Annotated in this window: 60 protein-coding genes and 1 pseudogene (2 of these 61 only partly in view); 34 read left to right on the forward strand and 27 right to left on the reverse strand. The window is 66.7% G+C overall.

The window, feature by feature from the left end:
* The 4 genes and pseudogenes from HBE63_RS12930 to HBE63_RS12940 form a co-directional block, all read left to right on the forward strand.
* Positions 1-71: the final stretch of an MDR family MFS transporter gene (locus tag HBE63_RS12930; RefSeq protein ID WP_166905104.1), read on the forward strand. It extends 1,987 nt beyond the left edge of the window; 71 of the gene's 2,058 nt are visible here — the last part of the coding sequence; its start codon lies off the left edge, out of view; its stop codon occupies positions 69-71.
* A gap of 42 nt (positions 72-113) precedes the next feature.
* Positions 114-596, forward strand: a complete 483-nt coding sequence (locus HBE63_RS12935; RefSeq protein WP_166905105.1) for a carboxymuconolactone decarboxylase family protein — start codon at positions 114-116, stop codon at positions 594-596.
* A 54-nt stretch (positions 597-650) separates the two neighbouring features.
* Positions 651-734: pseudogene (locus HBE63_RS31920) on the forward strand (VOC family protein); the annotation flags it as partial.
* A 16-nt stretch (positions 735-750) separates the two neighbouring features.
* Positions 751-1,017 carry a VOC family protein gene (locus HBE63_RS12940; RefSeq protein WP_371815024.1) on the forward strand — a complete coding sequence of 89 codons (267 nt, stop codon included), beginning with the start codon at positions 751-753 and terminating at the stop codon, positions 1,015-1,017.
* A gap of 12 nt (positions 1,018-1,029) precedes the next feature.
* Here HBE63_RS12940 and HBE63_RS12945 read toward each other — a convergent pair whose 3' ends face one another.
* The 3 genes from HBE63_RS12945 to HBE63_RS12955 form a co-directional block, all read right to left on the reverse strand.
* Positions 1,030-1,446 (reverse strand): nuclear transport factor 2 family protein, encoded by a 417-nt coding sequence (locus HBE63_RS12945; protein ID WP_166909726.1) that lies wholly within the window; start codon positions 1,444-1,446, stop codon positions 1,030-1,032.
* Positions 1,447-1,477: 31 nt separating this feature from the next.
* Entirely contained in the window at positions 1,478-3,268 is a 1,791-nt protein-coding gene (locus tag HBE63_RS12950) for an amidohydrolase family protein (protein WP_166905106.1), read from the reverse strand.
* 100 nt (positions 3,269-3,368) lie between these two features.
* On the reverse strand, positions 3,369-4,295 hold the full coding sequence (locus tag HBE63_RS12955; protein WP_166905107.1) for an SDR family oxidoreductase: 927 nt from the start codon (positions 4,293-4,295) through the stop codon (positions 3,369-3,371).
* Positions 4,296-4,362: 67 nt separating this feature from the next.
* Here HBE63_RS12955 and HBE63_RS12960 point away from each other — a divergent pair, with 67 nt between their 5' ends.
* The 4 genes from HBE63_RS12960 (at position 4,363) to HBE63_RS12975 (ending at position 8,456) form a co-directional block, all read left to right on the forward strand.
* Positions 4,363-5,277 carry a dienelactone hydrolase family protein gene (locus HBE63_RS12960; protein WP_166905108.1) on the forward strand — a complete coding sequence of 305 codons (915 nt, stop codon included), beginning with the start codon at positions 4,363-4,365 and terminating at the stop codon, positions 5,275-5,277.
* Between the two features lie 88 nt (positions 5,278-5,365).
* Complete coding sequence (locus tag HBE63_RS12965; protein ID WP_166905109.1) at positions 5,366-6,472, forward strand: glycosyltransferase; 1,107 nt, start codon at positions 5,366-5,368, stop codon at positions 6,470-6,472.
* 108 nt (positions 6,473-6,580) lie between these two features.
* Positions 6,581-7,999, forward strand: coding sequence for an APC family permease (locus tag HBE63_RS12970; RefSeq protein ID WP_166905110.1), 1,419 nt, complete (start codon positions 6,581-6,583; stop codon positions 7,997-7,999).
* A gap of 70 nt (positions 8,000-8,069) precedes the next feature.
* On the forward strand, positions 8,070-8,456 hold the full coding sequence (locus tag HBE63_RS12975) for a cupredoxin domain-containing protein (protein ID WP_243858626.1): 387 nt from the start codon (positions 8,070-8,072) through the stop codon (positions 8,454-8,456).
* A 12-nt stretch (positions 8,457-8,468) separates the two neighbouring features.
* Here HBE63_RS12975 and HBE63_RS12980 read toward each other — a convergent pair whose 3' ends face one another.
* Positions 8,469-9,740, reverse strand: coding sequence for a cytochrome P450 (locus tag HBE63_RS12980; protein ID WP_166905111.1), 1,272 nt, complete (start codon positions 9,738-9,740; stop codon positions 8,469-8,471).
* Between the two features lie 175 nt (positions 9,741-9,915).
* On the opposite strand from HBE63_RS12980, the gene HBE63_RS12985 reads away from it, so the two are divergent.
* On the forward strand, positions 9,916-10,389 hold the full coding sequence (locus tag HBE63_RS12985) for a hypothetical protein (RefSeq protein WP_166905112.1): 474 nt from the start codon (positions 9,916-9,918) through the stop codon (positions 10,387-10,389).
* A 17-nt stretch (positions 10,390-10,406) separates the two neighbouring features.
* Here HBE63_RS12985 and HBE63_RS12990 read toward each other — a convergent pair whose 3' ends face one another.
* On the reverse strand, positions 10,407-10,847 hold the full coding sequence (locus tag HBE63_RS12990) for a DUF6188 family protein (RefSeq protein ID WP_166905113.1): 441 nt from the start codon (positions 10,845-10,847) through the stop codon (positions 10,407-10,409).
* Positions 10,848-10,933: 86 nt separating this feature from the next.
* Between HBE63_RS12990 and HBE63_RS12995 the strand changes: the two genes are divergently transcribed.
* From HBE63_RS12995 to HBE63_RS13005, 3 genes are all read left to right on the forward strand, one after another.
* Complete coding sequence (locus HBE63_RS12995) at positions 10,934-11,815, forward strand: TIGR03854 family LLM class F420-dependent oxidoreductase (protein ID WP_166905114.1); 882 nt, start codon at positions 10,934-10,936, stop codon at positions 11,813-11,815.
* Positions 11,816-11,988: 173 nt separating this feature from the next.
* On the forward strand, positions 11,989-12,435 hold the full coding sequence (locus tag HBE63_RS13000; RefSeq protein WP_371815025.1) for a protein disulfide oxidoreductase: 447 nt from the start codon (positions 11,989-11,991) through the stop codon (positions 12,433-12,435).
* Positions 12,436-12,444: 9 nt separating this feature from the next.
* Positions 12,445-13,335 carry a cytochrome c biogenesis CcdA family protein gene (locus HBE63_RS13005; protein WP_166905116.1) on the forward strand — a complete coding sequence of 297 codons (891 nt, stop codon included), beginning with the start codon at positions 12,445-12,447 and terminating at the stop codon, positions 13,333-13,335.
* Here HBE63_RS13005 and HBE63_RS13010 read toward each other — a convergent pair.
* From HBE63_RS13010 to HBE63_RS13020, 3 genes are all read right to left on the reverse strand, one after another.
* Positions 13,277-13,609 (reverse strand): hypothetical protein, encoded by a 333-nt coding sequence (locus HBE63_RS13010; RefSeq protein WP_166905117.1) that lies wholly within the window; start codon positions 13,607-13,609, stop codon positions 13,277-13,279. The genes HBE63_RS13005 and HBE63_RS13010 overlap by 59 nt on opposite strands.
* Before the next feature lie 17 nt (positions 13,610-13,626).
* A complete protein-coding gene (locus tag HBE63_RS13015; RefSeq protein ID WP_166905118.1) occupies positions 13,627-13,854 on the reverse strand; it encodes a hypothetical protein in 228 nt (75 codons plus the stop codon).
* An 86-nt stretch (positions 13,855-13,940) separates the two neighbouring features.
* Positions 13,941-14,363 carry a thioesterase family protein gene (locus HBE63_RS13020; RefSeq protein WP_166905119.1) on the reverse strand — a complete coding sequence of 141 codons (423 nt, stop codon included), beginning with the start codon at positions 14,361-14,363 and terminating at the stop codon, positions 13,941-13,943.
* Between the two features lie 69 nt (positions 14,364-14,432).
* Here HBE63_RS13020 and HBE63_RS13025 point away from each other — a divergent pair, with 69 nt between their 5' ends.
* Positions 14,433-15,386, forward strand: coding sequence for a threonine/serine dehydratase (locus HBE63_RS13025; protein WP_166905120.1), 954 nt, complete (start codon positions 14,433-14,435; stop codon positions 15,384-15,386).
* Here HBE63_RS13025 and HBE63_RS13030 read toward each other — a convergent pair.
* On the reverse strand, positions 15,380-16,837 hold the full coding sequence (locus tag HBE63_RS13030) for a peptide MFS transporter (RefSeq protein ID WP_166905121.1): 1,458 nt from the start codon (positions 16,835-16,837) through the stop codon (positions 15,380-15,382). The genes HBE63_RS13025 and HBE63_RS13030 overlap by 7 nt on opposite strands.
* A gap of 211 nt (positions 16,838-17,048) precedes the next feature.
* Here HBE63_RS13030 and HBE63_RS13035 point away from each other — a divergent pair, with 211 nt between their 5' ends.
* On the forward strand, positions 17,049-18,482 hold the full coding sequence (locus HBE63_RS13035; RefSeq protein ID WP_243858628.1) for a hypothetical protein: 1,434 nt from the start codon (positions 17,049-17,051) through the stop codon (positions 18,480-18,482).
* A gap of 178 nt (positions 18,483-18,660) precedes the next feature.
* Complete coding sequence (locus HBE63_RS13040) at positions 18,661-19,440, forward strand: L,D-transpeptidase family protein (protein ID WP_166905122.1); 780 nt, start codon at positions 18,661-18,663, stop codon at positions 19,438-19,440.
* Here the strand turns inward: HBE63_RS13040 and HBE63_RS13045 are convergent.
* Genes HBE63_RS13045 through HBE63_RS13055 form a run of 3 tightly spaced genes read right to left on the reverse strand, consistent with a single transcriptional unit; the run spans position 19,397 to position 21,584 of the window.
* Positions 19,397-20,077: a sterol desaturase family protein gene (locus tag HBE63_RS13045; RefSeq protein WP_166905123.1), complete on the reverse strand. Its 681-nt coding sequence runs from the start codon at positions 20,075-20,077 to the stop codon at positions 19,397-19,399. The two genes, HBE63_RS13040 and HBE63_RS13045, sit on opposite strands and share 44 nt — an antisense overlap.
* Entirely contained in the window at positions 20,074-20,796 is a 723-nt protein-coding gene (locus HBE63_RS13050; RefSeq protein ID WP_166905124.1) for a FadR/GntR family transcriptional regulator, read from the reverse strand. The genes HBE63_RS13045 and HBE63_RS13050 overlap by 4 nt, the downstream gene beginning before the upstream one ends.
* A gap of 53 nt (positions 20,797-20,849) precedes the next feature.
* Positions 20,850-21,584, reverse strand: a complete 735-nt coding sequence (locus HBE63_RS13055; protein ID WP_166909731.1) for a helix-turn-helix transcriptional regulator — start codon at positions 21,582-21,584, stop codon at positions 20,850-20,852.
* Between the two features lie 147 nt (positions 21,585-21,731).
* Between HBE63_RS13055 and HBE63_RS13060 the strand changes: the two genes are divergently transcribed.
* Positions 21,732-22,055 (forward strand): hypothetical protein, encoded by a 324-nt coding sequence (locus tag HBE63_RS13060; RefSeq protein WP_166905125.1) that lies wholly within the window; start codon positions 21,732-21,734, stop codon positions 22,053-22,055.
* Here HBE63_RS13060 and HBE63_RS13065 read toward each other — a convergent pair.
* Complete coding sequence (locus HBE63_RS13065) at positions 22,009-23,256, reverse strand: cytochrome P450 (RefSeq protein WP_166905126.1); 1,248 nt, start codon at positions 23,254-23,256, stop codon at positions 22,009-22,011. The genes HBE63_RS13060 and HBE63_RS13065 overlap by 47 nt on opposite strands.
* Positions 23,257-23,463: 207 nt before the next feature.
* Between HBE63_RS13065 and HBE63_RS13070 the strand changes: the two genes are divergently transcribed.
* Positions 23,464-24,048, forward strand: a complete 585-nt coding sequence (locus HBE63_RS13070) for a hypothetical protein (protein ID WP_166905127.1) — start codon at positions 23,464-23,466, stop codon at positions 24,046-24,048.
* A gap of 16 nt (positions 24,049-24,064) precedes the next feature.
* Here HBE63_RS13070 and HBE63_RS13075 read toward each other — a convergent pair whose 3' ends face one another.
* From HBE63_RS13075 to HBE63_RS13090, 4 genes are all read right to left on the reverse strand, one after another.
* Complete coding sequence (locus HBE63_RS13075; RefSeq protein WP_166905128.1) at positions 24,065-26,314, reverse strand: molybdopterin-dependent oxidoreductase; 2,250 nt, start codon at positions 26,312-26,314, stop codon at positions 24,065-24,067.
* Complete coding sequence (locus HBE63_RS13080; protein WP_166905129.1) at positions 26,311-26,886, reverse strand: TetR/AcrR family transcriptional regulator; 576 nt, start codon at positions 26,884-26,886, stop codon at positions 26,311-26,313. The genes HBE63_RS13075 and HBE63_RS13080 overlap by 4 nt, the downstream gene beginning before the upstream one ends.
* A gap of 207 nt (positions 26,887-27,093) precedes the next feature.
* The gene (locus HBE63_RS13085) at positions 27,094-28,224 is read right to left on the reverse strand and encodes a nitronate monooxygenase (protein ID WP_166905130.1); all 1,131 of its coding nucleotides are present in this window, start codon (positions 28,222-28,224) and stop codon (positions 27,094-27,096) included.
* 120 nt (positions 28,225-28,344) lie between these two features.
* Complete coding sequence (locus HBE63_RS13090; protein ID WP_208301358.1) at positions 28,345-28,569, reverse strand: hypothetical protein; 225 nt, start codon at positions 28,567-28,569, stop codon at positions 28,345-28,347.
* A gap of 94 nt (positions 28,570-28,663) precedes the next feature.
* Here HBE63_RS13090 and HBE63_RS13095 point away from each other — a divergent pair, with 94 nt between their 5' ends.
* A complete protein-coding gene (locus HBE63_RS13095) occupies positions 28,664-29,428 on the forward strand; it encodes an HAD family phosphatase (RefSeq protein WP_166905131.1) in 765 nt (254 codons plus the stop codon).
* Here HBE63_RS13095 and HBE63_RS13100 read toward each other — a convergent pair.
* Complete coding sequence (locus HBE63_RS13100; protein WP_166905132.1) at positions 29,425-30,501, reverse strand: diacylglycerol kinase; 1,077 nt, start codon at positions 30,499-30,501, stop codon at positions 29,425-29,427. The genes HBE63_RS13095 and HBE63_RS13100 overlap by 4 nt on opposite strands.
* Positions 30,502-30,618: 117 nt before the next feature.
* On the opposite strand from HBE63_RS13100, the gene HBE63_RS13105 reads away from it, so the two are divergent.
* The 5 genes from HBE63_RS13105 (at position 30,619) to HBE63_RS13125 (ending at position 37,105) form a co-directional block, all read left to right on the forward strand.
* Entirely contained in the window at positions 30,619-31,356 is a 738-nt protein-coding gene (locus HBE63_RS13105) for a glucose 1-dehydrogenase (RefSeq protein ID WP_166905133.1), read from the forward strand.
* A gap of 183 nt (positions 31,357-31,539) precedes the next feature.
* Positions 31,540-34,266, forward strand: coding sequence for a glycoside hydrolase (locus tag HBE63_RS13110; RefSeq protein ID WP_166909733.1), 2,727 nt, complete (start codon positions 31,540-31,542; stop codon positions 34,264-34,266).
* A 9-nt stretch (positions 34,267-34,275) separates the two neighbouring features.
* Positions 34,276-34,500 (forward strand): hypothetical protein, encoded by a 225-nt coding sequence (locus tag HBE63_RS13115; protein WP_166905134.1) that lies wholly within the window; start codon positions 34,276-34,278, stop codon positions 34,498-34,500.
* A gap of 147 nt (positions 34,501-34,647) precedes the next feature.
* Complete coding sequence (locus HBE63_RS13120; protein WP_243858720.1) at positions 34,648-35,802, forward strand: enhanced intracellular survival protein Eis; 1,155 nt, start codon at positions 34,648-34,650, stop codon at positions 35,800-35,802.
* A gap of 34 nt (positions 35,803-35,836) precedes the next feature.
* Positions 35,837-37,105 (forward strand): competence/damage-inducible protein A, encoded by a 1,269-nt coding sequence (locus HBE63_RS13125; RefSeq protein ID WP_166905136.1) that lies wholly within the window; start codon positions 35,837-35,839, stop codon positions 37,103-37,105.
* 10 nt (positions 37,106-37,115) lie between these two features.
* Here HBE63_RS13125 and HBE63_RS31710 read toward each other — a convergent pair whose 3' ends face one another.
* From HBE63_RS31710 to HBE63_RS13145, 5 genes are all read right to left on the reverse strand, one after another.
* On the reverse strand, positions 37,116-37,247 hold the full coding sequence (locus HBE63_RS31710) for a hypothetical protein (protein WP_256367928.1): 132 nt from the start codon (positions 37,245-37,247) through the stop codon (positions 37,116-37,118).
* Positions 37,247-38,170, reverse strand: a complete 924-nt coding sequence (locus tag HBE63_RS13130) for an alpha/beta fold hydrolase (RefSeq protein ID WP_166905137.1) — start codon at positions 38,168-38,170, stop codon at positions 37,247-37,249. Before HBE63_RS13130 ends, HBE63_RS31710 begins: the two co-directional genes overlap by 1 nt.
* Positions 38,171-38,185: 15 nt before the next feature.
* A complete protein-coding gene (locus HBE63_RS13135; RefSeq protein WP_166905138.1) occupies positions 38,186-39,079 on the reverse strand; it encodes a fructose bisphosphate aldolase in 894 nt (297 codons plus the stop codon).
* A 118-nt stretch (positions 39,080-39,197) separates the two neighbouring features.
* Positions 39,198-40,673: an amidase gene (locus HBE63_RS13140; protein WP_166905139.1), complete on the reverse strand. Its 1,476-nt coding sequence runs from the start codon at positions 40,671-40,673 to the stop codon at positions 39,198-39,200.
* Positions 40,674-40,780: 107 nt separating this feature from the next.
* Positions 40,781-41,410, reverse strand: coding sequence for a hypothetical protein (locus HBE63_RS13145; protein ID WP_243858630.1), 630 nt, complete (start codon positions 41,408-41,410; stop codon positions 40,781-40,783).
* A gap of 388 nt (positions 41,411-41,798) precedes the next feature.
* Here HBE63_RS13145 and HBE63_RS13150 point away from each other — a divergent pair, with 388 nt between their 5' ends.
* The 5 genes from HBE63_RS13150 to HBE63_RS13170 are packed head-to-tail and all read left to right on the forward strand — an operon-like array spanning position 41,799 to position 46,349.
* Positions 41,799-42,728, forward strand: a complete 930-nt coding sequence (locus HBE63_RS13150; RefSeq protein ID WP_166905140.1) for a TauD/TfdA family dioxygenase — start codon at positions 41,799-41,801, stop codon at positions 42,726-42,728.
* Between the two features lies 1 nt (position 42,729).
* Complete coding sequence (locus HBE63_RS13155) at positions 42,730-43,593, forward strand: ABC transporter permease (RefSeq protein WP_166905141.1); 864 nt, start codon at positions 42,730-42,732, stop codon at positions 43,591-43,593.
* Positions 43,580-44,338 carry an ABC transporter ATP-binding protein gene (locus HBE63_RS13160; protein ID WP_166905142.1) on the forward strand — a complete coding sequence of 253 codons (759 nt, stop codon included), beginning with the start codon at positions 43,580-43,582 and terminating at the stop codon, positions 44,336-44,338. Before HBE63_RS13155 ends, HBE63_RS13160 begins: the two co-directional genes overlap by 14 nt.
* A complete protein-coding gene (locus tag HBE63_RS13165; protein WP_166905143.1) occupies positions 44,328-45,398 on the forward strand; it encodes a PhnD/SsuA/transferrin family substrate-binding protein in 1,071 nt (356 codons plus the stop codon). The genes HBE63_RS13160 and HBE63_RS13165 overlap by 11 nt, the downstream gene beginning before the upstream one ends.
* A gap of 33 nt (positions 45,399-45,431) precedes the next feature.
* On the forward strand, positions 45,432-46,349 hold the full coding sequence (locus HBE63_RS13170; protein WP_166905144.1) for a TauD/TfdA family dioxygenase: 918 nt from the start codon (positions 45,432-45,434) through the stop codon (positions 46,347-46,349).
* 96 nt (positions 46,350-46,445) lie between these two features.
* Here HBE63_RS13170 and yaaA read toward each other — a convergent pair whose 3' ends face one another.
* The gene (gene yaaA, locus HBE63_RS13175) at positions 46,446-47,195 is read right to left on the reverse strand and encodes a peroxide stress protein YaaA (RefSeq protein WP_166905145.1); all 750 of its coding nucleotides are present in this window, start codon (positions 47,193-47,195) and stop codon (positions 46,446-46,448) included.
* Positions 47,196-47,511: 316 nt separating this feature from the next.
* On the opposite strand from yaaA, the gene HBE63_RS13180 reads away from it, so the two are divergent.
* The 6 genes from HBE63_RS13180 to HBE63_RS13205 all read left to right on the forward strand — a co-directional run bounded on the left by HBE63_RS13180 (position 47,512) and on the right by HBE63_RS13205 (position 52,320).
* A complete protein-coding gene (locus tag HBE63_RS13180; RefSeq protein WP_243858632.1) occupies positions 47,512-48,369 on the forward strand; it encodes an alpha/beta hydrolase in 858 nt (285 codons plus the stop codon).
* Positions 48,370-48,581: 212 nt separating this feature from the next.
* Positions 48,582-49,871: a lipase family protein gene (locus tag HBE63_RS13185; protein WP_166909739.1), complete on the forward strand. Its 1,290-nt coding sequence runs from the start codon at positions 48,582-48,584 to the stop codon at positions 49,869-49,871.
* Positions 49,868-50,743 carry an LLM class F420-dependent oxidoreductase gene (locus tag HBE63_RS13190; RefSeq protein WP_166905146.1) on the forward strand — a complete coding sequence of 292 codons (876 nt, stop codon included), beginning with the start codon at positions 49,868-49,870 and terminating at the stop codon, positions 50,741-50,743. The genes HBE63_RS13185 and HBE63_RS13190 overlap by 4 nt, the downstream gene beginning before the upstream one ends.
* A 103-nt stretch (positions 50,744-50,846) precedes the next feature.
* Positions 50,847-51,164: a helix-turn-helix transcriptional regulator gene (locus HBE63_RS13195; protein WP_166905147.1), complete on the forward strand. Its 318-nt coding sequence runs from the start codon at positions 50,847-50,849 to the stop codon at positions 51,162-51,164.
* Positions 51,161-51,676 carry an SRPBCC family protein gene (locus HBE63_RS13200; RefSeq protein WP_166905148.1) on the forward strand — a complete coding sequence of 172 codons (516 nt, stop codon included), beginning with the start codon at positions 51,161-51,163 and terminating at the stop codon, positions 51,674-51,676. The genes HBE63_RS13195 and HBE63_RS13200 overlap by 4 nt, the downstream gene beginning before the upstream one ends.
* Before the next feature lie 11 nt (positions 51,677-51,687).
* Positions 51,688-52,320, forward strand: coding sequence for a flavodoxin family protein (locus HBE63_RS13205; protein ID WP_208301361.1), 633 nt, complete (start codon positions 51,688-51,690; stop codon positions 52,318-52,320).
* Here HBE63_RS13205 and HBE63_RS13210 read toward each other — a convergent pair.
* From HBE63_RS13210 to hisG, 3 genes are all read right to left on the reverse strand, one after another.
* On the reverse strand, positions 52,286-53,662 hold the full coding sequence (locus HBE63_RS13210; RefSeq protein WP_166905149.1) for an FAD-containing oxidoreductase: 1,377 nt from the start codon (positions 53,660-53,662) through the stop codon (positions 52,286-52,288). The genes HBE63_RS13205 and HBE63_RS13210 overlap by 35 nt on opposite strands.
* Positions 53,663-53,665: 3 nt before the next feature.
* Entirely contained in the window at positions 53,666-54,148 is a 483-nt protein-coding gene (locus tag HBE63_RS13215) for a DUF4126 family protein (protein WP_166909743.1), read from the reverse strand.
* 66 nt (positions 54,149-54,214) lie between these two features.
* A protein-coding gene (hisG, locus tag HBE63_RS13220; protein ID WP_166909745.1) for an ATP phosphoribosyltransferase crosses the window boundary here: on the reverse strand, positions 54,215-54,409 show its end. Its footprint extends 660 nt past the window's final position; 195 of the gene's 855 nt are visible here — the last part of the coding sequence; the start codon falls outside the window, past its right edge; it ends in the stop codon at positions 54,215-54,217.

Raw genomic sequence — 54,409 nt, forward strand, 5'->3', positions numbered from 1 at the left:
GGATCGTGGTGCAGCGGGACTGGGGAGACGATCGGACCGCGGCGCTGGCCGGCCCGGGCGCCAAAAACTAGAACTTGTTCCAGAACCGCCGGATTGTGCGTACGATTCGGCCTATGAGCCGTATCGGAGAATTTCCCGACGACGACGTAGCCGGCTGGATCTTGAAGTCTCCCGAGATCGGCACCGCGATGGCCAACTTCACCAACGCGGTGTACACCAAGGGGCGGCTGCCCCTGCGGGTGCGCGAGCTCGCCCGGATGGTGATCGCGCTCGACAACGAGTGCGTGGTGTGCCAGAACACCCGCGACTCCGACGGCGTCGCGGCGGGGGTGGACGAGGATCTCTACGATCACGCCGCCGAGTGGCGGACCTGGCCGGGCTACAGCGAGCAGGAGCGGGTCGCCGCCGAGTTCGCCGAGCGCTTCGCGAGCGATCACACCGGACTGCGCGACGACGAGGAGTTCTGGGAGCGCGCGAATAAGCAGTTCGATGCCGAACTGCTCACCGACCTGGCCCTGTCGTGTGCGATGTGGCTCGGAATGGGCCGGATGCTGCGGACTCTCGACATCGGTCAGACCTGCAAGATCACGCTGTAGCGAGGGCGCTCGCGGCGCGGTTTACCCCGGCATCGTGACGGCAATACCGCTGCCATGATCGGAAGCCTTCGTTCTGTAGTGCTGGACTGCCGGGATCCTCGTGCGCTGGCCGCCTTCTACGCCGAGGTGCTCGGCGGCGACGTGGCCGCCGAGGATGACACGTGGGTGGTCGTCACAGACCCGGCGGGCAGGCGGCTCGCCTGCCAGTACTCGCCGCAGCACGAGCCGCCGGTATTTCCCGATCCGCGGGGGGTCACAGCAGATTCATCTGGACATCCAGGTCGACGAGCCGGATGCCGCCCAGCGTCAGGTGCTGGCGCTGGGTGCAACGCGCGTCGAGGATGCCGTCGGTGAGACCTTGTTCCGGGTGTTCCGTGATCCGGCCGGCCACCCGTTCTGCCTGGTGTGGGGTATCGACTGAGCGGCTACGCCGTCAGACCAGCCCGGTGGCGTCGTATACCCACGACATGTCGGCGGTGGCGAAGTTCTCCAGCCAGTCCGGCGGGGCGTGGTTGGCCAGGGCGCCCATGTCCCAGTAGTCCTTCCACAGCGTCACCTTGCCGTTCTGCACCCGGTGCACGGTGACGAACCTGAGCACCGCGGATTCACCTGTGGCCCAATGCCATTCCTCGTGATGTTCGTACATGGCATCACGACCGTTGTCGACCAACAGGCCCGGGAAGTTCTCGTAGGAGGCCAGCGGTTCGAGACCGATCTTGAGCCGCTTGACGATGTCCTCGGGACCCTTGGCGGCCGCGGCCGGGCCCACCGGCATGTCAAGGTAGATGCAGTCGTCCGACAGGTACGACTTGAGAAGTTCCCAGTCGCGTCCCGACAGCGCCTTCCACATGCCGTGGACGGTTTCCTCGATCGAGACGTCTTCAACGGACAATGGTCAACTTCCCATCCTTGGCGGAGATCGACGGGACGCGGTGCGCGGCCCGAAGGAACTGGCCGGTGCGCTGATGTCCCACCAGCTCGGTCAGCGCACCGTGGGCGAACACGGTGCGTCCGCCGACAAGCACCGCGGTGACGGTGTCGTCGTTGCGGTTCACCATGCGGGACAGTCCGCCGTACTGGTCGACGGTCTCCTCGGCGTAGGCGTCGAGGGAGTCGTCGAGCCGCTGCGGGTCGACAACCACGACGTCGGCACGGTCCCCGATGCGCAGGTGGCCGGCGTCGATCCGGTACCAGTCGGCGAGCTCACCGGTGAGCCGGTGCACGGCCTGCTCGATCGACATGAACGGCGTACCGGCCCGTTCGGCGTCGCGGACATGCCGCAGCAGGCGCAGTCCCATGTTGTAGAAGGCCATGTTCCGCAGGTGCGCACCGGCGTCGGAGAACCCGAGCTGAATGCCGGGATCGCGGGCCAGCTTCTTGAGCACCTCGGGCCGGTGGTTGGAGATGGTGGTGCGCCAGCGGAGCGCGGTGCCGTGCTCGAGCACCAGGTCCAGGAAGGTGTCGACGGGGTGGAGCTCGCCGCGCTCCTGACCGACCTGTCCGAACGTCTTGCCGACCACGGATTGGTCAGGGCAGGCGACGATTTCGGCATCGAAGAAGTCCCGGTGCCACACCCGCACTCCGTACTTGCTGTCGTAGTCCTTGCGGAACCCGCGCCGGTATTCCTCGTCGCGCAGCAGTTCGTTGCGCTCGACCTCGTCGCGCAGGTGCAGAGCTGCTGCGCCGGAACCGAACTCCTCGAACACCACCAGGTCGATTCCGTCGGCGTACACCTCGAACGGCACCGGCAGGTGCTGCCACCGGAAGTTCCCGCCGAGCGCGTTCGCCGCCTTGGCCAGTGGTCCCATCATCCAGATCGCATACGGATTGGCTTTGATGTCGGCAGCCGAGAGCAGGCTGGTCTTCAGCTGCTTGCGGAACAGACCGAGGGACTGGGCCACCTGCGAGGCCAGGTTGAGCGGATTCTGGATGTCGGGGCCGGACTGCAGCACCCGGCCCGCGCGGCGCAGCATCGACTTGAGCCGGCGCAGCTCACGGGGTTTGGCATAGGTGGACGGCAGGGTGCGGGACCGGCAGGTGTCGCCGTCGATCTTGTCGAAAAGCAGTTGCTGTGAGGACATCCCGACGAAGCCGGCGTCGAGGGCTTCTTTGAGCATCTGCTCCATGCGGGCCTGTTCGGCGGTCGTCGGCCGCTGGTCCTTGCGGGTGGCGCGGTCGAGTCCCATCACCGCGGTCCGCATGTCGGAGTGCCCGATGAAGGCGGCCAGGTTGGGGCCCAGTGGCAGCGCTTCGAGTGCCGAGACGTATTCGTCGCAGTTGGTCCACGTCTTGTTGTCATCGACGGCGGCGATCACGTGGTCGCGCGGGATCGCCTCGACACGGCCGAACAGGTCACCCGCGTCGTCACCGCCGACGTGCACGGTCGACAGCGAGCATGACCCGAGCATCGCGGTGGTCACGCCATGGCGCAGTGACTCCGACAGCGACGGGCCATTGAGGACTTCGACGTCGTAGTGCGTGTGGATGTCGAGCATGCCGGGGAGAACCCACTTGTCTCCCGCGTCGATGACCTGCGGGCAGTCCGTCTCGTCGAGAGGGTCCGGGGAGATGGCAACCACGTGCCCGTCACGAATTCCGATGTTGCGCACCGCGGACGGGGCGCCGGTGCCGTCGAACCACCGGCCGTCGCGAATGATTGTGTCGAAGCTCACCCAGTCATAGAACCGTCCCGGCAGCGGCACTGTCAATGAAAATGGTGAACAGATTTGAGAAAATGTCTACTCGAGCGGAGTGGGGCTGGCTGAACTGGGGTTATAGCGGAGCCCAGACATCCGGCGCCCGTCCATCGAGGTCGGTGAACCCGTACTCGCGGGCCAGTGCGGCCGAGCTGACGGACCGCTGGTTCCAGCGGGCCCGGTCCGGGTCGGCGGCCACCGCGGCGACTCCGCGCCCGACGAAGCGGGGGGACTCGGATTCGGCGAATCCCGGCGGTGCGGCCGGGTAGCCGTCGGTGCGGGCCAGGTCGAGTGCGCATCGCCAGTTGGCTTCGGTGACACCGTAGTTGTCGAGCATCATCTCCGAGCGCAGCCACCCCGGGGTGACCGCGACGGCAGTGGCGCCGAACGCGGCGAGTTCGTGCCCGTGGCTGAAAGCCAGTCGGTTCACCGCATTCTTGACGAGGTCGTAGAACACCGAGAGCCGGGGGTTCTCGGCATTGAAGTCAGTTGTGCCATCCGTGATTTCGACCAAAATCCCGCCGGGGCGGTCGGCGAGCAGCGGCAGCAGGCAGTGCGACGTGATCAGGTGCGTGTCCAGTCCGAGGCGCAGCATCCGTAACCCGTCGTCGAGATCGTGCTGCCACATCGGTCGTCCCCAGGTGTCCGGCGGTCCCTTGAGTACCTCGGCTCCCCAGATGTCGTTGACGAGGATGTCGATGTGCCCGTAGTCGACCTTGAGCCGCCCGGCCAGTTTCCGCACCTGCGTCACGTCGAGGTGGTCGACCTGTACGGCGACGCCGGATCCGCCCAGCTCCATTACCAATTCGGCGGTTTCCTCGATGGTTTCGGGCCGGTCGTAGTCGGAGAGGCGGCTTCCGCATCTACTGCTGCGGCCGGTGCACACGACGGTCGCACCGACCTCACCCAGCGCCGCGGCAATGCCCCGACCCGCGCCGCGGGTCGCCCCGGCAACGACGGCGATGTGTCCCCGCAGCGCCTGCGGGTCGGGTGTCCAGGCCATCCGATGAGTATCCCGCCGCGTGCAGTTCTATAGCTGCGGTTCGGCATTTCGGCGCATACTGGCTGAGGTGACTTCACTGCAGCGTTACATCGCTGAGGAAATCGCGACCGATCACGTCGACGGGCTGTTGTCGCGTCGTGAGGCACTGCGCCGGCTGGGACTGTTGGGAATAGGAGCCGCCGCGGCGGCCGCGCTGATCGCCGCCTGCGGCGAGGCAAAGGAGCCGGCGCCCACCGCGACGCCCGGTGCGCTACGGGATACGGCGCCGAAAGCGGCCCCGCCGCCGGGGAGCGAAAGCGCGCTGCCCACCAGTGCGGTCAGTTGGGCGGGCCCCGGCGGAGAGTTGCAGGGTGCCTGGGCCGCCGCGCCGGGACCCAGGGGCGCCGTGTTGGTGATCCACGAGAACAAGGGGCTCACCGACCACATCCGTTCCGTGGCGGGAAGGTTCGCCGGTATCGGGTATTCGGCGCTGGCGATCGACCTGCTCTCGACGCAGGGCGGCACCGCGGCATTCGCCGACCCGGCGGACGCCACCGCCGCGTTGAGCCGGATCGAACCGCAGGAGTTCATCGACAATCTGAAGTCCGGCATCGAGGAGCTGCAACGCCGCGTCCCGGGCCGCAAGGTCGCCGCTGTCGGTTTCTGCATGGGCGGCGGGCTGGTGTGGCGACTCCTGGCGGCCGATACTCCTGTGCTGGCCGCCGCGGTGCCGTTCTACGGCCCAGCTCCTGACGATCCGGATTTCAGTGGTTCCCGTAACGCCGCGGTGCTCGCGTTCTACGGTGCCTTGGATCAGCGGGTGAACGCGGGTGAACCGACGGTACGCGCGGCGTTGGAGCGCGCCGGGATGGTGCACGACCTGATCACCGAACCCGACGCCAACCACGCTTTCTTCAACGACACCGGCGATCGTTACGACCCGGCGGCCGCAGCCGATGCCTGGCGCCGAATGCAGGACTGGTTCGGCACGCATCTTGCCTGAGCCCGTGAGCGGGCTTGTTCAGCGGCTGTTCAGGTCTCGGTTGCGGCGTGGTTGTTGACCGCACACGCGGCCCGGTTCTCATCGGGACATGCGGGTTGTCCAGGTTGCCAACTTCTACGGCCCGCGATCGGGTGGTCTGCGTACCGCGGTCGACCGCCTCGGCGCGGAGTACTGCGCCCTGGGCCACGAGGTGTATCTCATTGTTCCGGGTGCAGACCCGCAGCGGCATGTCCTTGCCAGCGGTGTCGTGCGAATTTCCTTGCCCGCCCGGCTCATCCCGTGCACCGGGGGCTACCGCGCGGTGCTGCCGGGTCCGGTGACCGCGCTGCTGCAGCAGCTACGCCCGGACGCGATCGAGGTATCGGACCGGTTGACCCTGCGGTCGCTGGGGCCGTGGGGCCGCAGACATGGGGTGGCCACCGTGATGATCTCCCACGAACGCCTGGACCGGCTGGTCGGTCAGGTGCTGCCTCGATCGGCGGCGGTCATGGTGGCGGACTTCGCCAACCGCCGCACCGCCGCGAACTACGACGCGGTGGTGTGTACGACGGGTTTCGCGCGGGAGGAATTCGACCGGATCGGTGCGGACAACGTCGCGACCGTGCCACTCGGGGTGGACCTCGAGCAGTTCCACCCGCGGCGGCGGTGCGCCGAGATGCGCAGTCGCTGGGCTGCGCCACAGCAGACCCTTCTGGTGCACTGCGGCAGGTTGTCGGTGGAGAAGCACGCCCACCGAAGTATCGATACCATTGCCGCACTGCGTGATTCGGGGGTAGACGCGCAACTGGTGGTGGTCGGGGAGGGTCCGTTGCGGGCCCGGCTCCAGAGGCAGGCCAGCGGGTTGCCGGTGGCCTTCACCGGATACATCGGTTGCCGCGACACCGTGGCGACCATCCTGGCCTCGGCAGATGTCGCGCTGGCACCCGGCCCGCACGAGACCTTCGGCCTGGCCGCTCTGGAAGCGCTGGCGTGCGGAACTCCGGCGGTGGTGTCACGGACCTCGGCCCTGGCCGAGATTCTGACCCGCGACAGTGGAGCGACCGCAGACAACGACGCCCACGCCATCGCACGTGCTGTCACCTCGGTCATCGGCCGGCCCGAACCGCTGCGGCGCAGCAGCGCCCGTCAGCGTGCCGAGCAGTTCACCTGGCCCCGGTCGGCGGCCGGAATGCTCGACGCACTGGGAGTCGGGTAACAAGGCGGGTTTTGCGCACGCTGACGCCAGACCTGGTGCGCGGGCCCGCCCCGGCCCTATGTTCCGCGGGTCAGATTTACGCGCACGCTGCCTAGAGGATGGTCGAGCATGTCCGAAACCACCACAGCCCCAGAATCGTTGGGCTACGAGCCGCCTCCGGCCGCCCGGCAGCTGCGCGGCAACCTCGGGGTTGCCTCGATCGTCTTCATGGTGGTGGCCGCGGCCGCACCACTGGGTGTGATCGGCGGGGTGGTGCCGTTGGGCATCGCCTCGGGCAACGGAGCCGGATTCCCCGCCACGTTCATCGCCGCCACGCTGGTCCTGTTGTTGTTCGCGGTCGGCTTCACCGCGATGACCCCGTATGTCGACGAGGCGGGCGCCTTCTTCTCCTACGTTCGTCAGTCGCTCGGATTGCCCGCCGGCATCGGTATCGCCTTCGTGGCACTGGTGAGCTACGTGGCGCTGGAGGCGGGCGTGTACGGACTGCTCGGCCCGGCGGGGGCGAGTGTCGTCGAGCTGGCGGGCGGGCCGACGGTGCCCTGGTGGGTGTTCGCCGCCGTAGCTTTCGCCGTCACCACCTACCTCGGGTACCGCAACATCGAGCTGTCCAGCCGCGTGCTCGGCGTGCTGTTGACCGGCGAGATCGCGATCGTGCTGGTGCTCGACCTGGTGATCGTGGCCAACGGAGGCGACCACGGCCTGTCCTCGGGCATCGTGAACCCGAGTGCGATCCTCTCCGGCTCACTGGGCATCGGGTTGTTGTTCGCCATCATCAGCTACGTCGGATTCGAGGCGACGGCGATCTTCCGCGACGAGGCCCGCACACCCGAGCGCACGATTCCCCGGGCCACCTACCTGGCACTGATCCTCATCGGGGTGTTCTACGCGGTCACCAGCTGGGCCTTGATCTCGGGCTGGGGCGATGAGCAGGCTGTCACTCGCGCCACCGACTCGGGTTCCACCTTCCTCGGCGACACCGCGCACCGCTACATCGGCGCGGCGGGCGCCGACATCATCACGGTGCTGTACTTCACCAGCCTGTTCGCCTGCATCCTGGCCTTCCACAATGTGGCCTCGCGTTACGTGTTCGCGCTCGCACAGCGTGACGTGCTGCCCGCGCGGCTGAGTCGGCCGCACGACCGGCACGGCTCGCCGCACCGGGCCTCGCTGTGGATCTCCGGTGTCGTGGCGGTCAGCGTGCTCCTGGCCGTGGTGTTCGGGCTGGACCCGGCCGCCCAGTTCTACACCTGGTTCGCCGGGGCGACGACGGTCGGTGTGGTGCTGCTGATGATCGCCACCAGTGTCGCGGTTCTGGTCTATTTCTTCTCCGACCGGCATGGACATTCGCTGTGGCGGGTTCGGGTCGCGCCAGCGTTGGGCCTGGCCGGTCTGCTGGGCGCACTGGTTCTGATCTTGACCAACCTCAACGACCTGGTGGGCGGTTCCAGCGTGTTGGCGTGGGCAATCCTCGGTGTACTCGTCGCCGCGTTCGCGGTCGGTGTGGTCGTGGGTCGACGGGTCGGCTGAAACAGGCGCATCACACTCCGGTGGGGCCGATAATTGTCTGCGGTCTCAGACGATTCCAAGGAGGACCCGGATGTATCGACTTGCAGTGCTGACCGCGTCGCTGTTCCTGCTCGCCGGCACGACTGTTGCCTGCGGACAAGCCAATTCGCCGGCCGGCCACGGCCAGCATTCCGAGACGGTCACCACCAGCCCGGATAAGGGAGTCCCGACCGGCCCCGTCATCGCGATCGAAGGTATGGGATTCAGCGCCCTGGGACCCGTGGCGCCGGGGACCGAGATCACCATCGTCAACAACGACGAGGTCGAGCATTCGGTGACCTCGCGAACCAAGGGTGTGTTCGACGTCCACGTCGACGGCAAGGGACGGGCCACACTGACCGCTCCGCAGGAATCGGGGGAGTACGCGTTCTACTGCCTCTATCACCCCGCGATGCTGGGCACCCTGACCGTCAAGTAGATCTTGCGCTGGTCACCAGGCCACCGGCATGCGTTTGATGCCATGGATGAACGGCGATTGGAGCCGGTCCGGTTCCTCGGTCACCACGATGTCGGGCAACTGGCGGTGCAATTCCTCGAACGCCACGGTGATTTCACGGCGCGCCAGGTTTGCTCCGAGGCAGAAGTGCGCCCCGCCGCCACCGAATCCGAGGTGGGGGTTGGGATGGCGGGTGATGTCGAACATCCACGGATCGGCAAACTTTGACTCATCCCGATTCGCGGATCCGTACCACAGTGTCACCTTTGCCCCGGCCGGCAGCGATGTCCCACCCAGCACGGTGTCCTGGGTGACCGTGCGGCGCATGTAGCTCACCGGCGACGCCCAGCGCACGATCTCCTCTACCGCCGTGGGGGCCAGTTCCTCGTATCGTGACCACCACCTCCGACGCTGCTCGGGGTAGCGGGTCAGCGCGAGCACACCGTGGCTGATGGCGTTGCGGGTGGTTTCGTTGCCGGCGACCACCAGCAGGATGAAGAACGAGGCCACCTCGGCCGAGGTCAGCCGTTCCCCGTCGACCTCGGCCTGAACCAGGCTGGTCGTCAGATCCTCTGTGGGTGCGGCACGCCGTTCGTCTGCCAGCGCGGTCGCATAGGCGCCGATGTCCATCGCGACGGTGAGGAACTCGTCGAAATCGGTGGTCAGGTCGGGGTCGCCGAATCCCAGAATCACGTTGGTCCAGTGGAAGATCCGTTGATGGTCGCGCTCGGGAATGCCCATCATGTCGCAGATGATCTGCAGCGGTAGCGGCCCGGCGAGTTCGGTGACCAGTTCGGCGGTGCCGTCAGGATTTCTGGCTATCATGTCGCTGACCAGGCGCCGGGCCCGATCACGGACGGAATCCTCGATCAGCGCCACCACTCGCGGCGTGAACGCGCTGCGCACGATGTTGCGAAGCCGGGTGTGACGGGGGTCGTCCAATGCGATCATCGAGCCGAAATACTCTGCCAGTTCCGGGGTTTGATCGCCGATGGTGATTCCGGACGCGGAGCTGAAGATCTCGGGGTGACGGCTGGCGTGGAACACGTCGTCGTACCTGGTCACCGCCCAGTGCCCGGCGCTCTCCGGAAAGCCGGCGAGACCGCACGCCGGGTGGAAGGAGATCGGGTCGTCACGGCGCAGCGCGGCAAATGCCCCTTCTCGGACGTCGTCGTCCTCACGCCAGAACTGCCACGACCCGAGATCGACGTCCGAGCGTGGCACCTCGGGAGGAGCCGCTCCGTTGACCCGCGCTGTGATGCCCACCCCGCCAGGGTAGGGCCGGGACGCTCCGGACAATGGGTAACGCTCGGATCGGTCGCGGCGATACCCCCTGGGGTGCACGTTTCGCCGCTCGCAGCCGGGTGAGCTGCAAGGCGTTGCGGCGCCGGGCCATTGGGGGATGGCGGGTGCCCGGGTCACGACCGTAGGAGGCTCAGGTATGAAACTGACCAAGTTCGTGGCGGCTGCGTTGACAGTCGGTGCGTTCGGAGTAGGCGTCGCGGGGTTGGGGGCTCCGGTGGCGTCGGCGTCGCCCGCTGTGCCGGCGCCGCTCAAGCCGGGGCACGGCAACGACGACTGTTTCCCGTTCTGCAAAGGCGGGCCGCCCGGCCATGACCGTGATTTCGACCGTGGCCGCGATTTCGACAACCGGGGCCACGATTTCGACCACCGCGATCACTGGGACGACAAGGGTCCCTGGTGGGCGAACAACCGACACGACTGGTGGGATGACCGTAGAGGCGCGCCGCCGTGGGGTTGGGGTCCGCCGCCACCGATGCACTGGAACGGCGGACCGCTCCCGCCTCGGGTCAACTACTGGGGATATGACTTGAACCCAGTGTGGGACAACGGGTTTCGGCAGTGGGGGGTGTGGCTGTTCGGCGTCTGGGTCCCGATCATCGGGGTCGGCTGATTCCCCATCGGTAGTGGTCAGCCGCTCTTGCGGGTGGGGCTCTCGTCGCCGCTCTGATCGGAGTCATCCTGATCGTGACGGACGACGCGGACCCGCCCGTGCGGCAGGCATGCGGCGTAGCCGTGGTACTTCCCGTACAGCTCCCACGATGTCCGGCCTTCTTCGGGCCGGACATCGATGCGGTGGCCGTCGGAAAAGCTCAGGTGGAGGCTGCCGTTGTCCTCCCAGTCGGCGTGCGTGCACCGTTGACCGGCGAAATCGAACAGCGGCCGAACTTCGTTGCGCAGTGACCGTGGGTCCAGCGCAACCACTTCGGCCGCGTCCGTACCGGTCGCCGGCAGCGTCAGTTCCAGCGGGACCGAGATGACCAGTTCGTTGTAGTCGTCGAGGTTGAGCACCAGGCCATCACGAAATGCGATCCGCTGGACCAAGCACCCTTGAATCCATTGTTCGCTCATTGTCTTACTCTGAACCGCCGGGCGACGGGGCACAAGAGGCGCTCGCACGGTGTTGGGTCAAATATGGATGACATGGGAAACGTCCGATGAAGGTCCGATTCGGTGTGGGAGTCGGCGCCGACACCGCCCCGGGCGAACTGGGCGGGATCGTCGATCACCTGGAGAATTCCGGGGTCGACTCACTGTGGTTCTCCGAACTGGTCTACACCCCGGCGGTGGATCCGTTCATCGGCATGGCCTACGCGCTGGCACGCACCCGGCGGCTGAAGGTCGGCACCTCGGTCGCCATCCTGCCGGGGCGCCATCCGGTACTGGTGGCCAAACAACTGGCCTCGCTGGCGGCGCTGGCACCCAAGCGGGTGTTGCCGGTATTCGGCCTGCATTCCGCCTTGCCTGCTGAGCGGGACATCTTCGTCGTCCCGGACCGCCGCCGGGCCGCGGTCTTCGACGAATCGCTGCACCTGTTGCGGTTGGCCCTCAACGGCCGCGACGTGTCGTTCGAGGGTGAGTACTTCACCGTCCGCTCCGCGCAGGTGCAGCCGGTGCCGGCCAAACCGATCGACATCTGGCTGGGCGGCTCGGCGCCGGCGGCGCTGACCCGCATCGGCAGACTCGGCGACGGATGGCTCGGCAGCTTCCTCACTCCGGACGAGGCGGCCGCAGCACGCCGGCGCATCGAGGAGGAGGCGCAGGCCGCGGGCCGGACCATCGAGCCTGACCACTACGGCATCAGCCTCGCGGTGGGCGATGGCGCCCTTCCGGCTGATCTGCTTGCCGCGGTGCGGCGTCGCAGGCCGGACGTCGACCCGGAGGACCTGGTGGCCGCGGACTGGTCCGACCTGCACCGGCAGATCGACGGCTACCTGGCGGCCGGTCTGACCAAGTTCGTGATCAGGGCAGCGGGCCCCACCGATCGCGCTGCGTTCCTGGACCGGTTCACCGCCGAGTTGCTGCCCTGGCAGAACTGAGCCCGGCGAGATTCTGGCGTTGAACCCGGGAGCGTCGACTTCCGTGTTAGGGGGTATGCGCAGGCCGTGCGTGCGCCGCGCCCTGAGCGAAGGAGAAAGCCATGAGGATGCGACTCCCGCGGTTGCGCCTATCGGCGATATCCGGCCTGGCCGGCGTGCTGTCGACAGTTGCGATGGTGTTGGCGCTGGTCGTCGCACCGACCGCAGCCGCCGACGATCGGCTGCAGTTCACCGGCACCACCTTGTCCGGCGCGCCCTTCAACGGGGCCGGCTTGGCCGGACGGCCCGCAGTGCTGTGGTTCTGGACGCCGTGGTGCCCGTTCTGCAACGCCGAGGCGCCGTCGGTGAGCCAGGTTGCCGCAGCCAATCCGCAGGTCAGCTTCGTCGGTGTGGCGGCACACTCCGATGTCGGGGCCATGCAGGGATTCGTCGACAAGTACCACCTCAATTTCCCCAACCTCAATGACGCCGACGGGTCGATCTGGGCCCGCTACAGCGTCCCGTGGCAGCCGGCGTACGTCTTCTACCGCTCCGACGGGTCGTCCACGTTCGTCAACAATCCCACGTCGGCGATGCCCCAGCAGGAGCTGGCCGATCGGGTCGCGGCCCTGAAGAGCTAGTCGGCGGGCGTGCCAGACAACCTGGTCGGGTTGGCGTTCGGCGCCGGACTCGTCGCGGCACTCAATCCCTGCGGTTTCGCGTTGCTGCCCGGGTACCTGGCGCTGGTGGTGCGGGGCACCTCGCCGCGCGGGCCGCTCAGCGCGTTGGGGCGAGCGCTCGTGGCCACCATGGTGATGACCGCCGGATTCGTTGCGGTGTTCGGCACCTTCGGATTGCTGACCGTCGCCGCCGCAAATACCGTGCAGCGTTACCTCCCCTACGTCACGTTGGTCATCGGGATCATCCTGGTCGTGCTGGGGGTCTGGTTGCTGGCCGGCCGCCGGCTCGGGTTTCTGGTGCCCGACGCGGTCGCAGGCCGTGCCGGCTGGGCCCCCACTGCACGGCTGGGCTCGATGGCCGGCTACGGCGTCGGATATGCGCTGGCATCACTGTCGTGCACCGTGGGGCCGTTCCTGGCGGTCACCGGCGCAACCCTGGAATCGAACACCGCGCTGCACCGGGTGGCGGTGTTCGGCGCGTACGCCGGAGGTTTCGCCCTCGTCGTCGGGGTGCTGGCCGTGGCCACGGCGCTGGCCGGCACCGTCGTGATCGACCGGTTACGACGCATCGTCCCCTACATCAGCCGAATCAGCGGAGCCCTGCTGATCGCCGTGGGCGCCTATGTCGCCTACTACGGCTGGTATGAGATCCAATTATTCGGCGCCGCAGGAAATCCCGATGATCCGGTGATCGCCGCCGCCGGGCGCCTGCAGGGCACCTTGGCGGGATGGGTGCACCGGCACGGCGCCTGGCCGTGGGTGCTCGCCCTGCTCGTATTGGTGGCGCTCGGTGTGTGGCGGGTCAGATTCGCCGCGAGAACTCGCCACGCACATCCGGCCACGGTGGACGACGCACCATAGCGATCGTTGCCAGTGTCGCTGCCACCAACCCGATCAGTTCACCCATCAACGCGATCCGCGTGGTGTCCACGGCAGGGACCCAGGTGGGTTTCCCATCCTTGACGACGAAAATCCCGAGCGGTCTGGAGTTGGATCGCCCGCTGTCGCGTCGGTGCCGGACCTTGCTAACCGGTATCACCGTCGCCCCGTCGGGCGTCACATACGGGTCACCGAATACCCGTGAGGTCGCCGCGGTATCAGCAGCGATGCTGTCGAGCGCATCGGGCACGTGCATGCCGGGCATCCTTTCATTCAGCGATCGAAGTCGGACTCGTCGTCCAGTGGCACCACGATCGCCTGGTCGATCAGGTCGGCCTCGGTGGCTTCCAGGTCGGGTGAGATGCGCACCCGACGCAGATCCGACAACGCGTCGTCCTCGTCGTCGACGCCGACCGGAATCAGCTGTTCGACGACATCGGCTTCGGGGACGTCGTCGTCGAATCCGCGGTGGTCGAAGCCCCCGTCATCCACCTGCGCCATGATTGCCCCTCACCGGCCGGCGTCGCTGATCGCCCATGAGCGGACATTACCGCCGCGGGCGCTGCGGCATGGCCGGGTCGGGAGATTCATTGGTCGGCAACGGAACTGAGTGCGGCGCGAACGCTTTCGGGAACGGGTCGCTTGGACCAGTCGCCGGTCGAGACGACGACGTAGACGTTGCTGCCGCACACCCTGGGCTGCTCGTCGCCCGCCGCGTCGGTGCCCAGCACGGTGAAGCCCAGGGTGAAGCTGGTGGTGCCGATGTCCTCGCATCGCACGGCGACCCGCACCGGCTCCCGCCACCGGACCGGCGCCCGGAAATCGATCTCGGTGTGTACCACCTGCATGTCGAAGCCGGCGGCGGCCAGATCGGTGAAGCTCACCCGCAGATGGTCGAACAGTCCGGTGGCCGCCTCGTCGAACCAGGTGAGGTAATGGCCGTTGAACACCACGCCCTGCTGGTCGATCTCGGCGTAACGCGGAACGATTCCGAAGCTGTACTGGGTCACGTGAGCACGGTAGCGGGCGCGCCGCAGCCCGGGCTTTCGCAGGCTCCGTCGGCGGGAGAGACTTGTGCCGTGAAGCTGGTGACCCTCGACGACATCGACGCCGCCGCTGGGCGGATCGCCTCCCACATTGTGCGGACCCCGCTGCTGGCCGCCGGATGGGGAGATCCGGACCGCCCGTTGTGGCTCAAACCGGAGAGTCTGCAGCCGATCGGCGCATTCAAGATCCGCGGCGCGTTCAACGCGCTGGGCCGGCTCGAACCAAGCGTACGGGCCAGGGGAGTGGTGGCCTACTCCAGCGGCAATCACGCACAGGCGGTGGCGTATGCGGCTGCGGCCTTTCGCGTGGCCGCCCATATCGTGATGCCCGAGGAGACTCCGGCGGTGAAGGTGCGGGCCACCCGCGATCATGGCGCGCAGGTCGTGTTGTGTGGGGCGGGACAGCGTGAATCGGTCGCCGCCGAGCTGGTCGAGCGCACCGGTGGGGTGCTGGTGCCACCCTTCGACCATCCCGACGTGATTGCCGGCCAGGGCACCATCGGATTGGAGATCGCGCAGGATCTGCCCGACGTTGCGACCGTCCTGATCCCGATCAGCGGCGGTGGTCTGGCCTCGGGCGTGGGCACCGCCATCCGGGCGTTATGCCCGCGGGCAAAGATATTCGGTGTCGAGCCCGAACTGGCCGCGGACACCGCAGAGAGCCTGGCTGCCGGCTACCTGGTGGACTGGCCTGTGGCACAACGTAACCGGACCATTGCCGACGGACTGCGCTCGACACCGTCGGAGTTGACATTCGCCCATCTGCGTCGGGTTCTCGACGGTGTCATCACTGTGACCGAAGGTGAGATTCGCTCAGCGGTACGTGAACTGGCGCACCGCGCGCATCTGGTCGCCGAGCCCAGTGGGGCGGTGGCGCTGGCGGGCTACCACAAGGTGGCACCGCCACCCGGGCCCGCCGTCGTGATCGTCTCCGGCGGCAACATCGAGCCACCGTTGCTGTCCGACATCCTGTCCGGCGGTCAGTGAACGCCTTCCATCAGCCTGCTGATCCGTGGTGACATCAGCAGCACCACGACACCGGTGAGGATCGCGACCGCCCCGAGAATCCCGAAGTACGCGAACTCGTTCGCAGGATCGTAGCGCTGCGCGAGCACACCCGACATCGCCGTACCCAGACCGACCGAGAAAAAGAACAGCGCCATCATCTGGGCCCGGAACGCTACTGGTGCAAGCTTTGTCGTCACCGAAAGGCCGATCGGCGACACCAGCAGCTCGGACACGGCGAACACCACCATGATGGCGGCCACCAGCAAGGCCGGCACCACTTTGCCGGTGGTCTGTGCCATCGGCAAGAACAGCAGGAATGCTGCGCCCATGCCGATCACGCCGTAGCCGAACTTGCGCGGTGTGGTGGGTGCCCGGTTGCCCAGCCGGGTCCACAGGATTGCGAACAGGGGCGAGAACAGGATGATCCAGACGGGCTCGATCGACCCGATCCAGTTCGACGGCGCGGTCCAACCGAAGACGGACCAGTTGACCCGTTCGTCGGAGTAGACGGCGAGCACCGTGAAGGTCTGCTGGAACAGCGACCAGAACACCGCGTTGGCGACAAACAGCGGGATGAAGGCACGAACCCGGATGCGTTCGGCGTCGGACACCTTGGTGCTGGTCAGCATCACCACGAAGTACATGACCGAGGCGACGAGGATCACCGCGGTGGTGAACTGCGACAGGTTGGCCAGCTTGATCAGGTGCGCCGAGAACAGCACCGCCACGCCCACTGCCAGCGCTGCCACAACGACGATGACCTTGCCGATTGCCTGCGGCGGCAACGGATTCGCCACGACGCGTCCGTGGCTCCCGAGATTGCGCCGGAACATCACATACTGCGTGAGGCCCAGTGCCATACCGATGGCCGCGACGCCGAAGCCGTAGTGGAAGCCGATGCGCGTCTGCAACAGCCCCGTGGTCAGCGGCCCGACGAAGGCACCGAGATTGACACCGAGGTAGAAGAGGGTGAACCCGCCGTCGGCGCGCGGATCGTTCCTGTCGTAGAGCGTGCCCAGCAGTGAGGATGCGTTGGCCTTGAGTGCTCCGGATCCAAGTGCCACCAGCGCCAGACCGATACCGACGCCCGCCAGACCGGGAACGACGGCCAGTGCGATATGGCCGGTCATGACGACCACGCCACCGTAGAACACCGTCCGTTCCATGCCGAGGAGGCGATCGGCGACCCACCCACCGAGCACGGTGGACAGGTACACCAGCCCGCCGTAGGCGCCGACGATGCCCGTGGCGGTGCTCCTGGGTAGCCCGAGTCCGCCGTCGGCGGCCACGTAGTACAGGTAGTAGCCGAGAATCGTGAGCATCCCGTAGAAGGAGAAGCGCTCCCACAGTTCCACGCCGAACAGGTTGGCCAGCCCGATGGGATGGCCGAAGAACGTGCCGCGCCGCGATGAGTCCTGCGCTTCCTGCATGCGCCCCCACCTTGCCATGCGAACGGACCCGGCCGGTCAAAATTGACGGCTTTGGCGGCAAACTAATACTGCCTTGTGTACTGGCGATTCTGCGGCACAGCACATTTCGGTGCAGGTGATGAATAGCGGCCGAAGGTGCAGGGGATGGGGAAGAAGCTGCCACCGGGTAATGTCACCGTGGAACGTTTGGACGACGGCCACACTTTCGGGGGTGTATGTGGACGCGGTGCTCGGTGTGTCGTTGACACCGTCCACCGTCGGTCTGGTCCTGGTCGAGGGCAGCGAGGCTGACGGGGCGACCGTCGACCACGAATCGTTCGACATCCGCGGCCTTGCGCCCGCGCGAACCGATGACATCTGCGCCGATGTCGTGAAGGCGGCTCGGCGCGCCGAAAGGGTTGCGGCAGAACGTGATCTGCGGCTGGCGGCGATCGGTGTCACCTGGAGTTCCGGGGCGGCTGCCGAGGGTGCGGTGTTGTTGAAGAAGCTCGCCGATGCCGGGTTCGCCGATGTGGTTCCGGTGCGTCTGCCTCAAGCGACCGATGCATTGGCGCGGCGGGTCGCCGGCATCGTCGGATTCGATACGACGGGCGTGTGCGTTCTGGAACCCGATGTCGTGCAGGCGATGACGGTGGGCGGCGACAATCCGGTACAGACCGCGGTCAGCCGGGGCATTGAGACCGTGGCCGGCCTGAGCACCTGGCTGTCCGACATTCTCGGTGCGGCTGACCCGCGGCCCGATGCGCTGGTGGTCGTGGGATCCGCCGTCGACCTGGACTCCGTGCTACCGAAATTGGAGCAGGTCCTGCGGGTGCCGGTGTTCACACCTGCCGAACCCGGATTGCCGTTGGCCCGGGGCGCGGCGCTGGCCTCAGTACGACGGGGCCGGTGGGCATCCGACGACCGCGTGGCCCCGACTGGGTGGCGCTGGCCCGCTACACAATTGACGCCGCTGGCGATACTGGTCGGTGGAATCCTGGCCTTCGGGGTCTCGCTGGCACTGGCCATCGGTCAGCAGCTGCTGCCCGGTTCAGAGCCGACTCCACACCGCAGCACACGTCCGGTGGTGAGCACGGCGGGCGACTCGGCCTCCGTACAACAGACCGCTGCGGTTCCGGTACCGCCCGCCCCGCCGGCCGAACCCCCGCCCGTACTCGAACCCGTGGTCCAGGACGCCGCACCGGAGTACACCCTCGATCAAAGCGCCCCAGCCCCACCCGAGCACACCGCGATACCCGGCGAGCAGCTCGCTCCTGCCGGGTCCGAGACGGTACCGGTGACATCCGAGCTGCCACCGGCATTGCCCGAGCAAGTACCCGATGCGCCACCGCCCGATCCGGCACAACAGTCTCTCCCGGCGGGCCAGACGCCGCCGGGAGAGACTGCCGTGTCGCAGGAACCATCCCCGACATCGGAGGTGCCGCCCCCACCTCCGCCGCCTCCAGCCCCCGAGGTTGCGCCGGCTCCGCCGAGTGCACCGCAAGAGGCGGCACCGATTCAACAGACGGCTGCGCAGGCTCCGGCGGTCGAACCGCCGCCACCCGCACCTGAAGAGGTCCCGGCCGTGCCCGAGCCGCCGGCGCCCGCACCTGAAGAGATCCCGGCCGTGCCCGAGTCGCCGGAGCCGGCTCCCGTCGTGCCCTGATCTCTCTGAGACGTTGCTGAGGCCTCCGCAACGGCGCCGATGCGCGCGGTGAAACGTTCTGAGTCGCCGAGCCGATGAGTTCACCATGGGCACCCCACCGCGCTACCGCCGACCTCGAATTGCCGCCGCCACGCTGCGCCTAGAAGGGGCAGTGCCGGCGCTCACCTACACTGGTGGAATGCTGAGCGCCCCATCGTCGTCATTCAGAACCGTTCGAGCGTCGGTACTGAAAGTGTTTGCGACGATTGGTGTCGCCACCTTGGCCGCCACGAGCACGGTCAATGTCGCATCTGCCGCAGTGAGCACGCCTGCACCCGGTGCGACCATCGAGCCCGCCGCGGGTTCGATGGTCGGTGTCGCCATGCCACTGACGGTGACGTTCGACAACCCGGTGACCGACCGGGATGCGGTGCAGAGCAGCCTGAAGATCAGCTCGCCGGAAACCCCAACAGGCACCTTCACCTGGCTCAGTGACGACGTGATGCAGTGGAAGCCCGATCAGTTGTGGCCGGCTCATTCGAAGATCTCGGTCACCGCCGGTGGTGCCAAGACCAGCTTCGAGACCGGGGCAAAGGTGCTCGGTGTGGCCGATGTCGATGCGCACACCTTCACGGTGAGCATCGATGGTGCGGTGGCCCGCACCATGCCTGCGTCGATGGGGAAGCCCAAGCACCCGACTCCGATCGGCACGTTCAGCGCTCTGGCCAAAGAGCCTGTCGTGGTGATGGATTCACGCACCATCGGGATTCCACTCAGCGACCCGGAGGGCTACAAGCTCACTGTGTACGACGCAGTCCGCGTGACCTGGGGCGGCGTCTACGTGCATGGGGCACCCTGGTCGGTGGGATCGCAGGGCTATTCCAACGTCAGTCACGGCTGCATCAACTTGAGTCCCGACAATGCCGATTGGTACTTCAACACGGTGAGCCTGGGCGACCCCATTGTCGTGCAGGCATAGCCGCGTGCAGGTTCTTCGACGTCGGTGAGGCGGACACCGTCGCCGGGTCCGGACACGTCCGCAGTACCCGGTCGGCGGTTCCGGCGGTGGTGACCGTGAACCAGTAGTGCTCATTCTTGTAGTGGTGTTGCCGATGATTCCGCCAAACCGCACGGTATGCACGGGTTTTCGGCTTGTAGTCGCTGTGGACCAGGTAGTGGCACCACTCGTAGGACAGGCCGAGCACTGTCAGCACCGAAAGAAACGTCAACCCCAGTCCGGTCCGCGAAAAGGCCAGGAATGCCACCGTCATTGCGACGGGCAGGATCCACAGCAGGGCCCGCCACGGTATGAAGATCAGCGGGATATCGCGCGGGTCGACATGGTGGAGCCGGTGATCGCGAGCCAGCAGAGAATCCAGTGTGAACGGGCCGAATTGCCTTGGCCGCCAGTGCAGTACGAAGACGTGGATGATCCACTCGAAGAACGGGAACACCGCAAGCATCACCACAGGCACCAGCAGGTCGGTGAGTTGCCAGTCTCCGACGGCACACCGCGCGACGACGCTGACGATCAGCGCGGTGCCGATCATCCAGGGGGAGAGGTGCCTGATGAATTCCCGTACCGCGTCACCCAAGGTGAAAGCGTTGCGCGTCATCGGTTTTCCTCCAATGCCTTGAGTGCGCCGATGAGCGCGTTGGTGGCCGGCTCCAGCAGGTCCTGGGCAGCGTGGCCGGAGGCTGCCGGATCACCCGCCTCGATGGCCGCCACGATCCGCCGGTACGCGTCGGGACGGCCGACCTCAGCGGCCATCATGGTGGCCAACGCCGGAAGTGCGGGCTCGTAGGTTTGCCGAAGGGTGTTGTACATCAACCGGAACGCGATCGAATCCGCGCCGTCGACGATCAGGTCCCAGAAGGTGAGCGCGTGGCGCTGTTGCTCCACCGGATCGGATTCGGCCGCCAATGCGTCGACCGTGCGGGAGAGTTGTGTGACCACCTCCGACGGCGCCCGCTCGGCGGCCAGCTCGGCGACCCTGGGTCCGTTGTGCAGGCGGGTTTCCAGGATGCTGCGAACCACACTCACGTCGAGCTCGCCCGCGCGCAACAGGAGTCGGGGCAACAGGTCCAGGCCGGCATGCCTGCGGAAGTCCCGCACCGTGGTGGAGTCGCCTTGCCGGACCTCGACCAAGCCGGCCTCGGTGAGCCGCTTGATCGCCTCCCGTATGGCCGGGCGGGACACCCCGAGTACCTCGGCGAGGCGGCGTTCACTGGGCAGCGATTCGCCGGGCTGCATCTGACCGCTGAGTACCTCGGCGACGATCTGCTCGAACACGTCCTCGGGCACGGATCGGCGGTTCACCGGTTGTAACGCCATATGGCCATGCTGCCCGGCCAGCGGTCAGAGGTCAAGTGGTCAGACCACTAGGTTCAGCGCAGCGCGGCGGCCGTCTCGGCGTCGGCCGGGAGAAAGGCCTCGATACTGAGTTCCGCGGCGGTCAGGTCCAGCGCGGTGCCGAAGGTGGTGACAGTGCTGAGGAAAGTCAGGACGGCGCCGTCGGGTGCGGTCAATTCCAATGGGACGACGACTCCGCCGAGATCGCGGACCGGCTCCATCCCTCCCGGATAGGACTCGATCTCGGTGAGAAGGCCGGCCAACTCAGCCGATCCGCTCACCGTGACCTCGCGACGCAGCCGGCTGATCAGGTGGTGGCGCCATTCCGCCAGGTTGCGGATGCGGGGTGCCATGCCCTCGGGGTGCAAGGTGATACGCAGCGCGTTGGGTCGGGCCAGCAGGTGCGGTGCGACGCCGTCCAGCATCACCGCGGTACCCGCATTGGCCTGCAACAGGTTCCAGGTGCGGTCGACGACCACGCAGGGAAAGGGGTTGTAGGCGTCCAACACTCGGGTTACCCCGTCGCGCACCGCGGTCATCTCGGGATCCTCCAGTGTCCGCTCGGCATAAACCGGTGCCAGTCCCGCGGCGAGGAGCAGTTGGTTCTGGTCCCGCAGCGGCACCTCCAGCGCTTCGGCGAGCCGCAGAACCATGGCTCGGCTCGGTACCGACCGCCCGGTCTCGATGAAACTGAGATGGCGCGCCGAAACCTCGGCCTCGATGGCCAGGTCCAGCTGGCTGATGCGGCGCCGTAATCGCCAGTCGCGCATGAGCGATCCGATAGGTGTCTGGGTTGCCGCACTCGTCACCACCCGAGTCTCGCTCACGCAGGTGGCGATAACCACTACCTGAGGGGTAATTGCGCTGATTACCCACGCCACGTCATGGTTGGTCTCGTCCCCACGAAGGAGGCAGCAATGAGCGAAAAAGCCCAGTCATACCAATCGATTCCGCGTTGGCTGCACGCCGTCATGGCGGCGGACAGGGCGGGGTCGGCCGCCTACATCGGAGTCGGCTTCTTCTTCGCGCCGGCGCTCGCGGTGGTATCGCCGTGGCCCGCGCTGACCACGGCGCTCTGGATTGCGATCGCGCTCGCGGGCCTCTGGCTCGGGCTTCTCGGCATCGCGATGGCAACCGGTCTGGCGTTCGTACTGCGGTCGAACACCGAAATCCCGGAGGACTACTGGCGATCGATCATCGACTATCCGACCGGCCGCGGTAATCCACCTGCCAATGTTTGATGCCGTTGAGCCAACCCGACCGGAGCCGTTCGGGCGCCGCCAGTGGCGTCAGGTCGGGCATCCCGTCGGCGATCGCGTTGAAGATCAGGTCGATCGTCATCCGGGCCAGGTTGGCGCCGACGCAGTAGTGCGCGCCTGTGCCGCCGAATCCCACGTGCGGGTTGGGATCCCGCAGGATGTCGAAGCGGTACGGGTCGTCGAACACGTCCTCGTCGAAGTTCGCCGAGCGGTAGAACATCACCACCCGTTGGCCCTTCTTGATCGGCACGCCGGCCAGCTCGGTGTCTTCCAGTGCGGTGCGCTGGAATGACGTGACGGGTGTCGCCCACCGGACGATCTCGTCAGCCGCGGTGCCCGGGCGCTCGCGTTTGAACAACTCCCACTGGTCAGGGTGATCGGCGAAGGCCATCATGCCCTGGGTGATCGAGTTCCGGGTCGTCTCGTTGCCGGCCACCGCGAGCAGGATGACGAAGAAGCCGAACTCGTCGTCGGAGAGTTTGTGCCCCTCGACGTCAGCCTGCAGAAGCGTGGTGACCAGATCGTCGCCTGGGTTCTTCGTCCGCTCGGCCGCCATCTGCATCCCGTACATGATCAACTCGACCGAGGCGCTGATCGCATCGTTGGAGGCGAACTCCGGGTCCTGGTCGCCGACCATCTGATTGGACCAGTCGAACAACTTCATGCGGTCTTCCTGCGGCACGCCCATCAGCCCCGCGATCGCCTGAAGCGGCAATTCGCAGGAGACCTGCTCGACGAAATCCCCCGAGCCCTCGGCTGCGGCGGCCGCGACAATGGCTCGGGCCCGGTCGGCCAGGTCGGCGCGCAGGCGTTCGATCGCCCGGGGAGTGAAGGCCCGCGAGATGATTTTGCGCAGATGTGTGTGGTGCGGGGCGTCCATGTTGAGCATGACGAACTTGCCCTGTTCGATCTGCTGCTGGACGGTGCCGTCGCGATAGCGCGGGAGGGCGGTCTTCTCCTGGCTGGAGAACACGTCGCTGCGCAGTGAGACGTCTTTGACGTCCTTGTGCTTCGTGACGACCCAGAACCCGCCGTCGTCGAACCCTCCTTGGCCGAGCGGCTGTTCATTCCACCAGATCGGAGCCAGCTTGCGCATCTCCGCGAGTTCCTCGACAGGAAGTCGTTCGGCGTAGATGTCGGGATCGGTGAAGTCGAATCCGGGCGGGAGTCTGAGAGTCGGCATGGCGTTGGCGCTCCTCGCGACGACGTTGTGTAGTGGCGTAAAGCCATTGCTACACCACAGGTGGGGCCCCTTGGAGCAGGTTTCGGAAACTCCCACATCGTTGGTATTGGAACGTGTTCCCGTGCTTGCGCTGTAACGGGTGGACGAGCGCAACGATGCACTCAGCGTTACCATCTGTCCCTGGAGCAACAGCAGGAGGAAATTGAGATGCACGTCGACATCCGGAGGATTGCGTCGGTACTGGCGTGCGGTGTGTCGGGGCCCCTCCTTGCGCTGTCGGTGGCCGGCGCGGCCGCTGCCGAACCTGGAGCCCCGGTGGTCCCGCCCGCTCCCGTGCCGGTTCCCGCACCGGCATTGTCAGCGGCACCGGGATCGGCGCCCGGGCCGATAGCGCAGGCCGCCGGAGATCCGGGAGCAGCGCCGGTCGCACCCCCGGTGGGAACCCCGCATCTGGCGAGCCCGGACGCCCTGCCACCGGGGGCGACCATGGACCCCACCGGACAGGGAAATGAGGCCCCCAACAGGAGCTATCTCAAGGACCTGTGGCACGCCGTGCAGAACCAGGAGATCAGCGGCAAGGAAGCACTGATACTCGGGATCGCGCAACGCGGGATGAACACGCCGGTTCCGGGTCAGGCGCCCGGCCCGAACGTACCGATCTCACCGGGCGCGTCGGGTGAGATGGGCGGACCTGTTCCACCGGAAGCATCGATGCCAGCGGGCACGCCGATGCCACCGGGAGCGCCCGTGCCCGCCGCGCCGGGCGGACCGCCGCCGGCGCCCCTGCCCTGAGGTCCGGATAAATCGATCAGGCGGGCACGCTCGCGGCCGGAATCCGATCGACGCGGGCGGGGACATGCTTGTGCCACGGTGTGCCCGCGTACGCGTCACGCCAATGTGACGAGGTGAGCTCATTGGGAGCGACTCCGGGAACAATCGACTGTCCCTGGCCGTCGGTGTAGTCGAGGCCGTACCCGTTGGGCAACGAGATGTGTCCGGGCAGCATCGCGTCGCTGACTTCCACGGTGGCGTGCGCGCTTCCCGCCGCGGTGGTGATCCTGACCCGGTCACCGTCGAGCAGGCCGATGGCCGTGGCGTCCTCGACACTGATCCGTAACGCGCCCTCGGTATCGCGCTTGCGCCAGCCGGGGTCGCGGAAGATGTCGTTGGCGGTATAGGCCCGCCGCTCGCCGGCCGAGAGCACCATCGGGAATTCCGCGGTGGTCAGCGCTGCCGGTGTGCTCGGCAACGCCCTTACCGCGGCGAGCATTTCGGGCATGTCGAGCGCGATCTTGTGATCCGGGTGACCGATCAGGGCGAAATCGTCTTGATACTCGTGCTCGGTGAACGTCAATCCGGACCGGCCGGCCAGGATGGCCTCGAACAGCGCGTTGCCGTCGGCGTGGCCGGCGCGCCGAACCGCGTCGGGATAGGTCATCGCCGTCTTCTGGGCCAGGCCCCACAGGGCTGCGGCACCGGCCAGGCCGTCTGGAAGGGAAGGTCCCAGAGTTTCGTACAGCACGTACGGCAGTACCCGGCCCAATCCCGGGTTGGCCCCCACCGCCCCGAGAAACGCTGCGGCATAGGCGTCCAGACCCTCGCGGGCGGCGCGGCGTAGCGGATCCAGTTCGGCATCGTCGACCGCACCGATGGCTCGGACCAGGCGGGCCCAGATCTCCGGTTCGGGGAGGGTTCCGGGCAGCGGTTCGAACAGCCGGTGGCGAAGATGGAAGTCGTTGTGCGGGAATTCGAGGTTGAAGAATGTCGCCTCGGGCTTCTCGAACTGATTGGCCGCGGGCAGCACATAGTCGGCCAGCCGCGCCGTTTCGGTCATCGCGACGTCGATCACGACCAGCAGGTCCAGCGATTCCAGCGCGGCCCGCACGGCCGCGGAATCGGCGATCGAGTGCGCCGGGTTGCTGCTCTCGACGATCATGGCCCTAAACCGGTCGGGGTGATCGGTGAGGATCTCCTGCGGCACCGCGTTGGACGGAACCAGGCCGGCGATCACAGGTGCGCCGGTCACGGGGCTGCGCCCCACGCCACCCGAGCCGAACAACGGGGCGAACGACGAATGCAGGTGTTGCCCACCGCGTTTGCCGAAGTTGCCGGTGAGGATCCACAGCATCTTGTTGAGGTATGAGCACAGGGTGCTGTTGGGGGCCTGCTGGATGCCGAGGTCCTCGAACACCGCCACGCTGCCGGCAGCGGCGATGCGCCGCACCCCCTGGCGCAGCAGGGTCTCGTCGACACCGCACCGTTGGGCGTAGTCAGCGACGGGAACTTGCCGCAGCACGTCGCGAACCGGTTCGGCACCGTTGACGTGTGTCTCCAGAAACGCCTCGTCGCACAGGTTTTCCTGCACCAGCACCGCCGCCATGGCGGCCAGGCACCAGGCATCGGTTCCGGGCTTCACCCGTAGGTGGAAGTCGGCGAGCTTGGCGGTGTCGGTGATCACCGGATCGATCACGATCATCGCGCGGCCCGGGTCCTTGGCGATCTCGTTGAGCACCACCCGGGCGCGCGGGAAGCTCTGTGACATCCACGGGTTCTTGCCCACGAACACCGAGACCTCGGCGTGCGCGAACTCGCCGCGGGTGTGCCCGCCGTAGAGGTGGGCATCGACCCAGGCCTCACCGGTCTTCTCCTGTGCCAGCGCATTTGACCGATACCGCGACCCGATCGCCTTGAGGAACGCGCCGCTGTACGCCCCACCGAGATGGTTGCCCTGCCCGCCACCGCCGTAGTAGAAGATCTTGTCCCCGCCGTGGCTGTCCCTGATCGCGACGAACCCGGCGGCGATCTCGGAAATGGCGGTGTCCCAGTCGATCTCCTCGTAGCTGCCGTCCGGTCTGCGGCGCAGGGGCGAGGTCAGGCGGTTGGTACTGCTCTGGTAGTGATTCAGCCGCAACGCCTTGTTGCAGGTATAGCCCTGCGAGGCCGGATGGTCCTTGTCGCCGCGGATCTTGGTGATGGACCGGCCTTCGGTCTGCACCACGATGCCGCAGTTGCACTCGCACAGGATGCAGGCGGTGGGTTGCCATTGATCGACGGTCATGACGATGTTCCTTCCGGCAGGAGCTCATGCAATTGACCGTGGATCAGATCCAGCGGTTTGACGTCGCGGGTGGCGCGGGCGACGACGATCGCGCCCTCGATGGCGGTGAGAATCAGCATGGCCAGTTCGTCTGCCCGATCCGGGCCGGCGCCATCGCCGCGCAGTCGGTCGGCGATCAGCCCGGTCCACCGGGTGAACGCGGCCCCGGCGCGTTCCAGTACCGGGTCGGGAGCGTCGGCCTGCTGCGGGTCGCCCGCTTCCACCGCAACCGCGACGACAGGGCAACCGGCACGGAAGTCGGAACCGAGAAGTTGCTTGCGGTACATCGCGATCATGCCGTCGAGCAGAGCCGCCGCACTGTCGGCCTCGGCCAGGCGGGTCACCACGTAATCGCCAGCGTAATCGATTGCCTCGCACAGGATTTGGGTGCGGCCGCCGGGAAAGTAGTGGTAGGCCGATCCGCGAGGTGCACCGCTGTGGGCCAGTACGTCGGCGATCGCGGTCGGATGTGCTCCGCGCTCCCGAATCAGCAATGCGGCCGAGGCCACCATGCGCTCACGAGGACCAGCCATCGGACGCCCTTTCGCCGCATTATGTATGCAACCATACATAATGGACGGGCACGGGTCTATCCCCGGCGCAGCACATATGACCTGCGCGGCGGATTGCTGCTTGATAGTGGCTGCAATCCGCCGCGCCGATGATCTAAGCGGCCGTGACGGTCCGTAGCAGGGCCGGCATTACGCGGCCGATCAGGAACCCGCTGCCGGCGGCCTCAATCACACGCCGGCAGCCTCGTTCAGCGCATTGAGGTTGCCCGTCGCCTCCAGGTATTCCTGCACCCAGCGCTCGATCACCGCGGAGGTCTTCTCCACCTTCTCGAACTGGCCGACGACCTGGCCGACCGGGTTGAACGCCACGTCGACGCTCTCGTTCGGATACTTGTGCGTCGCGGCCACGGCCATGCCGGACACCATGTACTGCAACGGCATGCCGAGCGGCTTGGGGTTCTCCGGGTTCTCCCAGGCCTCGGTCCAGTCGTTGCGCAGCATGCGGGCCGGCTTGCCGGTGAACGACCGGCTGCGCACGGTGTCCTTGCTGGTGGCCTTCGCGTAGGCGGCGTGCTGCTGCTCGGTGTGCTCGGACTCCTCGACCATGACCCACTGCGATCCGGTCCAGGCGCCCTGCGCGCCCAGCGCCAGCGCCGCGGCGATCTGCTGGCCACTGCCGATACCGCCGGCTGCCAGCACCGGCACCGGGGCGACTTCCTTGACCACCTGGGGCCACAGCACGATCGAGCCGATTTCACCGCTGTGTCCGCCGGCCTCGCCGCCCTGGGCGATGATGATGTCGACCCCGGCATCGGCGTGCTTGCGGGCCTGCGACGGCGAGCCGCACAGCGCGGCGACCTTACGCCCCTCGGCGTGGATGCGGTCGATCATGTCTTTCGGCGGGGTGCCGAGTGCGTTGGCGATCAGCGTCATCTTGGGGTGCTTGAGTGCGATCTCGACCTGCGGGGTGGCAGTGGCCTCGGTCCAGCCCAGCAGTTGCAGCGCGTCGTCGCCGCTGTGCTCGACGGGCACGCCGTGGTCGGCGAGGATCTTGCGCGCGAAGTCCAGGTGCTCCTGGGGCACCAGGGACTGCAGCATGCCCTTGAGGTCGTCGGCTGACATGTTGGCGTCCATGCCCTCGTACTTGTTCGGGATCACGATGTCGACGCCGTACGGGTGGTCACCGATGTGCTCATCGATCCAGTTGAGCTCGATCTCGAGCTGCTCGGGGGTGAATCCGACGGCGCCCAGCACGCCGAAACCACCGGCCTTGCTGACGGCGACCACGACGTCGCGACAGTGGGTAAATGCGAAGATCGGGACGTCGATCCCGAGCTCGTCGCAGAGTGCGGTGTGCATTCGGAGCTCCTTCAATGGCGGTGCGGTTTGCGAGTCCCCGGCCGATCCGACCCGGACAGAAGTGAAACGTGTTCTAGTTTAGTACCACGACGGATTGTTTCGGGGCTCGACCCGGCAGATTCAGGCAAGGTCGGCGACGAAAGACACTTCGTTGCCGACCGGGTCGGCGACGTCGGTCACGGCGACCGTGTCAGCGATGACCTGCGGCTCTCCGACTGTCACACCGTCGCCCCGCAGCCGGGCGACGGTGGCTTCGAGATCGTCGATCCCGAATCGCACGGCGGTCCGGCCTGCGCCGACGGGATCGGTGACGACCTGTAGCCACGTGTGCCGGTCAGCTGCCATTCAGCGACACCTGGAACCGGTTCCCGGTCGAGTGTTCTAGTCCTGATCCGGTCTCGATTGGCCGATTGTCGTGGCGGCTTGGTGTACTAGCCCCATGGGCCGCACGTTGTCGCCACCCGCGTCACTCGATGAAATCGGGGACGGGCCGGGTGGCGCGCAGGTGGGGGCCTTCTTCGACCTGGACGGCACGTTGGTGGACGGATTCACCGCCACGGCGCACGCCGGTCATCGCATCCGCCGGCGGCAGGCCGCTGCCGGCGAGATTCTCGGAATCGTCGAAGCCTCGGTGCGGTACCGGATCGGCCGGATGCCGTTCGAGCGGCTGCTGGTGCGGGCGGCCGGATACCTACGTGGCGAATCCCTGCTCGAGCTCGACGAGCTGGGCGAGTACCTGTTCGAGAGTCGCATCAACCAGCGGGTCTACCCGCACATGCGGGACGTCGTGCGTCGTCATCAGGACCGCGGCCATACCGTCGTGATGAGTTCCTCGGCTCTGACCATCCACGCCGAGCCGGTGGCCCGCCACCTCGGGATCGGCCACGTGCTGTGCAACCACTTCACGACAGACGGCCAGGGGCGGCTGACCGGGGGTATCGTCGAACCCATCATCTGGGGCGCGCGCAAAGCCGCTGCGGTGCAAGATTTCTGCCATGCCAGACAGGTCGACCTGGCCCACAGCTATTTCTATGCCGACGGCGACGAGGACGGCGCGCTGATGCGGTTGGTGGGCCGGCCTCGGCCGGTTAATCCGCGGCCGGGCCTGGCCGCGGCCGCCACCGATCACGATTGGCCGGTGCTGACGCTGCCCAGGCCCGGTGGCCGCCGCCGCGGCGAGGGCAGACTACGGCCGGGCGCCTAGCCGAGTCTGTACAGCCCCTTGCCGGTACCCAGCGGGAGGTCCAGGGTGGTTCGGATGCCGGCCGGGGCGGCCACCACATCGGGGATGGCGTTGACGATCCGGCCGGCCGCGGCCAGGATCGCCGCGTAGTTGTGGTCGCCGCGGCTGCTGGTCGGACAGATGTCCACGACGTAGGACGGCTCGCCGCTGATCTCGACCCGGTAGGAGCCACCCGGTTGGGCCGGCTGGGCCCAATCCGGGCGCAGGTCTTCACGCACCCGGGTGATGTGCTCGACGACGATCAGCGGTTTGCCGTCGACCATGCCGTTGATCTCGAACCGCATCGCGGCCACCGTGCCCTTGGCGATCACGCCGGTGGCGACCTCGATGTCCTCCGGCGCGGGTGCCAGTTCGTAGCTCTCGTTGATCTCCTCGACCTCGACGCCCAGGCCGGCCGCCAGCATCTTGATCGCGGTGCCCCAGGCGGCGCTGAGGATGCCGGGGTAGAAGAGCATGCCCGGGCGGTCCATCGGATTGCCGAAGCCCATCACGACCGACATCACCTCGGCGCCGTCGTAGGTGGCGTAGTCGGCGATCTCCATGGTCTTGATCTGGTCGATGCGCTGGCAGGTACTGGCGATGGCGAACGGCACCAGATCGGTGGCGAAGCCGGGATCGACCCCGGTGATGTACACACTCGAATCCCCGCTTCGCGCAGCATCCTCCACGCGGTCGATGGCCTTCTGCGGCATGGCGCCCCAAGGGAATTGCAGACCGCCGGGGGCCGATCCCACCACGTTGATCCCGGCGGACAGCGCCGCCATCACATCGCGGGTTGCCTCGACCGGTCGGGTGTCGCCCATCGCGCAGTACACCAGGCAGTCCGGCGCGGCCGCCAACACCGCCTCCATGCCCTTGGTCGCGATTACTCCGGTGGCCACGCCCAGCCCGGCCAGCTCGCCGGCGTCGGTGCCGACCTTGTCGTCGCTGGACACGCCGACGGCCACCAGTTCGAACCGAGGATCTTCGATGAGCTGGATCAGCGCCAGCGCGCCGCAGTTTCCGGTGCCGAACAGTCCGACGCGGATGGCCATGGTGCTCCTTGCGAAATCTTGTTACCGACGACTTCCCGACGACGTGAGTATGCGGCCTGAACGGCAAAATTGGAACATGTTCTATTTTTGCTTTGCGGTGCGGTAGCCTCACGCGTCATGGGACGGGTAGACGGAAAAGTTGCACTCATCAGTGGCGGCGCACGGGGGATGGGCGCCGAGCATGCCCGGGCGCTGGTCGCCGAAGGCGCCAAGGTGGTGATCGGGGACATCCTCGACGACGAGGGCAAGGCGCTGGCCGTCGAACTCGGAGATTCGGTCCGCTATGTGCACCTCGATGTCACCGACGCCGATCAGTGGGCGGCCGCAGTGGAGACCGCCACCTCGGAGTTCGGGGTGCTCAATGTGTTGGTGAACAACGCCGGGATCGTCGCCCTCGGCCAGATCGGCAAGTTCGATATGGCCCAGTGGCAGAAGGTGATCGACGTCAACTTGACCGGAACCTTCCTGGGGATGCAGGCCTGCGTCAAGGCGATGAAAGCCGCGGGCGGCGGGTCGATCATCAACGTCTCGTCCATCGAGGGACTGCGCGGCGCGGCCATGGTGCACCCCTACGTCGCCTCCAAGTGGGCGGTGCGCGGCCTGACCAAGTCCGCTGCGCTGGAATTGGGGCCCAAGCAGATTCGGGTCAACTCGATCCACCCCGGCTTCATCCGGACCCCGATGACCGAGCATTTCCCCGAGGACATGCTCACCATTCCGCTGGGCCGGTCCGGGCAACCCGAAGAGGTCTCCACTTTCGTGGTGTTCCTGGCCAGCGATGAATCCCGCTACGCCACCGGCGCCGAGTTCGTCATGGACGGCGGCCTCGTCAACGACGTCCCCCACAAGCTCTGAGGGTGCACCGGCCGCACGGGGCGGCACTCACCACGGCAGAATGACCGGGCACGGCATCGACTCACGCGCCCGGTGCCGTACCGGTCACCCGAGGAGCTGCCCATTTCCGCCCGGAATCGCCGCGCCGGCCTGAGCGTCACGGGGCTCGTCGGCCTTGTCCTTGCCGCAGTGCTGCTGTTGTCGCTGTGCGCGGCCGATTTTCCGCCGTTCGCCAAGCCGGAGCCGCCGTCGGGACGGGTGGAGCTGGCCCAGGGCTGGCACCTGGCCTCGGCGCGCACCGTCACGGCCGACGGTGCCGCACTGTCCACGCCGGGCGAGGTCGACGCCGACTGGCACGAGGTCCAGCACATGCCGTCGACGGTGCTGGCGGCGCTGCAGGACGACGGCACCTACCCGGACCTGTACGTCGGGGACAACCTGGCCGATGTGCCCGACGACCTTTTCCGCCAGGACTGGTGGTACCGCACGACCTTCACCGCACCCGCGGGCAGCTCCAGCTACCGGCTGGACTTCCCTGGCATCAACTACCGCGCCGAGGTCTGGCTCAACGGCAAGCTCATCGCGGGCAGCTCGCTGCTGGTGGGGATGCATACGATCCACGAGATCGACGCGACGCCGTGGATCAACGCCGGAGGACCGAACACGCTGGCGGTCAGGGTGACCCCCGAGCAGGCGCTGCAGGACATCGACGGGGTCGAGCTCGCCGACAGCTGGTGGGACTGGCTCAACTGGAACCGCATCGGCTACCAGGGCCCGGACAAGAACCCGCTGCGTGGCAATTCCTATGTGCCCGACCGTAATGCGGGCATCTTCAAACCCGTCTATCTCAGCTACTCGGGCCAGGTCGTGCTCAGCGACCCACTGGTCACCACCGAGTTGCCGCTGCCCGACACGTCGCACGCGCGGCTCACCGTCTACTCCGACATCCGCAACACCGCTGACGTTCCGATGCGAGGCGTGGTTCGGGCCCGGATCAGCCGGCCCGGAAAGCCGACCATCTCGGTGGACCAAGCGGTCAACCTGGCTCCCGGGGAGAAACGTGAGATCCGGTTCGATCCGGACACTTTCGCGGCGTTGCAGGTGGACAACCCCGACCTGTGGTGGCCCTACACGATGGGCAGGCCGGACCTGTACGACCTGCGGTTGGAGTTCGTGCGGTACGGCCGGGCGGCCGACACCGTGGATTCCCGCTTCGGTATCCGCACCGTCGCGCAGCACCGCGACAACGACGAACAGTTTCCCGATCTGGGCCGCGGCGGCAGCTTCTACCTGACCGTCAACGGGCGTGACTTCCTGGTCCGGGGCGCGGCATACACGCCCGATCTCCTCTTCCAGTACGACCCGCAGCGTGAGGACGCCATCCTCGGATATGTCCGGGATCTGGGGCTGAACATGGTGCGACTGGAGGGAAAGTTCCCGGGCGACAACATCATCGAGCGCGCCGACGAGCTGGGCATCCCGCTGATGTACGGGTGGATGTGCTGCAACCAGTGGGAGAAGTGGTGGCAGTGGGACGACGAGGATCGGCGAGTGGCCGACGAGAGCATGCGCTCGCAGATCCTTTCCCTGCGCGGGCACGCCTCGGCGTTCCTGTGGGCCAACGGCAGCGACGGCAAGCCCCCGGCGCCGGTGCTCGACGGCTACCGCCGCATCCTGGGTGAGCTGCACTGGCCCAACACCGTCGTCGACACGGTGTCGTCGCTGGCCCGCGATGCCGACGGCGAGCCGGACTGGGATGGCATCCACATGGCAGGCCCGTACACCTGGCGCCCGCCGAGCTACTGGTTCGATGGCCGCTATCAGGCCACCCGCGGCTCCAACGCCGAACAGGGCGACAACGAACACGTCCCGCCGTTCGCCAGCCTGCAGAAGTTCATCCCGCCGGACAAACTCTGGCCGATCAACGAGGCCTGGTACTTCCACGCCGGGGCGAACCCGAGCAACGCCGCCCTGGAGAGCATCCGCACCGCGGTCATGCAGCGCTACGGATCATCGCGCGGCGCAGAGGAATTCGCTCGCAAAGCTCAGCTTGCCCACTACGAGTCCACCCGCGCACAGTTCGAGGCGTTCGCCGCAGGCGGGTGGGACAACCACAAGATGACCATCTACTGGATGCTCAACAACCACTGGCCGTCGTTCTTCGGCCACCTCTTCGACTACTACCTGCGGCCCGGCGGCGCGTACTTCGGAGCCAAGAAGGGGCTGCGCCCGCTGTCGGTCGTGTTCGACTCCTATGCGACCGGCGACCATGACACGGCCAACGTCAAGGTGGTCAACCAATCGCCGCAGGAGCGGACCGGTCTGCGGGTACGCGTGCGCACCTACGACCTGACCGGCCGAATGCGCGACGACCGCAGTTCCGAGGTGGCGGCCGTGCCGTCGAACGGTGTGGTGCCGGGGTTGACGCTGCCCCGGCTGGCCCTCGACTCGCCGGTGATATTCGTCCGCGCTGAACTGCTCGACGATTCCGGCGCCGTCGTCGCCGACAACACGTACTGGCAGTCGCAGAAACTCGACGATGTGGGGCCCCCGGTCAACGACCAGGCATTCGACCTGGTACAGACCAGCTGGGCCGACTTGACCCCGCTCAACACCATGGCGCCCGCACGGCTGGACGTGACCGCGCACCGCAGCGATGCGACCGACGGTGGTACCAGCGTGAAGATCCGTCTACACAATCCGGGCCGTCACATCGCATTCTTCGAACGCGCCGAGATCACCACCACCCGTGATGGTGACGAGATCCTGCCGATCGAGTACTCCGACAACTACGTCACGGTGTATCCGGGGGAGACGGTCGAGGTGACCGGCAGCGTGACCGGATCGGAGCCTGCCGCGAACTGGGTGCGGGTCGGCGGCTACAACAGCGCCCCGACGGTGGTGCCGATCGACCAGCGGGCACGGCGATAGGATCGGCAGATGACCACAACCGATGAGCGCCATGAAGTGGGCCAGCTGGCCGAGAGCGGCGGATGGCGGCACCGTGACCTCGAGCGGGTGGACGTCTACCAGCGCGGGACAAACCGGATCAGGGTCGTGTGGCAGGGCTCCAGTGTGATCAGCGGGGCGACGCTGTACCAGGACGACGTCATGACCACCTACACCCGTGAACTGGCGACGCTGAACAACTGGCTCAAGCGCTGACTGCCCAGCCGGCCCGCCAGGGCGGCCGGAAAATCCGTCGCCTTGGCCGGTGATGGTGTGGCACTGTCGGATTCTGTGACCGACAACGTCGCTTCTTCGGCAACTGCCCTCACGCTGCACAGCGTCACCGACCCCGACTGGGCGGGAATGGCGCTGCTCGGCAACACCGCCTTCGGTGAGGTCAACCACCCCGATTCGATGTTGGCGTGGCAGCAGATGGTGCCCGCCGACGGCGGCGTGGTCATGCGCGACGGCGGCTTGGCCGACGGCATCGTCGGACAGTCGATCTACCTCGATCTCAGTCTCACCGTTCCGGGTGGTGCCGCGCTGCCCGCGGCGGGTCTGAGTTACGTGGCCGTCGCCCCGACCCATCGACGCCGCGGGATCCTGCGTTCGATGTACACCGAGTTGCACCAGCGGATCGCCGAGGCGGGATATCCGATCGCCGCACTGACCGCCAGTGAAGGCGGCATCTATGGCAGGTTCGGCTACGGCCCGGCCACCACCGTGCAGCTGACATCGATCGACCGCAGGTTCGCCGAGTTCCACGCTTCGGTCCCCGATCCTGGCGGCGTCCGCCTGGTCAAACCTGCCGAGCACCGCGACACGTTCGCCGAGATTTACGACCGCTGGCGACAGCAGACTCCGGGTGGGCTGGTGTGCCCGACGCCCCTGTGGGACGACGTGCTCGCCGACCGGGAGAACACTCGCGACGGCGGATCGGAACTGTTCGCCTTCCTGCATCCGGACGGCTATGCGATGTACCGCGTACACGGTGAAGAATCCCGGTCGATCCGCGTACGCGAACTCACGGCGGTCACTCCCGACGCCTATATCGCTTTGTGGCGGGCCCTGTTGGGCATGGACCTCATGGACAAGGTGACCAGCTGGGCGCCACCGGGCGACATCCTGCCCTACCTGCTGACCAATCCACGGCTGGCCCGGGTCACCTCGAGCAGTGACGACCTGTGGATCCGGATCATGAACATTTCGTCCGCCCTCGAGGCCCGTCGGTATCAGGCCGACCTGGACACCGTGCTGGAGGTCACCGACGGCTTCCGCGGCGACGGCGGGCGATTCGCCCTGCAGATTCGCGACGGCCGAGCACAGTGTGCGCCCACCGATGCACCGGCCGACATCGAACTCGACCTGAACGTGCTCGGGAGCCTCTATCTGGGCAGCCACCGACCCGAAGCCTTCGTTGCCTCAAACCGGTTGCGCAGCAAGGATTCAGCCGTGGTGCAGCGGCTCGGTGCGGCCTTCGCGAGCGACGTCGCGGCCCGGTTGGGCTACGGCTTCTGAGCTGAGGCGACGCCTGCTGCGTAGTGTTCACGGGGTGAGCGCACGTGCAGGCATCGTCGTTACCGGAACAGAAGTACTCACCGGCCGGGTTCAGGACCGCAACGGTCCGTGGCTCGCCGACCAGCTCCTCGAGCTGGGCGTCGAACTCGCCCACATCACCATCTGCGGCGACCGTCCCCGGGACATCGAGGCGCAGTTGCGGTTCCTGGCCGCAGAAGGCGTGGACCTGATCGTGACGAGCGGTGGGCTGGGGCCGACGGCCGACGATCTCACCGTGGCGACGGTCGCCGAGTTCTGCGGCCGTGAACTCGTCCTCGACGAGGCGATGGAGGAGCGGATCGCCGACATCCTGCGCAGGATGATCGGCGACCGGCCCGGCGTGGATTTCGGTGCGGTGCGCGCTGCCAACCGCAAGCAGGCCATGATGCCGGTCGGTGCCGAGGTCCTCACGCCCGTCGGCACCGCCCCCGGCGTCGTTGTCGGCGGTGGTCCGACGGTGGTGGTGCTGCCCGGCCCGCCGCGGGAGTTGCAGCCGATGTGGCGCACTGCCGTTGCGACCGAGGCTGTGCAACAGGCCATCTCGGGCCGGACGAAGTACCGGCAGGAAATGGTGCGGATGTTCGGTCTGGCTGAATCCGGCCTGGCCGAGACCCTGCGCGAGGCCGAGGGTGACATCGCGGGTTTCGACGCACTGGAGATCACCACGTGCCTGCGTCGCGGCGAACTCGAGATCGTGACCCGCTACGAGCCCGACGCTGCCGGCGCCTACCAGGATCTCCTGACCCTGCTGCGCGACCGGCATGGTGCCGCGCTGTACTCGGAGGACGGCACCACCGTGGACGAGCAGGTGGCCACACTGCTGGCCGGGCACCGGATCGCCACGGCGGAGTCCTGCACCGCCGGACTGCTGGCCGCCCGGTTGGCCGATATTCCGGGCTGCTCGGACTACTTCCTGGGTGGGGTGGTCAGCTATTCGAACGAGGCCAAGGCCGAACTGTTGAACGTGGATCCAGTTCTCATCGCCGAGTACGGCGCGGTGTCCGAACCGGTGGTCGAATCCATGGTCAACGGCGCGCTGCACCATTTCGGGGCCGATACCGCGGTGGCCATCAGCGGGATCGCCGGGCCTGACGGCGGCACTCCCGAAAAGCCCGTCGGCACCGTGTGTTTCGCGGTCCGGGCCGGATCGGTGGCCATCACGCGCACCCTCCGGCTCCCGGGCAACCGATCCGACATCCGGGAGCGCGCCACCACGGTCGCCATGCACCTGCTGCGTCGGGCGCTCACCGGGGTCGGCGACTGACCGCAGACTCTCAGGTGTGTGCCACGACCGTGGCCGCCGAGGGTGCGGCACGCACGCCGCGTCGTCGTCGCGGGGCACCGCGCGCCACCCGCGACACGATCGACGGGTGCGCCAGTCTGCTGGGTGGGTCGACCAGGTTCATCACCCGGAAGAGTCGGTTTTCGCCTGGTCCCACATCGAGATCATGGTGCCCATGATCTCCTCCGCGCAGCCCAGCCCGCCGAGGTGGCTCTCGTAGGGCAACTCGGTCATCACCGCATCGGGCAACCGGGAGACCACATGCTGGCCGTGCGCGAACGGAACGATGTGGTCATGGTCGCCGTGCCACCAGCGCACCGGAACCTTGACCTCGTCGAGCCGGAAGCCCCAGTCCCGCTCGAATACCACGATGTCGTAGAACGGTGCGGCCAGCTGCTTGCGGCTGCCGTTGAGCAGATCGTCGAGGAACATGGCCTTGAACTCGGGCCGGCCGAGCATGCGCCGGTCGCCCTCGGGGGAGATCCGCGCGTAGATCTCCAGAGCGGGGGAGGCGACCGGACGGATCAGCCGGATCAGTCCGGAGGCGACCAACCGGATCGGAGCGCCGGCCACCTCCAGGATCGGGGCGACTGCTGCGCCGAGTTGCATCAGCGGACTGCTGATCGCGTCGGGGCCGACCATCGGTGCCACGCCGCCGAGCACCCCGGCCGCCACCACCCGGTCGGGCATGGCGGCCGCGGTGGCCAGCGTGTAGGGACCGCCGCCGGACAACCCGATGACGGCCATCTTGTCGATGCCGAGGGTATCGGCGATGGTGCGCAGATCGTCACCGAAATCCAGCACGCGGTCGTACTGGTGCGGCGTGGAGGAGCCGATGCCGGGCCGGTCGACCCCGATCAACCGGATGTGGTTCCGCTCGGCGTAGATCCGGGCCTCGGTCGGGATCTGCCTGCGGGCGCCCGGCGTGCCGTGCAGCCAGAAGACCGCACGACCCTGCGGATCACCGAACTCGGCGAACCCGAGTTGACGGCCGTCGCCGACGGCGACATTGCCCTCCAGTTTGGGGCGATCGATCGGGATGACCATCTGCGCGTTCCGTGACTAGCCGGCGACAGAAGCGTCGAAGATCGACTGGATCGACTTGTCCAACGTGGCGTTGAACTCGTCGTCGCTCTGCTGGGCCGACAGGCCCTCGGTGAGCGCCCGGCTGAAGCTGGCGATCACGCCGGTGTTCTCGGCGAGCTTCTTGTTGGCCTCGTCGCGCGAGTAACCACCCGACAGTGCGACGACCCGCATCACCTGGGGATGGTCGACCAGCGACTGGTAGTGGTTGGCAACGGTCGGCAGGGTCAACTTGAGCATGACCTTCTGGTCGGCCGGCAGCGCGTCCAGGTTCTTGGTGATCTCGTCGCGCAGCAGATCCTCGGCCTCGGCCTTGTCGGAGATCGAGATGGTGACCTCGGGCTCGATGATCGGGATCAGGCCGTGCGAGAGCACCTGCTTGGCCACCTCAAACTGCTGGGCCACCACGGCGGCGATGCCGTCGGCGTTCGCCGCGCCGATCACCGAACGCTCCTTGGTGCCGAAGATGCCGTTCTTCGCCGCACGGGCCAGCAGGTCGTCGAGGCCGGGCATCGGCTTCATCACCTGCACGCCGCCAGCCACCTCGGCCAGACCCTTGTCGATCTTGAGCAGCGGCACCACGCCCTTGTCCTCCCAGAGGTAGGTCGCGGTGGACTTGCCCTCGATGGAGCGGTCCATGGTCTGCTCGAACAGGATTGCGGCCAGCACCCGATCACCGTTGAACACCGGAGAGGTGATGATGCGTGAGCGCATCTGGTGGATCAGGTCGAACATCTGCTCTTCGGAGGAGTAGGCGCTCTCCTCGACCCCGTAGAGACGCAGGGCCTTGGGGGTCGACCCACCGCTCTGGTCGAGCGCGGCGATGAAACCCTTGCCCGTGGTCATCTTGTCGGCCTGCTGCTGGTTCACCATGAGGTTGTCTACTCCTTTGAAGACGCGTCCTGCTGTTGTCCTGCTTGTTGGCGTGGTGCGGGGGCGCGGCTCATTCACCGGGCCGGTGACGCACCGTTCGCCTCAGAGGATATGCGGGCTACGTCACGGTGGTGGAGGCCACCCATCGGGGCGGGATGCGGGTGGCCCAGGGGGCCGCCCGCTCGAGCTGACCGGCCAGGCTGAGCAGGATCGACTCGTCGGGCGCCATCAGCTGTACACCGATCGGCAGGCCGTCTCGCGTCCGGCCCAGTGGCAGGGAAATCGCGGCCCAGCCGGTCACATTGGCCAGGGCCGTCCATCCGGTGGTGGCGAACTCGACGTCGAAGAAGGCCCGGGTGGTGCCCCGGGGCTGGTTCAGCAGCCCATACGGCGGCGGACCGGTCAGCAGCGTCGGCACCAGCAATACGTCGTGACCAGCCATTTCCCGGGCGAACCGACGGGTCTGGGCATGGATCGCCGAGATCGCGTTCGCGTACGCCAGTCCCGTCGTGGTGAAGCCCTCGCGCATCATCACCCAGGTGCTCGGCTCGAATTCGTCCTCGCGGGGCGCCCGCCCCAGGTGGTCGGCGGCCATGTCGTGTAGTTCAGCGTTGCTGACGGTGTGCAGCACTGCGATGGCGTCGGCGACCGCGTCCGCGTCGATGGTCGGAGCCCCCGGAGTGAGCCGATGTCCGAGGCTCTCCAAAAGCCGGCCGGTCGCCTCGACCGCTGCCACCACTTCCGGGTCGATCCGGTCGGTGGGAAACGGCGACGAGGTGGCGATCAGGATGCGTTGGGCCGATGGGGTCTGCGCGGCCGACTGGAGGAAAGGGACGGTCGGGGCCGCGGCGGTGTAGGGGTCTCCGGGGGCGGTGCCGGCGATGATGTCGAGCAGGGCCGCGCAATCGCGCACCGTGCGGGTGAGGGCGTGGCCGTTCACCAGGCCTTCGAGTCCGTGGCCACCGTCGGGGGCGAAGGACGACCGCCCGCGCCGCGGTTTGAGGCCGACGACGCCGCAGCATGAGGCAGGCACCCGGATGGAACCGGTGCCGTCGCCGCCCGAGGCCGCGGGCACCACGCCGGCGGCCACGGCCGCTGCCGAACCGCCGCTGGATCCGCCCGGGGTGACGACGGGGGACCACGGGTTCACCGTGGGCCCGAACAGCAACGGCTCGGTGGTGCAGTGGTTGCCCCACTCCGGGGTGTTGGTCTTGCCGAACACGACCAGGCCCGCGTCCAAGTAGCGGTCCACTGTCCACGCGGATTCTGTTGCGACATGGTCGCGCAACGCGCGAGAGCCCATGGCCTCGCGGGCACCGGCCAGCGCGGCACCGAGATCCTTGAGCAGGAACGGCACCCCGGCCAGCGGCCCGGCTTGTTCGGAGCGCAGCGCTCCGGACTTGTCGAGGGCGGCGGCTTGTGCGCGGCCCCTGTCGAACAGATCGGTGATCACGGCGTTGAGGCCACGGGTCGCCTCGACCCGGGTGATCGCCGCGTCGAGTAGCTCGACCGCGGTCAGCTCACCGGCAGCGGCCAGCGCCGCCTGCCCGATCGCATCGGTGCGTGCCAGTTCGAATGCCGACGAGGAATCCATGCCACATCACTCCGTGAGGTCACTGGTGGTGGTGTTCGGCGGTGCGGTGCCTGGATGTGGACATCGATCTCCCGCCGCATGGCCGATGAGCGGCCAGCTTAGCGCGGTTACCGCGGCGCCAGGACTACGGGCGTGGACAGGATCTCGCGGTATTCGACCATCGGTTCGCGTTTGAGGACCGCGCTTCCCGAGGTGACCAGCAACTCGGTCGGTGAGACCGCGTAGTTCGCCTGGAAGTTGCGCGCGACAAACTTGCGGCCCGGTGTGAGGTCCGCCGACGCCGCCAGGGCGGCCCGGTCGGAAAGCCGCACGCCGTGGTATTCCAGGCGACCGGTGCGGTCCAGGCAGATCACGACGAGTGAGCCTTCGGTGCGCCCGATGGCCCTGGCGGTCTGGGTGTCACGGCAGCGTGCCTGGGAATCGACGAACCCGGATCCGTCGAATGCGAACGTTGCGACGGCGGGTGCGACGGCCGGCTCGGTGAACCCAGACTGCTGCGGCCGGTTCGGTTTCACCTCATACGTCCGGGCCCCGACGGCGTACACCGAGTCCTTGGCGGAAAGTTTGGAAGCCAACGTGGTGATGATGACGAATGCGGTGAGCAAGGAGCTGACTACGGCCGCGGCCGCCACCCCGATTCCGACGGGCAGCCACTGTCGCTGCGGCGCCTTCCGGTGCCGTCCACGACGAACCGGCTGATACGGCGGATGCGGTGCGGAAACTGGGCAGGTGACCAAGCTTGCTCCCGGTGAATGGCGGTGTGATGGGCGTGGCACAGGCGACGGGCGCTGACGCGAGCTCATATTGTGCACGACGAGGTGGGGCGCCGTGGGCAACACCCGAAAATTCGCCGAAGCCGACGTTCGGTGTGCGATGGTGGCGCAGTTGCGATGAAATTAGCTCGGCAACAGTGAGATTCATGCACATATCGCGTCGCTGAGCCAGTGCGCCGCAGGCAGAAGCGATTTGGGCGATCTGCTCTGGCCGCTACTGGCAACATCGCCTCGGTGTCGCGAGCGCCGAGCGCCATTCACGTCACGCCGATTCAAACCGGTAAGCCCAGCGGCCAACCTCGTTAGCGTCGAATGGTCGATGTATGCAGCCGCTTTCGAGGGGAGTGTGGCCATGTCTCCTACTGGACTCACTATCAGTCCGCTGTCGGGATTTACCGGGGCATTGATCGAGGGGGCCGATCTATCGGTGCCGCTGTCGCACGAACAGGTAGCGACGATCCGCGAAGCCCTGCACCGGTGGAAGGTGGTGTTCTTCCGCGGGCAGGACCTCGACCACGCATCGCAGATTGCGTTCGGAGCGCAGTTCGGCGAGGTGACGCCCGGCCATCCGTACGAGGGCGACTCTGCCCCAGCCGGATTCCCGCAGATCCACACGGTTTCCCCGGGCGCCTACGACCACAGGTACGGCACGAAATATCGCAAGCGGCAAAGTCCAAACGGTCCCGGGTGGCATGCCGATGTCACTCCGTTGATCAACCCGCCGTCGCAGTCGATACTGCGAGCGGAGCGGGTTCCCGGCTATGGCGGCGATACCCAGTTCACCAATGTCGCTGCCGTATATGCGGGTCTGTCACCGTCGGTGCAGGCCCTTCTCGACGAACTGCGTGCCGAACATCGCTTCGGTTCGACGACATCAACTGAACGCAGCACCGAGAAGATCGGTGATCTGGTGCGCAGCAATCCGCTCGCGACGATCCATCCGGTGGTCCGGGTGCACCCGGAGACCGGGGAGAAGGTTCTCTACGTCAACCCGTCCTTCACCCGCGAGATCGTCAATCTCTCGCCTCGGGAGAGCAGACACCTGCTGGATCTGTTGTTCGAGGAGATCGCCCGGCCCGAGTACTCGGTGCGGTTCAGGTGGGAGCCGGGCAGCGTGGCGTTCTGGGACAACCGGGCTGCCCTGCACCTGGCCCCGCGGGACTTCGAGCATGTCGAGGGTGATCGGGTGCTACACCGCATCACCCTGGTGGGCGACATTCCGGTGGGCTCCGATGGTGTTGCATCGGAGTCGATTTCGGGTGACTACTTCGGGGCCGCCTGAGATGTCCCTCCTGTTGTCGCGGCCGACCGGCGCTGCGCGTACCGATGCACCGATCGGGCTTGTCGATCCGCGGGCGGCGGTCCGGAAGGCACAGCGCAAGCCGGTGGTGCCGCGTTCGGTGCAGCGCCTGCTGGGTCCTGTCCTACTGGTCGGCCTGTGGCAACTGCTCTCCACCGTCGGCATCTTCGACGAGCGCACCGTGCCACCGCCGACCCGGGTTCTCGGTACCGCCTGGACGCTGATCGCCGACGGGACCTTCCAGGAACACCTGACCGCCAGCCTGTCGCGTGTCGGATACGGCCTGGTTTTCGGGATAGTGCTGGGGCTCGGTCTGGCGCTGATCTCCGGACTGTCCCGGATCGGCGAGAACTTCGTCGACGCCAACATGGAGGTACTGCGCGCCGTTCCGAACTTCGCGCTCGTGCCGTTGCTGATCGTGTGGTTCGGCATCAGTGAGGTGCCGAAGGTCCTGTTGATCACGCTTGCCGTTGCCGTCGCGATCTACATCAACACCTTCAGTGCGATCCGCAGCGTCGATGCCACGCTCGTGGAGGCCGCCCGATCGTTCGGTGCCGGCCGCGCCGAGATGATCTACCGGGTCATCATTCCCGGATCGCTGCCGGGATTTCTGGTCGGCCTGCGGCTGGCGCTGACGGCCTCCTGGTTGTCCTTGATCTTCGCTGAGACGATCAACGCCAAGAAGGGCCTTGGCCGGATGATGACCGACGCCCGCGAGTACTTCCAGATCGACATCGTCTTCGTATTGATCGCGGTGTACGCGATTCTCGGCCTGGTCTCGATTCTGGTGGTCCGGTTCCTCGAAGGCCGTTTGCTCACCTGGAGGCGGGCCTATGACGGGGACTGACACGTTGGCAACGACCGCCGGCGCCCCGCCGGTGGTGATCGCCCGCGACGTCCGGAAGCAGTTCGGGGACAACGTCATCATCGACGGACTCGATCTGGAGATCCGCGCCGGCGAGTTCGTTGCGCTGCTGGGGCGAAGTGGTTCCGGCAAGAGCACGTTTCTGCGGGCACTGGGCGCGCTCGACAGTGATGTGGACGGCTACCTCCGGGTACCCGGGCGGCGGGCGATCGTATTCCAGGATTCCCGGTTGCTGCCGTGGCAGCGGGTGCTCGCCAACGTCACGATCGGATTGCCTGGCACCGGAGAGGTGCAACAGCGGGCGCTGGCAGCGCTGGGCGAGGTCAATCTGGCGGACAAGGCAAAGGCGTGGCCGCGCACGTTGTCTGGTGGAGAGGCACAACGGGTCGCCCTGGCCCGGGCACTGGTGCGCGAACCGCAGCTGCTGCTGCTCGACGAACCCTTCGGCGCACTCGATGCGCTCACCAGGATCAAGATGCACGGTCTGCTGATGGACCTGTACCGCAGGCACACCCCGGCGGTGCTGTTGGTGACCCACGATGTCGATGAGGCGATCCTGCTCGCCGACCGGGTGATCGTCCTGACCGACGGGGTCATCTCGCTCGACGTCAACGTCACGGTGCCCAAACCCCGGACCCGTGACACCCACGAATTCACCGCGCTGCGAAAGCGATTGCTTTCCGAACTCGGCGTGTCCGAAGACAAGGAATTATCAGATGCCATCTGACCATCGAGTTCGGTTGCGGTCCGCCGCGTTGTTGCTGATCCCGCTGCTGCTCAGCGCATGTGGGTTGTCCGACAACGAGGCCGGCGGCGCCATCGACACGGTGAAGATCGCGGCAAAGACCGAGGTTCCGGCCGGCACCAAGCTTGTCATCGCCGAGCAGAACGGGACACAGTCCCTGCCGTGGAACCTGGCCAATGCCGGCCAGGGGACACCGTATGAGGTCGATTTCGCCGACTTCAGCGGAGGCGCCGCGGTCATCGAGGCGCTGCGGTCGGGGGCGGCCGACGTGGGAGCGATCGGCGAGGCGCCGGTGCCCATAGCGGTGGACAGTGGCGTCACCGATCTGGTGACCATTGGGCTGCAGGCCAACCCGGGCACCAGCGGTGGCTACTACCTGGTGGCGCGCCCCGACAGCGGGGTGAAGACGATCGCGGATCTCCGCGGCAGGCGCGTGGCCTATCCGCCAGGATCGGGCCGCCACATGATCACCGCAGCGCTGCTCAAGCGCCAGGGTCTGGATCTGAGAACCGATGTGCAGCCCGTCGAACTGGCTGGGGCAGAGGTGGTTCCGACGTTTGCTGCCGGCGCGGTCGACGCAGCCATCGTGCTGGGCAACCAGTATTACCAACTGGGCGAGCCGCCGATCCTCGGCGACGGCAGAGGCATCAACACCGGCATTCAGACGCTGATCGTGCGTAAGGACGTCCTCGACGATCCCGCCAAGGTGGCGGCGATCGGCGACTACGTCGGGCGGGCCGTTGCGGCCAACAACTGGAAGGACACCCACGCCGATCAGTGGATTGACCAGTACTACGTCAAGGAGCAGGGCATCACGTTCGATCAGGGCAAGAAGCTGTACGAGGAAGACGGGATCGCCTCGTACTACCCGATCGACGAGCAGTCCACGGCGTTGTTCCAAACCGTCGCCGACGGCCTGCACGAGACCGGGACCATCAAGGGCCGCGTCGATGTGAAGCCGTATGTGGACGGTCGCTACAACGACATTGTCACGGCACAGAACGAACTCGACGGTGTCACACCGAAATCGCTGAAGTCGTAACGACTCCAACACATAGAACCGAGAGGAACATCGATGACACAATTGGCATCCGCACTGAGTATCCGGCCGCAATCCGGCTGGATTGGCGCCGAGATCCACGGAATCGACCTCACCGCACCGTTACTCGATGAACACATCGCCGAAATCCGTGCGGCGCTGCTCAAATGGAAGGTGGTGTTCTTCCGCGACCAGTTCATCGGCCACGATGATCATCTCCGGTTGGCGCGGGCGTTCGGCTCTCCGACGCCAGCACATCCGCTGTTCGATTCCATCCCGGACCCGGACTATCCGACGATCTATCCGATCTTCGCCGACCGGTTCAAATCCCGATACGGCAGCAGCCGCGGCTACGACAAGGCGAACTGGCATGCCGACGTCACCGCGGCGGTGAACCCGCCTGCCGCGTCGATACTGCGGGCCGAGGTGATCCCGCCGTACGGCGGGGACACCCAGTGGGCGAACACCGTCGCGGCATACGCGGGATTGTCGGCCCCGCTGCAGCGGCTCGCAGACGGCCTGCGGGCGGTGCACCGGTTCGCGCCCCCGGACGGCACGACGGCAACCGAGGACTATCAGCGCCGGGTGGACCGCCGTCCGCTGCTGACCGAGCATCCGGTGGTGCGGGTCCATCCGGAGACCGGAGAGCGGGCGCTCTACGTCAACCCGGGATTCACCAGCCACATCGTCGATGTGTCGCCGCACGAGAGTCGCCGCCTGCTGGGTCTGTTCTACGACGAGTTGGTGCGACCGGAGTACACCGTGCGGTTCAAGTGGGAGCCGGGCAGCATCGCGTTCTGGGACAACCGCTCGACCGTTCACCTGGCACCGTCGGATCTCACCGGCGAGCACGACCGGCGGTTATATCGGGTGACGCTGGTGGGGGATGTGCCGAAGGGGCCGGACGGCCGACCCTCGGAGGCATTGAACGGCGAGCCGTTCGAGGCAGTCTGAGTCGGCGAGCGGTTCGAGGCAGTCTCGGCACCCCGTTTTCGACGCCTGGGTCGCGATCGCGACCTCGCGACAACCCTGCGGTGGAAACCGGCGGAGTCAACTGGCCGGCACCACGACCGTCAGTTCATCGCCGTCGCGCTCCACAGTCATCCCGGCTCGGCGGGCCACCGCCGCGACCCCGGCGGCGTTGTCGGGTTCGCTTCGGGAACTGACCAGCGCGCGGGCGAGGTGGCCTTTGTGGGCTTTGTTGAAGTGACTGACCACCGTGCGGCGGCCGTCGAGGTGCTCGGCCAGGACCTGGACCCGGACCGCGCCGGGAACGCGGCCCAGACCGGCATAGGAGCCGGACCGTAGGTCGACGATCAGCTCACCGGCCGACAGGTCGGCCAGTACGGGCTCCAACAGTGGGCGCCATCGTTTGGCAAGGCCCGGTTGTCCGGGCAGCCTCGACGAGGCGGACAGCCGGTATGCGGGCACCGGATCGTCCGCGCGGAGCAGACCGAACAGCGCGGATCCGACGGCCAACCGGCTGCGGGCCCGCGCGGCGGCCGCGCCGCGCAGCGATCCGACGTCGAGGGCGTCGTAGAGCACCCCGGTGTATCGCTCGATGGCCGGCATCGTGGGCGCCTGTCGGAGTGCCGCGTTGCGTTCGATCTCGGCGTCCTGGCCGGCGGAGATCGCCAGCGCCTTACGGCACGCAGGCGTATCAGCGGCAAGCTCGATCAGTTCGTCGATCAGTGACTGGCGGAGCGGGGTGAGCTCTGGCGAGCTCAGAATGTCCAAACGCACCGGCGGGCCGTCCCCGCCGGTGCGTTTGGTCTCCGATGGTGGCAGGAGCACGATCACATCCAGACGCTATCCGAATGATCGTGGCTGGCTGACCACCGACCGGTGTGATCTCAGACGGCGATTGGCGCCGGCTCGTCGGGCGCAGGGGGCGCAGGCGGGGGCGGGACGTCCAACAGGATGGGTGCGGGACCGTCCATCGGGGGCGCCGGAGGCATCGCGTCGGCCGGGGGCGGCGGCGCGAAGGGGTCCATCGGCGCGGGAGCGGCCATGGGATCGGCCGGCGGCGGCGGTGCGAAGGGATCGTCTGCTGCATCCGCAGGTCCAGCAGCTGTTGCGGTCCCTATCCGAACGCCCTGCTACGCAGCCGTGGGAGATGTCGATCGCGGCTTACCGGGAGGCCGGCGAGAATTTGATCGCGTTGGCGGGCGACGTCGACACGCGCTGCACAGTAAGCGATTTCACGATCCCCGTCCGCCAGGGGGTGGTGCCGGCACGGTGCTACCGCCCACCCGTAGCGGGACCGGCGCTGCCGGGTGTTGTTTATCTGCATGGCGGGGCCTTCGTACGCGGAAGCCTGGAAACCCACGATCGGCTCTGCCGAAAACTCTGCGTGCGGGGCGAACTCATCGTGATTTCCGTTGCCTACTGTCTGGCACCAGAAAATCGGTTTCCCCGTGCTCACCATGACGGTGCCGATGCCTTTGCTTGGGTGAGTGAGCATGCCGATGGGCTAGGCATCGCCGTCGAAGCCCTGGCGGTGGCGGGCGATTCCTCCGGGGGTGCACTTGCGGCAAGCATTGCGCTTGCCTCGCGTGAACAAGGTCCTCGGGTCAAGGCGCAAGGTCTGCTGTGTCCCGCACTCGACGCCACCATGAGCAGTGACTCGGTCGAACGGTACATGGACGGCCCATTCCTTACCCGGTCCGCGCTTGAATGGGCTTACGACATGTACGTACCCGAGATCGACGACCGTCGTTCGAGCCTCGCCTCACCGTTGCTGACGCAGAATCTCGTAGGCGCCCCGCCTGCGGTGATCGTCAGTGCCCAGGTGGATCCAGTAGCCGACGACGCCCACCGCTACGGCGAAAGGCTTGCTGCGGCAGGAACCAGGGTCCAGACCCATGAGTACGAGGGCATGCCGCACAGCTTCCCGTTGCTGGCGGGCGTACTCGACGATGGCGATCACGCCATCACCGTATTCGCGAGGGAACTCGCTGCGTTGCTCAGCTAGGTTTCCTGATCTAACACCCTCCAGCACAACGGATTACCGGCCTGGGGCGGTTCCACCTTTTTGTGGACTCTCGTCCAATGCTGCCCTGACCCCGCCGTCGCACCCATCCCTCGTCAACCAGTCCAACCAAAAGGAAACCAACGATGATTCCCCTTCCGGGCGACGATTACGCGCACTTCCGTCCCCGATCAGCGCGAGCCTGGGCCAGGACGATGATGATCGTCCTGTGCGTCGTTGCGGCAGCGTTTATTTCGGTGAATGTGCCGGTCGCCCGGGCTGACGAATCACGGTACCTGGCGTTCTACACTCCGCCGAATCCCCTACCCCCAGGCGCATCCGGCGATCTGATCCGAACGGAGCCATCCAAGCTGGTTCTGGAGCCTTCCGGACAACTGGGCTCATTCGTGGGGACCGGAACGCGAATCATGTATCGCAGCACCGATGCTCAAGGTCACCCCGTGGCGGTCACCGGTACCTATATCGAACCTGACGTGCCCTGGCCCGGCAGTGGACCGCGCCCGCTGCTTGCCTACGCCACAGCCCCGTACGGGATGGGAGAGCAGTGTGCTCCGTCTCGCCTGTTCAACCAAGGCATCCATGCCTCTTTGGACACGGGTTTCGACCTGATGTTCAATCTCGAGGAAGGATTCATCGCGACTCTGCTGGCGCGTGGTTACGCCATAGTGGTCACCGACGGTGTCGGACTGGGAGTGCACGGTCAGATGGCGCCACAGTTCCTGAACCGAGTGGCAGGCGGGACGGCACTCAACGACGCCGCGCGGGCAGCGATGAAACTGCCCGGCACCACGTTGGATCCGCATGGGCCCGTCGCCTTCTGGGGCTGGCTGGCCGGCGGTGGGCATTCCGCGTTGGCAGCGGCCGAGCTGGCCGGCGCGTACGCACCCGAACTTCACGTTGTCGGAACCTATGCCAACGGCGCGACGACCGATCTTCCCAGCATGTTGCCGCCCCTTGACGGGAACCAGCTCGCTGGATCCATCGGGTGGGTGCTACGAGGGATTCAAGAGGCGTATCCCGATATGACACAACCGATTGCGGATTCCCTCACCCCGCGCGGTGTGGAGATGCTGGCCAACACCAGTCGGCAGTGCATGATACAAACAGGCATCAACTACGCGTTCCGGCATCTGCAGCCATGGTTCAAGAAGGACCTCTATCAGTCGGTGCGAGAGGAGCCGCTGAACTCGATCCTGGCGATGCAGCGCATTGGCAACGTGAAACCCAGTGCGCCGGTGTACCTCTCACATAATCGGTGGGATTCCTTCGCACCCTATGAATCGGTGGTGGCCACCGCGAGGGATTGGTGCGCGCTGGGAGCGGACGTCACGTTGTGGACCAACGAACAACCACCTTTCCTCAACAAGACGGATACCAATGCACTCTTGACGGCCTTCGTCGACGGCGAGCGGAGCATGGCGTGGATCGCCGACCGCTTCAACGGTGTGCCCACCACGCCCAACTGCGGGTTGATTGAGCCATGACTGGTCCGGCTCTGGGCACCTTCGGTGTTTTCGGCCTTTTCGAGCAGTGGAAGCAACTGACTACCGCGCAACTGAGGGACATCGAGGCGCTCGGCTACGGTGCCATCTGGGCAGGCGGCTCGCCGCCGGCCGAACTCGACTGGGTTGAATCGCTTCTGGAGCGAACCGAGACACTCCAGGTGGCAACGGGCATCGTCAACATCTGGTCGGCCGCCGCCGGGCCGGTCGCCGAGTCGTTCCACCGCGTCGAGGCGGCCCATCCCGGGCGGTTCCTGCTCGGGATCGGGGCCGGGCACCCTGAGCTGGTCGCCGAGTACAAGAAGCCCTACGACGCGCTCACCGGTTACCTGGACAAGCTGGACGAGTACGGCGTGCCCAAGTCCCGCCGCGTCCTCGCCGCGCTTGGTCCACAGGTGCTCAAACTGGCCGCACGGCGGAGCGCGGGAGCCCATGCCTACCTGGTCACCCCGGAGCACACTGCCCAGGCGCGTGCCCTGGTCGGACCAGATGCGTTCCTCGCCCCGGAGCACAAGGTGGTGCTGACCACCGCCGACGAGCGCTCGCGCGAGGAGTATGTCACCGCGACGCAGGCAAGGGCCGTCGGGCGCAAGTCGCTCGGCATCTATCTCAACGGAACCAACTACGTGAACAACTGGAAGCGGTTGGGGTACACCGACGCGGACGTCGCCGCACCGGGAAGCGACGCCCTGATCGACGCCCTCGTCGCGTACGGCAGCACCGATGAGATCGCGGCCAGGCTCAAGGAACATCTGGCCGCCGGCGCGGACCACGTACCCGTACAGATCCTGACTGGACCTGACGACCTGGTTCCTGCCCTTGCCGAGCTGGCCGGAGCACTGGGCCTCCACTGATCCCACAGTCATGGTCGGACGACAATTCTTGCGGCGTTTCGCTCGGGTCCCAGGCCGATTATATCTACTTGTGTCTATATAGATGCAGTGCAATACTAAAACTATGGACGTGTTCGAGGCAGTGGCAGAACCCAGTCGACGCGCATTGCTCGACGCTCTCGTCGATGGTGAACGCACCGCCGGCGAGTTGGTGGCCACGCTGCCGGAGCTGACCCAGCCCACCGTGTCGCGGCATCTACGGGTGCTGCGGGAAGTCGGACTGGTGGAGGTACGGCCCGACGCACAGCGCCGCATCTACGCGTTGCGCGCCGACGGCCTGGTGCAGATCGACGAGTGGATCGAACGGTACCGACGCTACTGGTCCGATCACCTCGACGCCCTGGAACGTCATCTCAAAGCGACGCACAAGGAGACGAAATGACCAGCCGCGAAGGCAAGCTCACCGTCGAGGGCGATTGGGCCGCCCTGAACTTCGAGCGGCGGCTGCCCTATCCCGTCGACGCGGTATGGGCCGCCATCACCGATCCGAAGCAGCGCAATCAGTGGATGGGCGAAACGACCATCGACGCCCGAGAGGGCGGCACGATCGAGATGATTCCGCACTCTCCCCCGATTCCGCCGCAACAGAAGACGATGACCGGTCGGATCCGGGTGTGGGACCCGCCAAGGGTTTTCGAGCATGAATGGAGCCAGGCCGTCCTGTCCGCTCCCGAACCCGGCGTCGTGCGCTACGAACTCACCCCCGACGGCGACGGGACCCTGCTGAGGTTCAGCCACCGCGGCCTGACGGCCTCCGACGGCCAAGGCTTCCATCCCGGCACCCATGCCTATCTGGACCGGCTCGAGGCGCACCTCGGCGGGCAGCCGCTGCCCGACTGGGCCCAGCGTTACCAGGAAGTCGCCACGGTGCTCGGCACCCAGTGGACTCGATAGAAGGAAACAACATGCCACACAATGGAACTGATATCGCCGCACCCACCGTCGCGGTGGTCTACCACTCCGGGTTCGGTCACACTTCGACGTTGGCCCGAGCGGTCGCCACCGGCGCCGGTGAGGCCGGAGCCGATGCCACCGTCATCCACGTCGAGACCATGACCGACGAGGATTGGGACGTTCTGGACGACGTCGACGCCATGATCTTCGGCTGCCCCACCTACATGGGCAACGTGTCGGCGGGATTTCAAACCTTCGCCGAGAAGACCGGCCGGCGGTGCATGGAGGGCAGCTGGCGCGACAAGGTCGCCGCCGGGTTCACGAACTCCGGAGCCAAGAGCGGCGACAAGCTGGCCACCTTGAACTCCTTGGCGATCTTCGCCGCCCAGCACCACATGCACTGGGTGAACCTGGGTTTGGGCGCCGGATGGAACTCGGCGTCCGGCAGCGAGCACGACCTGAACCGGCTTGGCTTCTGGCTGGGTGCGGCGGCCGCCACCGATGTGGACGCCAACCCCGACCAGGTACACCCGGCTGACGTGCAGACCTGCCGCCATCTCGGGCAGCGTGTCGCGCTGGTGACGCGCCAGCTCAACATCGGCCGCACGTTCAGTCCAGCGGCTTCAGCTCCTGCAGCATCGTAGGAACCAACTCGCTGACGGTCGGGTGGATGTGCATGGTGCGCGATATCGCGGTGTAGGGCAGTTTCGCCGTCATGACGTCGAGAACGGAATGCACCACCTCGTCGCCGCCGACACCGAGGATCGCTACCCCCAGAATCTCCTCGGTCTCGGCATCCACCACCACCTTCATGAAGCCCTGGGTCTCGCCCTTCTCCACCGCACGACCGACCCTGGTCATCGGGCGCTTGCCCACCAACGCTTTTCGACCAGATTTGCGTACCTGATCGACGGTCAACCCGGCGCGGCCCAGCGGCGGATCGATGTAGAGCGCGTAGGTGGTGACCCGGTCGCTCACGCGACGCGGATCATCGTCGAGCAGATTGGCGGCGACGATCTCGAAGTCGTTGTAGGACGTGTGGGTGAACGCGCCCTTGCCGTTGCAGTCCCCCATCGCCCAGATGTGCTCGGCCGTCGTGCGTAGTTGATCGTCGACCACGACGTAGCCCCGTCCGTCGAGGTCCACGCCGGCGTTCTCCAACCCGAGATCGTCGGTGTTCGGGACGCGCCCCACCGCCAGCAGCAGGTGCGTTCCCGCGATCGCATCTGCGCCGTCGCGGGGCGTCACCTCGAAACCGCTGTCCCTCTTGGTGAAGCGAATACCGGTGGCGTTCAGCACCACGTCGATACCCTCGGCCCGGAGAATCTCGGCGATGGTGGCTGAGACGTCCTCGTCCTCACGGGAGGTCAGCCGCGGCCCCTTCTCGATCACCGTGACTCGGGCACCGAACCGCCGGTACATCTGCGCGAACTCCAACGCGATGTAACTGCCGCCCACGATCACCAGGTGCTCCGGTACCTGGTCCAGATCCAGGATTCCGACGTTGGTCAGATAGTCGATACCGTCCAGACCGGGAAACTCCGGAACCACCGCGCGGCCACCGACATTGAGAAAGATCCGATCGGCCCGCAGCAGTTCGCCGTCGACGTCGATGGTGTGCGGGTCCACGAAACGGGCATGGCCGCGGACAAGCGTCGCGCCGTTCATCCCTTCGAGCCAATCCTCGACTCCGTGGCGGTCGGCCAGCATGATCGCATCCTTGCGGGCCTTGACCTTGCCCATGTCGATGTCGATTTCGCCTGTGCCAACACCGAAATCAGCGCCGCGCCGCGCCAGATGAGCGGCATGCGCACTGGCCACAAGGGTTTTGGTGGGGATACAGCCGTAGTTGACGCAGGTGCCGCCGACCAGCTTGCGCTCGATCACCGCGACGGTCTGCCCCGCAGCGGTCAACCGGCCCGCCAGCGGTGGCCCGGCCTGCCCCGCGCCGATGACTATCGCATCGAAACTGCGCGCGGACGCCATCGGCTAGACGATCGCGGTCAGGGCCGCGATCGCGAAACCACCGAGCACCGCGACCGCATCCTCGATGAGCGCGACCGGCAGATCGTGACCACCGTTGCCGGCCACCAGACGCTTACGGGCCTCGTAACCGCCGAGGGTTCCCAGCACGGCACCGACGAGACCCGCCCCCAGCCCACCGAACGTATAGCCCCACGCGGTGCCGATCACCGCACCGGCGAACGCGCCGGTGATCAGGCGGGCGACGAACTGCACCGGTGTCTTACGGCTCGGGGTGCGCGGGAGCTGATCGGTAACCAACTCCACCACGGCAAGAATCGTCAGCACGGTGACCGTGACCGGGTGCGCCAACCACTGAGCCCAGGTGCCGTCGAGGTTGATCCAACTCAAGGCCGCGGCCCAGGCCACCGCAGCCGGTGCGGTGAATGCCCGCAATCCGGCCACCACACCGATGAAAAGAGCCAACAAGAGAACCAGAAAATGCGTCACGTCGACCTCCGAGGCCTGAAATTGTCCCCCGGACGCTAACACGCTCCAAAGCGTGGCACCTGCTGATCAGAAACGGCAGAACCGAATATCTGATGCGAGTATCGCTTTGGCACCGATCGCGGCAATCTCATCCATGATGGCGTTCACATCGCGGCGCGGCACCAGGGCACGCACCGCCACCCAGTCCGGATCCGCCAGCGGCGCAATGGTCGGTGACTCCAGCCCCGGCGTCACCTCGGTGGCCCGGTCCAAAACCGCACG

The sequence above is a fragment of the Mycobacterium sp. DL440 genome, from assembly GCF_011745145.1.
Taxonomy (GTDB): Bacteria; Actinomycetota; Actinomycetes; order Mycobacteriales; family Mycobacteriaceae; genus Mycobacterium.

Excerpts from the sequence above, each read along its gene's own strand:
- HBE63_RS13155 (WP_166905141.1), top strand. The coding sequence starts at position 42,730 with ATGTCCCTCCTGTTGTCGCGGCCGACCGGCGCTGCGCGTACCGATGCA.
- HBE63_RS13115 (WP_166905134.1), top strand. The coding sequence starts at position 34,276 with ATGACCACAACCGATGAGCGCCATGAAGTGGGCCAGCTGGCCGAGAGC.
- HBE63_RS13055 (WP_166909731.1), bottom strand. The coding sequence starts at position 21,584 with ATGCGCGACTGGCGATTACGGCGCCGCATCAGCCAGCTGGACCTGGCC.
- HBE63_RS12985 (WP_166905112.1), top strand. The coding sequence starts at position 9,916 with ATGAAACTGACCAAGTTCGTGGCGGCTGCGTTGACAGTCGGTGCGTTC.
- HBE63_RS12940 (WP_371815024.1), top strand. The coding sequence starts at position 751 with ATGACACGTGGGTGGTCGTCACAGACCCGGCGGGCAGGCGGCTCGCCT.
- HBE63_RS12990 (WP_166905113.1), bottom strand. The coding sequence starts at position 10,847 with ATGAGCGAACAATGGATTCAAGGGTGCTTGGTCCAGCGGATCGCATTT.
- HBE63_RS12995 (WP_166905114.1), top strand. The coding sequence starts at position 10,934 with ATGAAGGTCCGATTCGGTGTGGGAGTCGGCGCCGACACCGCCCCGGGC.
- HBE63_RS13150 (WP_166905140.1), top strand. The coding sequence starts at position 41,799 with ATGTCTCCTACTGGACTCACTATCAGTCCGCTGTCGGGATTTACCGGG.
- HBE63_RS13090 (WP_208301358.1), bottom strand. The coding sequence starts at position 28,569 with ATGGCAGCTGACCGGCACACGTGGCTACAGGTCGTCACCGATCCCGTC.
- HBE63_RS13180 (WP_243858632.1), top strand. The coding sequence starts at position 47,512 with ATGTCGATCGCGGCTTACCGGGAGGCCGGCGAGAATTTGATCGCGTTG.
- HBE63_RS13205 (WP_208301361.1), top strand. The coding sequence starts at position 51,688 with ATGCCACACAATGGAACTGATATCGCCGCACCCACCGTCGCGGTGGTC.
- HBE63_RS13100 (WP_166905132.1), bottom strand. The coding sequence starts at position 30,501 with ATGGCCATCCGCGTCGGACTGTTCGGCACCGGAAACTGCGGCGCGCTG.
- HBE63_RS13210 (WP_166905149.1), bottom strand. The coding sequence starts at position 53,662 with ATGGCGTCCGCGCGCAGTTTCGATGCGATAGTCATCGGCGCGGGGCAG.
- HBE63_RS13135 (WP_166905138.1), bottom strand. The coding sequence starts at position 39,079 with ATGGTGAACCAGCAGCAGGCCGACAAGATGACCACGGGCAAGGGTTTC.
- HBE63_RS13030 (WP_166905121.1), bottom strand. The coding sequence starts at position 16,837 with ATGCAGGAAGCGCAGGACTCATCGCGGCGCGGCACGTTCTTCGGCCAT.
- HBE63_RS13045 (WP_166905123.1), bottom strand. The coding sequence starts at position 20,077 with ATGACGCGCAACGCTTTCACCTTGGGTGACGCGGTACGGGAATTCATC.
- HBE63_RS13130 (WP_166905137.1), bottom strand. The coding sequence starts at position 38,170 with ATGGTCATCCCGATCGATCGCCCCAAACTGGAGGGCAATGTCGCCGTC.
- HBE63_RS13170 (WP_166905144.1), top strand. The coding sequence starts at position 45,432 with ATGACACAATTGGCATCCGCACTGAGTATCCGGCCGCAATCCGGCTGG.
- HBE63_RS12965 (WP_166905109.1), top strand. The coding sequence starts at position 5,366 with ATGCGGGTTGTCCAGGTTGCCAACTTCTACGGCCCGCGATCGGGTGGT.
- HBE63_RS13095 (WP_166905131.1), top strand. The coding sequence starts at position 28,664 with ATGGGCCGCACGTTGTCGCCACCCGCGTCACTCGATGAAATCGGGGAC.
- HBE63_RS12955 (WP_166905107.1), bottom strand. The coding sequence starts at position 4,295 with ATGGCCTGGACACCCGACCCGCAGGCGCTGCGGGGACACATCGCCGTC.
- HBE63_RS13000 (WP_371815025.1), top strand. The coding sequence starts at position 11,989 with ATGGTGTTGGCGCTGGTCGTCGCACCGACCGCAGCCGCCGACGATCGG.
- HBE63_RS13065 (WP_166905126.1), bottom strand. The coding sequence starts at position 23,256 with ATGCCGACTCTCAGACTCCCGCCCGGATTCGACTTCACCGATCCCGAC.
- HBE63_RS12975 (WP_243858626.1), top strand. The coding sequence starts at position 8,070 with ATGTATCGACTTGCAGTGCTGACCGCGTCGCTGTTCCTGCTCGCCGGC.
- HBE63_RS13080 (WP_166905129.1), bottom strand. The coding sequence starts at position 26,886 with ATGGCTGGTCCTCGTGAGCGCATGGTGGCCTCGGCCGCATTGCTGATT.
- HBE63_RS31710 (WP_256367928.1), bottom strand. The coding sequence starts at position 37,247 with ATGAACCTGGTCGACCCACCCAGCAGACTGGCGCACCCGTCGATCGTG.
- HBE63_RS13200 (WP_166905148.1), top strand. The coding sequence starts at position 51,161 with ATGACCAGCCGCGAAGGCAAGCTCACCGTCGAGGGCGATTGGGCCGCC.
- HBE63_RS13050 (WP_166905124.1), bottom strand. The coding sequence starts at position 20,796 with ATGGCGTTACAACCGGTGAACCGCCGATCCGTGCCCGAGGACGTGTTC.
- HBE63_RS13160 (WP_166905142.1), top strand. The coding sequence starts at position 43,580 with ATGACGGGGACTGACACGTTGGCAACGACCGCCGGCGCCCCGCCGGTG.
- HBE63_RS13190 (WP_166905146.1), top strand. The coding sequence starts at position 49,868 with ATGACTGGTCCGGCTCTGGGCACCTTCGGTGTTTTCGGCCTTTTCGAG.
- HBE63_RS13105 (WP_166905133.1), top strand. The coding sequence starts at position 30,619 with ATGGGACGGGTAGACGGAAAAGTTGCACTCATCAGTGGCGGCGCACGG.
- HBE63_RS13010 (WP_166905117.1), bottom strand. The coding sequence starts at position 13,609 with ATGCACGTGCCCGATGCGCTCGACAGCATCGCTGCTGATACCGCGGCG.
- HBE63_RS13070 (WP_166905127.1), top strand. The coding sequence starts at position 23,464 with ATGCACGTCGACATCCGGAGGATTGCGTCGGTACTGGCGTGCGGTGTG.
- HBE63_RS13085 (WP_166905130.1), bottom strand. The coding sequence starts at position 28,224 with ATGCACACCGCACTCTGCGACGAGCTCGGGATCGACGTCCCGATCTTC.
- HBE63_RS13140 (WP_166905139.1), bottom strand. The coding sequence starts at position 40,673 with ATGGATTCCTCGTCGGCATTCGAACTGGCACGCACCGATGCGATCGGG.
- HBE63_RS13075 (WP_166905128.1), bottom strand. The coding sequence starts at position 26,314 with ATGACCGTCGATCAATGGCAACCCACCGCCTGCATCCTGTGCGAGTGC.
- HBE63_RS13060 (WP_166905125.1), top strand. The coding sequence starts at position 21,732 with ATGAGCGAAAAAGCCCAGTCATACCAATCGATTCCGCGTTGGCTGCAC.
- HBE63_RS12970 (WP_166905110.1), top strand. The coding sequence starts at position 6,581 with ATGTCCGAAACCACCACAGCCCCAGAATCGTTGGGCTACGAGCCGCCT.
- HBE63_RS13165 (WP_166905143.1), top strand. The coding sequence starts at position 44,328 with ATGCCATCTGACCATCGAGTTCGGTTGCGGTCCGCCGCGTTGTTGCTG.
- HBE63_RS13040 (WP_166905122.1), top strand. The coding sequence starts at position 18,661 with ATGCTGAGCGCCCCATCGTCGTCATTCAGAACCGTTCGAGCGTCGGTA.
- HBE63_RS13185 (WP_166909739.1), top strand. The coding sequence starts at position 48,582 with ATGATGATCGTCCTGTGCGTCGTTGCGGCAGCGTTTATTTCGGTGAAT.
- HBE63_RS12935 (WP_166905105.1), top strand. The coding sequence starts at position 114 with ATGAGCCGTATCGGAGAATTTCCCGACGACGACGTAGCCGGCTGGATC.
- HBE63_RS12945 (WP_166909726.1), bottom strand. The coding sequence starts at position 1,446 with ATGTGGAAGGCGCTGTCGGGACGCGACTGGGAACTTCTCAAGTCGTAC.
- HBE63_RS13195 (WP_166905147.1), top strand. The coding sequence starts at position 50,847 with ATGGACGTGTTCGAGGCAGTGGCAGAACCCAGTCGACGCGCATTGCTC.
- HBE63_RS13120 (WP_243858720.1), top strand. The coding sequence starts at position 34,648 with ATGGCGCTGCTCGGCAACACCGCCTTCGGTGAGGTCAACCACCCCGAT.
- HBE63_RS13015 (WP_166905118.1), bottom strand. The coding sequence starts at position 13,854 with ATGGCGCAGGTGGATGACGGGGGCTTCGACCACCGCGGATTCGACGAC.